Annotated in this window: 57 protein-coding genes; 32 read left to right on the top strand and 25 right to left on the bottom strand. The window is 72.1% G+C overall.

Annotated features, from left to right (window positions below; translation table 11 throughout):
• Positions 1-181: 181 nt before the first annotated feature.
• A complete protein-coding gene (locus ABT232_RS28565; protein ID WP_351845017.1) occupies positions 182-1606 on the top strand; it encodes a hypothetical protein in 1425 nt (474 codons plus the stop codon).
• A gap of 10 nt (positions 1607-1616) precedes the next feature.
• Here ABT232_RS28565 and ABT232_RS28560 read toward each other — a convergent pair whose 3' ends face one another.
• Positions 1617-2030 (bottom strand): VOC family protein, encoded by a 414-nt coding sequence (locus tag ABT232_RS28560; protein WP_351845015.1) that lies wholly within the window; start codon positions 2028-2030, stop codon positions 1617-1619.
• A 441-nt stretch (positions 2031-2471) separates the two neighbouring features.
• Here ABT232_RS28560 and ABT232_RS28555 point away from each other — a divergent pair, with 441 nt between their 5' ends.
• The 3 genes from ABT232_RS28555 to ABT232_RS28545 all read left to right on the top strand — a co-directional run bounded on the left by ABT232_RS28555 (position 2472) and on the right by ABT232_RS28545 (position 5562).
• Positions 2472-4070 (top strand): ABC-F family ATP-binding cassette domain-containing protein, encoded by a 1599-nt coding sequence (locus ABT232_RS28555; RefSeq protein ID WP_351845013.1) that lies wholly within the window; start codon positions 2472-2474, stop codon positions 4068-4070.
• A 335-nt stretch (positions 4071-4405) separates the two neighbouring features.
• Entirely contained in the window at positions 4406-4627 is a 222-nt protein-coding gene (locus ABT232_RS28550) for a helix-turn-helix domain-containing protein (RefSeq protein ID WP_018567695.1), read from the top strand.
• Positions 4628-4758: 131 nt separating this feature from the next.
• Positions 4759-5562, top strand: coding sequence for an enoyl-CoA hydratase/isomerase family protein (locus ABT232_RS28545; protein ID WP_351845011.1), 804 nt, complete (start codon positions 4759-4761; stop codon positions 5560-5562).
• Positions 5563-5606: 44 nt separating this feature from the next.
• On the opposite strand, the gene ABT232_RS28540 is transcribed toward ABT232_RS28545, so the two are convergent.
• Positions 5607-6329, bottom strand: coding sequence for a nucleopolyhedrovirus P10 family protein (locus ABT232_RS28540; protein WP_351845009.1), 723 nt, complete (start codon positions 6327-6329; stop codon positions 5607-5609).
• 88 nt (positions 6330-6417) lie between these two features.
• Here ABT232_RS28540 and ABT232_RS28535 point away from each other — a divergent pair, with 88 nt between their 5' ends.
• The 5 genes from ABT232_RS28535 to amaP are packed head-to-tail and all read left to right on the top strand — an operon-like array spanning position 6418 to position 8765.
• Positions 6418-6906 carry an Asp23/Gls24 family envelope stress response protein gene (locus ABT232_RS28535; RefSeq protein ID WP_351845007.1) on the top strand — a complete coding sequence of 163 codons (489 nt, stop codon included), beginning with the start codon at positions 6418-6420 and terminating at the stop codon, positions 6904-6906.
• A gap of 19 nt (positions 6907-6925) precedes the next feature.
• Positions 6926-7111 (top strand): hypothetical protein, encoded by a 186-nt coding sequence (locus ABT232_RS28530; RefSeq protein WP_351845005.1) that lies wholly within the window; start codon positions 6926-6928, stop codon positions 7109-7111.
• A 3-nt stretch (positions 7112-7114) separates the two neighbouring features.
• Positions 7115-7489, top strand: a complete 375-nt coding sequence (locus tag ABT232_RS28525) for an Asp23/Gls24 family envelope stress response protein (RefSeq protein WP_351845003.1) — start codon at positions 7115-7117, stop codon at positions 7487-7489.
• Positions 7486-8181, top strand: coding sequence for a DUF6286 domain-containing protein (locus ABT232_RS28520; protein ID WP_351845001.1), 696 nt, complete (start codon positions 7486-7488; stop codon positions 8179-8181). Before ABT232_RS28525 ends, ABT232_RS28520 begins: the two co-directional genes overlap by 4 nt.
• Positions 8178-8765, top strand: a complete 588-nt coding sequence (gene amaP, locus ABT232_RS28515; protein WP_351844999.1) for an alkaline shock response membrane anchor protein AmaP — start codon at positions 8178-8180, stop codon at positions 8763-8765. Before ABT232_RS28520 ends, amaP begins: the two co-directional genes overlap by 4 nt.
• A 193-nt stretch (positions 8766-8958) precedes the next feature.
• Here the strand turns inward: amaP and ABT232_RS28510 are convergent, their stop codons facing one another.
• The 5 genes from ABT232_RS28510 to ABT232_RS28490 form a co-directional block, all read right to left on the bottom strand.
• Positions 8959-9714, bottom strand: coding sequence for an SDR family oxidoreductase (locus ABT232_RS28510; protein ID WP_351844997.1), 756 nt, complete (start codon positions 9712-9714; stop codon positions 8959-8961).
• A 5-nt stretch (positions 9715-9719) separates the two neighbouring features.
• The gene (locus tag ABT232_RS28505; RefSeq protein WP_351844995.1) at positions 9720-11507 is read right to left on the bottom strand and encodes a glycoside hydrolase family 15 protein; all 1788 of its coding nucleotides are present in this window, start codon (positions 11505-11507) and stop codon (positions 9720-9722) included.
• Positions 11508-11570: 63 nt separating this feature from the next.
• Entirely contained in the window at positions 11571-12368 is a 798-nt protein-coding gene (locus ABT232_RS28500) for an SURF1 family cytochrome oxidase biogenesis protein (protein ID WP_351844993.1), read from the bottom strand.
• 72 nt (positions 12369-12440) lie between these two features.
• Positions 12441-12674: a metallothionein gene (locus ABT232_RS28495; protein WP_351844991.1), complete on the bottom strand. Its 234-nt coding sequence runs from the start codon at positions 12672-12674 to the stop codon at positions 12441-12443.
• Positions 12675-12753: 79 nt separating this feature from the next.
• Entirely contained in the window at positions 12754-13782 is a 1029-nt protein-coding gene (locus ABT232_RS28490) for a DEDDh family exonuclease (protein WP_351844989.1), read from the bottom strand.
• A 383-nt stretch (positions 13783-14165) separates the two neighbouring features.
• Between ABT232_RS28490 and ABT232_RS28485 the strand changes: the two genes are divergently transcribed.
• The 3 genes from ABT232_RS28485 (at position 14166) to ABT232_RS28475 (ending at position 16896) form a co-directional block, all read left to right on the top strand.
• Positions 14166-15047, top strand: a complete 882-nt coding sequence (locus tag ABT232_RS28485) for a sterol desaturase family protein (RefSeq protein ID WP_351844987.1) — start codon at positions 14166-14168, stop codon at positions 15045-15047.
• Positions 15044-15718 (top strand): lysoplasmalogenase, encoded by a 675-nt coding sequence (locus ABT232_RS28480; RefSeq protein ID WP_351844985.1) that lies wholly within the window; start codon positions 15044-15046, stop codon positions 15716-15718. The genes ABT232_RS28485 and ABT232_RS28480 overlap by 4 nt, the downstream gene beginning before the upstream one ends.
• 131 nt (positions 15719-15849) lie before the next feature.
• Positions 15850-16896: a zinc-dependent alcohol dehydrogenase family protein gene (locus ABT232_RS28475; protein WP_351844983.1), complete on the top strand. Its 1047-nt coding sequence runs from the start codon at positions 15850-15852 to the stop codon at positions 16894-16896.
• A 4-nt stretch (positions 16897-16900) separates the two neighbouring features.
• Here the strand turns inward: ABT232_RS28475 and ABT232_RS28470 are convergent, their stop codons facing one another.
• From ABT232_RS28470 to ABT232_RS28460, 3 genes are all read right to left on the bottom strand, one after another.
• The gene (locus ABT232_RS28470) at positions 16901-17908 is read right to left on the bottom strand and encodes a CopD family protein (RefSeq protein ID WP_351844981.1); all 1008 of its coding nucleotides are present in this window, start codon (positions 17906-17908) and stop codon (positions 16901-16903) included.
• Between the two features lie 59 nt (positions 17909-17967).
• Positions 17968-19374, bottom strand: a complete 1407-nt coding sequence (locus ABT232_RS28465; RefSeq protein WP_351844979.1) for a CoA transferase — start codon at positions 19372-19374, stop codon at positions 17968-17970.
• A 66-nt stretch (positions 19375-19440) separates the two neighbouring features.
• Positions 19441-20970, bottom strand: coding sequence for a S8 family peptidase (locus ABT232_RS28460; RefSeq protein ID WP_351844977.1), 1530 nt, complete (start codon positions 20968-20970; stop codon positions 19441-19443).
• 305 nt (positions 20971-21275) lie between these two features.
• Here ABT232_RS28460 and ABT232_RS28455 point away from each other — a divergent pair, with 305 nt between their 5' ends.
• The 3 genes from ABT232_RS28455 (at position 21276) to moaA (ending at position 24388) form a co-directional block, all read left to right on the top strand.
• Positions 21276-21632: a DUF485 domain-containing protein gene (locus tag ABT232_RS28455; RefSeq protein ID WP_351844975.1), complete on the top strand. Its 357-nt coding sequence runs from the start codon at positions 21276-21278 to the stop codon at positions 21630-21632.
• Complete coding sequence (locus tag ABT232_RS28450) at positions 21629-23251, top strand: monocarboxylic acid transporter (protein ID WP_351844973.1); 1623 nt, start codon at positions 21629-21631, stop codon at positions 23249-23251. The genes ABT232_RS28455 and ABT232_RS28450 overlap by 4 nt, the downstream gene beginning before the upstream one ends.
• 147 nt (positions 23252-23398) lie before the next feature.
• On the top strand, positions 23399-24388 hold the full coding sequence (gene moaA, locus ABT232_RS28445) for a GTP 3',8-cyclase MoaA (protein WP_351845065.1): 990 nt from the start codon (positions 23399-23401) through the stop codon (positions 24386-24388).
• A 39-nt stretch (positions 24389-24427) separates the two neighbouring features.
• Here the strand turns inward: moaA and ABT232_RS28440 are convergent, their stop codons facing one another.
• Both ABT232_RS28440 and ABT232_RS28435 read right to left on the bottom strand, forming a co-directional pair.
• Complete coding sequence (locus tag ABT232_RS28440) at positions 24428-24646, bottom strand: hypothetical protein (RefSeq protein WP_351844971.1); 219 nt, start codon at positions 24644-24646, stop codon at positions 24428-24430.
• 192 nt (positions 24647-24838) lie between these two features.
• Entirely contained in the window at positions 24839-25228 is a 390-nt protein-coding gene (locus ABT232_RS28435) for a DUF3099 domain-containing protein (protein WP_351844969.1), read from the bottom strand.
• Positions 25229-25475: 247 nt separating this feature from the next.
• On the opposite strand from ABT232_RS28435, the gene ABT232_RS28430 reads away from it, so the two are divergent.
• Complete coding sequence (locus ABT232_RS28430) at positions 25476-25754, top strand: GlsB/YeaQ/YmgE family stress response membrane protein (RefSeq protein ID WP_351844967.1); 279 nt, start codon at positions 25476-25478, stop codon at positions 25752-25754.
• Positions 25755-25868: 114 nt separating this feature from the next.
• Here ABT232_RS28430 and tyrS read toward each other — a convergent pair whose 3' ends face one another.
• The 3 genes from tyrS to ABT232_RS28415 form a co-directional block, all read right to left on the bottom strand.
• Complete coding sequence (tyrS, locus tag ABT232_RS28425; RefSeq protein WP_351844965.1) at positions 25869-27137, bottom strand: tyrosine--tRNA ligase; 1269 nt, start codon at positions 27135-27137, stop codon at positions 25869-25871.
• Positions 27138-27216: 79 nt separating this feature from the next.
• Positions 27217-28611: a metallopeptidase TldD-related protein gene (locus tag ABT232_RS28420; protein ID WP_351844963.1), complete on the bottom strand. Its 1395-nt coding sequence runs from the start codon at positions 28609-28611 to the stop codon at positions 27217-27219.
• The gene (locus ABT232_RS28415) at positions 28608-30131 is read right to left on the bottom strand and encodes a TldD/PmbA family protein (RefSeq protein WP_351844961.1); all 1524 of its coding nucleotides are present in this window, start codon (positions 30129-30131) and stop codon (positions 28608-28610) included. The genes ABT232_RS28420 and ABT232_RS28415 overlap by 4 nt, the downstream gene beginning before the upstream one ends.
• Before the next feature lie 253 nt (positions 30132-30384).
• On the opposite strand from ABT232_RS28415, the gene fabG reads away from it, so the two are divergent.
• The 3 genes from fabG (at position 30385) to ABT232_RS28400 (ending at position 32414) form a co-directional block, all read left to right on the top strand.
• Positions 30385-31104, top strand: a complete 720-nt coding sequence (gene fabG / locus ABT232_RS28410) for a 3-oxoacyl-[acyl-carrier-protein] reductase (RefSeq protein WP_351844959.1) — start codon at positions 30385-30387, stop codon at positions 31102-31104.
• 5 nt (positions 31105-31109) lie between these two features.
• Complete coding sequence (gene fabI, locus ABT232_RS28405; RefSeq protein WP_351844957.1) at positions 31110-31877, top strand: enoyl-ACP reductase FabI; 768 nt, start codon at positions 31110-31112, stop codon at positions 31875-31877.
• Positions 31878-32060: 183 nt separating this feature from the next.
• On the top strand, positions 32061-32414 hold the full coding sequence (locus tag ABT232_RS28400; RefSeq protein WP_351844955.1) for a hypothetical protein: 354 nt from the start codon (positions 32061-32063) through the stop codon (positions 32412-32414).
• Here ABT232_RS28400 and ABT232_RS28395 read toward each other — a convergent pair.
• Complete coding sequence (locus tag ABT232_RS28395) at positions 32389-33084, bottom strand: FadR/GntR family transcriptional regulator (RefSeq protein WP_351844953.1); 696 nt, start codon at positions 33082-33084, stop codon at positions 32389-32391. The two genes, ABT232_RS28400 and ABT232_RS28395, sit on opposite strands and share 26 nt — an antisense overlap.
• A gap of 124 nt (positions 33085-33208) precedes the next feature.
• Between ABT232_RS28395 and ABT232_RS28390 the strand changes: the two genes are divergently transcribed.
• The 4 genes from ABT232_RS28390 (at position 33209) to ABT232_RS28375 (ending at position 35988) form a co-directional block, all read left to right on the top strand.
• Positions 33209-34585 carry a CynX/NimT family MFS transporter gene (locus tag ABT232_RS28390; RefSeq protein ID WP_351844951.1) on the top strand — a complete coding sequence of 459 codons (1377 nt, stop codon included), beginning with the start codon at positions 33209-33211 and terminating at the stop codon, positions 34583-34585.
• 167 nt (positions 34586-34752) lie between these two features.
• Positions 34753-34869, top strand: a complete 117-nt coding sequence (locus ABT232_RS28385) for an SGM_5486 family transporter-associated protein (protein WP_351844949.1) — start codon at positions 34753-34755, stop codon at positions 34867-34869.
• Positions 34870-35197: 328 nt separating this feature from the next.
• A complete protein-coding gene (locus ABT232_RS28380) occupies positions 35198-35404 on the top strand; it encodes a hypothetical protein (protein ID WP_351844947.1) in 207 nt (68 codons plus the stop codon).
• Between the two features lie 65 nt (positions 35405-35469).
• Positions 35470-35988, top strand: coding sequence for a SixA phosphatase family protein (locus ABT232_RS28375; RefSeq protein ID WP_351844945.1), 519 nt, complete (start codon positions 35470-35472; stop codon positions 35986-35988).
• Positions 35989-36059: 71 nt separating this feature from the next.
• On the opposite strand, the gene serB is transcribed toward ABT232_RS28375, so the two are convergent.
• A complete protein-coding gene (gene serB, locus ABT232_RS28370; protein ID WP_351844943.1) occupies positions 36060-37268 on the bottom strand; it encodes a phosphoserine phosphatase SerB in 1209 nt (402 codons plus the stop codon).
• A 308-nt stretch (positions 37269-37576) separates the two neighbouring features.
• On the bottom strand, positions 37577-39604 hold the full coding sequence (locus ABT232_RS28365) for a streptophobe family protein (protein WP_351844941.1): 2028 nt from the start codon (positions 39602-39604) through the stop codon (positions 37577-37579).
• Between the two features lie 242 nt (positions 39605-39846).
• Between ABT232_RS28365 and ABT232_RS28360 the strand changes: the two genes are divergently transcribed.
• Positions 39847-42486: an FHA domain-containing protein gene (locus ABT232_RS28360; RefSeq protein ID WP_351844939.1), complete on the top strand. Its 2640-nt coding sequence runs from the start codon at positions 39847-39849 to the stop codon at positions 42484-42486.
• Positions 42487-42583: 97 nt separating this feature from the next.
• Here the strand turns inward: ABT232_RS28360 and ABT232_RS28355 are convergent, their stop codons facing one another.
• The 3 genes from ABT232_RS28355 to ABT232_RS28345 all read right to left on the bottom strand — a co-directional run bounded on the left by ABT232_RS28355 (position 42584) and on the right by ABT232_RS28345 (position 45438).
• Positions 42584-43345: a transglycosylase SLT domain-containing protein gene (locus ABT232_RS28355; protein WP_351844937.1), complete on the bottom strand. Its 762-nt coding sequence runs from the start codon at positions 43343-43345 to the stop codon at positions 42584-42586.
• Between the two features lie 237 nt (positions 43346-43582).
• Positions 43583-44743, bottom strand: a complete 1161-nt coding sequence (locus tag ABT232_RS28350; protein WP_351844935.1) for an S-adenosylmethionine:tRNA ribosyltransferase-isomerase — start codon at positions 44741-44743, stop codon at positions 43583-43585.
• A complete protein-coding gene (locus tag ABT232_RS28345; RefSeq protein ID WP_351844933.1) occupies positions 44740-45438 on the bottom strand; it encodes an SDR family NAD(P)-dependent oxidoreductase in 699 nt (232 codons plus the stop codon). Before ABT232_RS28345 ends, ABT232_RS28350 begins: the two co-directional genes overlap by 4 nt.
• A 214-nt stretch (positions 45439-45652) precedes the next feature.
• Here ABT232_RS28345 and ABT232_RS28340 point away from each other — a divergent pair, with 214 nt between their 5' ends.
• The 4 genes from ABT232_RS28340 (at position 45653) to ABT232_RS28325 (ending at position 48252) form a co-directional block, all read left to right on the top strand.
• Positions 45653-46798, top strand: a complete 1146-nt coding sequence (locus ABT232_RS28340; RefSeq protein ID WP_351844931.1) for a GAF domain-containing sensor histidine kinase — start codon at positions 45653-45655, stop codon at positions 46796-46798.
• Positions 46791-47432, top strand: coding sequence for a response regulator (locus ABT232_RS28335; RefSeq protein WP_351844929.1), 642 nt, complete (start codon positions 46791-46793; stop codon positions 47430-47432). The genes ABT232_RS28340 and ABT232_RS28335 overlap by 8 nt, the downstream gene beginning before the upstream one ends.
• Before the next feature lie 157 nt (positions 47433-47589).
• Positions 47590-47835, top strand: a complete 246-nt coding sequence (locus ABT232_RS28330; RefSeq protein WP_351844927.1) for a chaplin — start codon at positions 47590-47592, stop codon at positions 47833-47835.
• A gap of 177 nt (positions 47836-48012) precedes the next feature.
• Positions 48013-48252 (top strand): chaplin, encoded by a 240-nt coding sequence (locus tag ABT232_RS28325; RefSeq protein WP_351844925.1) that lies wholly within the window; start codon positions 48013-48015, stop codon positions 48250-48252.
• Between the two features lie 116 nt (positions 48253-48368).
• Here the strand turns inward: ABT232_RS28325 and ABT232_RS28320 are convergent, their stop codons facing one another.
• Positions 48369-49157, bottom strand: coding sequence for an Rv1486c family protein (locus ABT232_RS28320; RefSeq protein WP_351844923.1), 789 nt, complete (start codon positions 49155-49157; stop codon positions 48369-48371).
• Between the two features lie 150 nt (positions 49158-49307).
• Here ABT232_RS28320 and ABT232_RS28315 point away from each other — a divergent pair, with 150 nt between their 5' ends.
• The 3 genes from ABT232_RS28315 (at position 49308) to ABT232_RS28305 (ending at position 51711) form a co-directional block, all read left to right on the top strand.
• Positions 49308-50105, top strand: a complete 798-nt coding sequence (locus ABT232_RS28315; protein ID WP_351844921.1) for an ABC transporter ATP-binding protein — start codon at positions 49308-49310, stop codon at positions 50103-50105.
• An 86-nt stretch (positions 50106-50191) separates the two neighbouring features.
• Entirely contained in the window at positions 50192-50623 is a 432-nt protein-coding gene (locus ABT232_RS28310; protein ID WP_351844919.1) for an NfeD family protein, read from the top strand.
• A 131-nt stretch (positions 50624-50754) separates the two neighbouring features.
• Positions 50755-51711, top strand: coding sequence for an SPFH domain-containing protein (locus ABT232_RS28305; protein ID WP_351844917.1), 957 nt, complete (start codon positions 50755-50757; stop codon positions 51709-51711).
• A 114-nt stretch (positions 51712-51825) separates the two neighbouring features.
• Here ABT232_RS28305 and ABT232_RS28300 read toward each other — a convergent pair whose 3' ends face one another.
• From ABT232_RS28300 to ABT232_RS28290, 3 genes are all read right to left on the bottom strand, one after another.
• Positions 51826-52332 carry an HNH endonuclease gene (locus tag ABT232_RS28300; protein ID WP_351844915.1) on the bottom strand — a complete coding sequence of 169 codons (507 nt, stop codon included), beginning with the start codon at positions 52330-52332 and terminating at the stop codon, positions 51826-51828.
• Positions 52333-52520: 188 nt separating this feature from the next.
• Complete coding sequence (locus ABT232_RS28295) at positions 52521-53060, bottom strand: YbhB/YbcL family Raf kinase inhibitor-like protein (RefSeq protein ID WP_351844913.1); 540 nt, start codon at positions 53058-53060, stop codon at positions 52521-52523.
• 39 nt (positions 53061-53099) lie between these two features.
• Positions 53100-53882 carry a sporulation protein gene (locus ABT232_RS28290; RefSeq protein ID WP_351844911.1) on the bottom strand — a complete coding sequence of 261 codons (783 nt, stop codon included), beginning with the start codon at positions 53880-53882 and terminating at the stop codon, positions 53100-53102.
• Positions 53883-53975: 93 nt separating this feature from the next.
• Between ABT232_RS28290 and ABT232_RS28285 the strand changes: the two genes are divergently transcribed.
• Positions 53976-54617 carry a DNA-3-methyladenine glycosylase gene (locus ABT232_RS28285; RefSeq protein WP_351844909.1) on the top strand — a complete coding sequence of 214 codons (642 nt, stop codon included), beginning with the start codon at positions 53976-53978 and terminating at the stop codon, positions 54615-54617.
• Positions 54618-55014 lie beyond the last annotated feature (397 nt).

Genomic DNA, 55014 nt, shown 5'->3' with positions numbered 1-55014 from the left:
CCTTCCCGAACACCTCTCCCGTCACCGGACGGCACCCGGTCGCTGTCATTCCGTTTCACGCCGTACCCCTGTCCGGTTCACGCCCTTCAGACGCTCACTCAACCCCTTCCCTTGGCCAGTCCCGTCGCCCCCCGTGACATTCCGTTTGGGTTTTCGGACCGTCAACCGGAAGACTGCACCCGTGACGTCCCGTATCCCGCGCGACTCCAGGCTTCGACTCGTCCGCCCGCGACCCCTGGCCGCCGCCCCCCGAGCGATGAACCAGCGGCCCGCGCGCCGCCCCGCCCCGCGCCCGCCGGAGGGCACGCCGGCCCCCGCGGAGCTGGCCGGAATGGCACGCTCCCGGCTGGCCGGTGCCGCCCGCGTGGCCCGCTGGGCCGACGCCGCCCTGCGCCCCGGCAGCGCCGGCGGGGCCGCCGACGGCAAGGCCACCCTCGCCGACGCGACCGCCGAACGGGCCGCCCGCGAGCTGGGCCTGACACCGGCCCAGGTCCGCGCCGACTGGGACACCGCCCGGCTGGCCGGCCTCGTCGAGGTGCACGGCGGCAGCGCCCGCCCCGGCTGGCGGCTGCGTGCCTGGCACCGCGACGACAGCGCCGTCCTGCGCGGCTGGGTCGCCCTCTTCGACGCCTGGTCCCTGGCCCACCCGGAGCCCGCCGACCACGAGCCGGCCGCCGTCGCCGAGGTCGTCTCGGCCATGCCGCAGGTGCTCTCCTTCCTCCAGCTGTCCGCCGGCCCCGTCCCCGTCGAGCAGCTGCTCGACCTGCTCCAGCAGCGGGTGCGGGAACTGCGCACCGAGCGCTGCGAAGTGCCCTACGGCCCGCAGCGCGAACCCGCGCGTCCCGCCGCCGGCCGCCCCGCCGAGCCCGCCGACCCGGCCGACGCCGAACTCGCCCCGCTGCTCGACTGGGCGCTGCACGCCCTCGCCTCCGTGGGCGCGCTCACCTGCGGCGACGGCCAGGCCACCCTCACCCCGCTGGGCAGCTGGGCGGTCTGGGTCAAGCTGGAGCAGATCTGCGTCGCCGCCCAGAGCCCGGCCGGCAACATCGAGGCCGCCGCCGAGGACATGCTGCGTGGCTGCGCCCAGCTGCGGCCCAACGCGGCCCGCGCCGAGTACCGGGCCTGGCTCGCCGCCCGGCCCGTCGGCAGCGCCGTCACCGAGCTGCTGGACGCCGCCCGCGGCGACGACGCCCTGCTGCGCGGCCTCGCCTTCGAGGCGCTGCGGGTCGTCGGCGCGCCCGCCGAGCCCGATGTGCGCGCGGTGCTGGACCAGCCGACGCTGCGGCCCTACGCCCTGCTGTGGCTGGCCGAGCACGAGGGCACGGACCCCGAGGACGCCCACGAGGTGCTGACCCGCGAGGAGGCCACCTGGCTGTGGGTCGACACCGCGGCGGCGGTCGCCGACCACGGTGAGGCCCCGCTGCTGGTGCGGCACCTGGAGTCCGCGGTGCAGCCGACCGTGCCCGCGCTGCTGGACGAGGTGCGCGCCGTCGGCCACCCGCGCACGGTGCAGGTCCTCGTCGCCCTCGCCGCGGCCCACCCGGACCCGGCGCTGGCCAAGGCCGTCCGCCGGGCGGCCTTCCAGGTGCACACCGGAGGCAGCTGAGGGGGCAGGCTCAGCCGGGTATCTGCGGCGCGTAGGTGCCGAAGCTCCAGATGTTGCCCTCGACGTCACGGGCCATGTAGTCCCGTGAGCCGTAGTCCTGGTCCGTCGGGGGCATCAGGATGTCCACGCCGTGGTCCACGGCCTGCCGGTGGTGTGCGTCGACGTCGTCCACGGCGATGTACACCCCGGCCGGGCCCGCACCCTTCATCGCCGTGTCGAAGACACCGCCGCGGCCCTTGGAGCCGACCATCACCGCGCCGTTGCCCTGGACCAGCTCGGCGTGCAGCACCGTGCCGTCCTCGCCCTCGTACACCGACAGCTCGGTGAAGCCGAGGGCCTCCGTGAGCTGCCGGATGGCCGCTTTCGCGTCCGCGTACAACAGCGTGGGAAAGATGCTCGGACGTCCGCTGCCCGTGCCCGCCATACCGATCACTCCCTCGTGCCCGACACCGACTCGCTACCGGTCGCTTCCAGAACCCAGTCTCGCAGCGCCCACTGACAACACCCCGCCTGAGCCGCCCCCGCCTCTCCCGCCCCGCGTGATCGGGCACGACCGTCCCGCGCGCCACGGCCATGCCGTGCGTCACAACCGCACGCCGCCGCACGCCGCCCCACGTCCGCTGCTGACCGCTCCCCGCGCCCGGACCGCCCAGCTCACCGCCGTCCGCCGCACCGGGCCCGATCGAGCCGGGCCGCCGATGCCCCGGAAACGATCTGCCTGGCGCCCGGACCGAACACCCGAACGCAGAAAAAGTGGTTGCATCACACCGTTAGACTGGCCTCATGGCCATTCTCCTCGCGCATTAGACAGCGGGAACGTCTCGAAGCCCCCCGTCCCGCCCACCATCCGCTCTGGAGTCTGTCCGTGATCTCCGCCTCCGGTATCGAGCTGCGCGCCGGTGCCCGCGTCCTCATCGAGTCCGCCACCTTCCGTGTCGCCAAGGGCGACCGCATCGGCCTGGTCGGCCGCAACGGCGCCGGCAAGACCACGCTCACCAAGTGCCTGGCCGGCGAGGGCATCCCCGCCGCCGGCACCATCACCCGCTCCGGCGAGGTCGGCTACCTCCCGCAGGACCCCCGCACCGGCGACCTCGACGTCCTCGCCCGCGACCGCATCCTCTCCGCGCGCGGCCTCGACGTACTGATCCGCAAGATGCGCGAGAACGAACAGCGCATCGCCAACGGCCAGGGCGCCACCCGCGAGAAGGCGCTGCGGCAGTACGAGCGCCAGGAGACGGAGTTCCTCACCAAGGGCGGGTACGCCGCCGAGGCCGAGGCCGCGACCATCGCCGCCGCGCTCAACCTGCCCGACCGGGTGCTCGGCCAGCCGCTGCACACGCTCTCCGGCGGTCAGCGCCGCCGTATCGAGCTGGCCCGGATTCTGTTCTCCGACGCCGACACCCTGCTGCTCGACGAGCCGACGAACCACCTGGACGCCGACTCGATCGTCTGGCTGCGCGACTACCTCAAGACCTACCGCGGCGGGTTCATCGTCATCTCCCACGACGTCGACCTGGTCGAGACGGTCGTCAACAAGGTGTTCTACCTGGACGCCAACCGCGCCCAGATCGACGTCTACAACATGGGCTGGAAGCTCTACCAGCAGCAGCGCGAGGCCGACGAGAAGCGCCGCAAGCGCGAGCGCGCCAACGCCGAGAAGAAGGCCGCCGCCCTGCACTCGCAGGCGGACAAGATGCGTGCCAAGGCCACCAAGACCGTCGCCGCCCAGAACATGGCCCGCCGCGCGGACAAGCTGCTCGCCGGTCTGGAGGCCGCGCGGGTCTCCGACAAGGTCGCCAAGCTGCGCTTCCCCGAGCCCGCGCCCTGCGGCAAGACCCCGCTGACCGCCGAGGGCCTGTCCAAGTCGTACGGCTCGCTGGAGATCTTCACCGACGTCGACCTGGCCATCGACAAGGGCTCCCGGGTCGTCATCCTCGGCCTCAACGGCGCCGGCAAGACCACCCTGCTGCGGCTGCTGGGCGGCGTCGAGGAGCCCGACACCGGCAAGGTCGTCGAGGGCCACGGCCTCAAGCTCGGCTACTACGCGCAGGAGCACGAGACCCTCGACCCGGACCGCACGGTCCTGGAGAACATGCGCTCCGCCGCACCCGACATGGACCTCGTCGAGGTCCGCAAGGTGCTCGGCTCGTTCCTGTTCTCCGGTGACGACGTCGACAAGCCGGCCGGTGTCCTCTCCGGCGGTGAGAAGACCCGGCTCGCGCTGGCCACCCTGGTGGTCTCCTCGGCCAACGTGCTGCTGCTCGACGAGCCGACCAACAACCTCGACCCGGCCAGCCGCGAGGAGATCCTCGGCGCCCTGCGCACCTACAAGGGCGCGGTCGTCCTGGTCACCCACGACGAGGGCGCGGTGGAGGCGCTCCAGCCGGAGCGGATCATCCTGCTGCCGGACGGCGTCGAGGACCTGTGGGGCGCCGACTACGCGGATCTCGTCGCGCTCGCTTGATCGAATGGTTGATCCACGGCGTATGGATCATTCGGCCGAGCCGTGATCCATCATCTGTGTGAGATCTCCTCACCCCCGGGTGTGTCCTACACCGAATTCGCGGCCGATCCCTTTGTCGACAAGGGGTCGGCCGTCTCGCATCGCTGACCTGCCACTTCGCGGAAGAACCCGTTCAGCCGTATGCGGTCCACTGGGCTGAATCGCAGATTCCGCTTGTGGGGATGTGCTCCTGTCGTCAAAACCCTCATCCACGGACCTTGCCGAATGGGTGGCCATGAAGGCTCGGAGGGGTGATCATGAGGAGACCAGAGCGCACTTCCCATGAGGAGGCACGGGTGGCCGAGACTCTGAAGAAGGGCAGCCGGGTGACCGGCGCCGCGCGCGACAAGCTCGCGGCAGACCTGAAGAAGAAGTACGACGCCGGTGCGAGCATCCGGGCGTTGGCCGAGGAGACCGGCCGCTCGTATGGCTTTGTGCACCGCATGCTCAGTGAGTCGGGCGTCACGCTCCGTGGGCGTGGCGGGGCCACGAGGGGCAAGAAGGCCGCCTCGGCCTGACCCCGGGTGGCCCCGCGTCTTCGATGGTGGCCACCCGGTCGGTCGGGTGACCGGCCGGGTGGTTACTGTGCAGTCACTTAAGAGTGCCCGACGACGGCACTCACGATGACCGCACCCATCGGAGGCGCCCCATGGCTTCGCTCGACCCGGTAATCGACCCGGTACTCGACAAGGACGGCGTACGGCTCACCGTCGACGACGCGATCGCCACGGTGACGCTGACCAACCCGGCCAAGCGCAACGCGCAGAGCCCCGCTCTGTGGCGGGCGTTGGCCGAGGCGGGCCGGCTGCTGCCGGGCACCGTCCGGGTGGTCGTGCTGCGTGCCGAGGGCAAGTCGTTCTCGGCCGGACTCGACCGCCAGGCGTTCACGCCCGAGGGCTTCGACGGCGAGCCGTCGTTCATCGACCTCGCGCGTGGCGGTGACGCCGAACTGGACGCCACCATCGCCGAGTACCAGGAGGCGTTCACCTGGTGGCGACGTAGTGACCACGTGTCCGTCGCCGCCGTCCAGGGGCATGCCATCGGCGCCGGGTTCCAGCTCGCCCTCGCCTGTGACCTGCGCGTCGTCGCCGACGACGTGCAGTTCGCGATGCGCGAGACCAGCCTCGGACTCGTCCCCGACCTCACCGGCACCCATCCGCTGGTGGGCCTCGTCGGATACGCCCGTGCGCTGGAGATCTGCGCCACCGGGCGGTTCGTGGCGGCCGAGGAGGCCGTCAACACCGGCCTGGCGAACATCGCCGTGCCCGCGGACCAGCTCGACGGCGCCGTCCGTGACCTGACCGCCGCCCTGCTGGCCGCGCCGCGCGACGCCGTGATCGAGACCAAGGCGCTGCTGCGCGGCGCCCAGGACCGCACCTACGAGGAGCAGCGCACCGCCGAACGCCAGGCCCAGGCCCGCCGTCTGCGCGACCTCGCCGGCATCGGCGACTGACCGCCGGACGAGCGCGGGCGGCGACGCAGCCCTGCCGTCCGCGCTCACCCCACCGCGGTGACCAGCACCGCCACCGTCGGGTGGTCCCACAGCGCCTCGCCGACCCGCGCCCGGACCTCGCGGGCCACGTCCACCGACCGGTGGTCCGCGCGCAGCGCCAGTTCCAGGCGGACGTGCCGACGTGACGGCCCGTCACCGGTGTCCGTGCCCCCGTCGATGTGCACGGCACGGCCCAGCGCGCCCAGGGTGCCGGTCAGCCGGGCCACCCCCGGCACGGCGAGCGCCGCCTCCGCGGCCCGCGCCTCGTCCGCGCCCGTCGCCTCACGGGCGTCCGGCGGCTCGGGCGGCCGTACGGGCTCGGCCTCCGTCTCCTCGTCCAGCAGGTCCGTCACCCGCAGGTCGACCTCCGCCACCGTCAGCCCGAGCCGTGTCGCCGCGGCCGTCGCGAGCGCGGTGCGCAGCCGCGCCGCGGTCTCCGGCAGCGGCTGCGCCGCCCCGGCCGCGAACTCCGCCGTCAGCCGCAGCGGACCGGGCGGCAGCGCGCTCGGCGGGGGCGGCACCACAGGGTCGTAGACATGTTCCGGGTCGGCCAGGGCGAGCCGCAGCACGCCCGGTCTGACGCCCGCCACCTCGTACGCCGCGCCGCGCAGCACGGCCCGTGCCGCGCTCTCCGCGATCCACGCCCCCGCGCTCGCGTCACCCAGGGGGAGGATCCTGCCGAGGCTCAGCTGCTCCCGTACCGCCTGTGTCCATCGATCCGCCGTCATTGCCCCAGAGTGCCCCATTCGCGGCGCGCGTCCGAGCAACCGCGCTTACGGTGGTCGAAGGACGTCGAACCGAGAGGGGCGTACGGCTATGACCGACACGACGGACCGGAACCGGACGCAGACGCCGGAGAGCGAGAGCGATCCGTCGGCGCAGTCCCGCAGGACCACCCGGCGCGGCGGAGGGGACCCCGGCACCCGGGGACGCACCACCATCGCCGACGGTGTGGTGGAGAAGATCACCGGGATGGCCGCACGGGACGTCGTCGGCGTGCACGCCATGGGCAGCGGCATCAGCCGCACGTTCGGCGCCGTACGCGACCGGGTGCCCGGCGGATCGAAGTCGGTGACCCGTGGCGTCAAGGCCGAGGTCGGCGAGGAGCAGACCGCGCTGGACCTGGAGATCGTCGTCGACTACGGCGTCTCGATCTCCGATGTCGCCCGCGACGTGCGGGAGAACGTGATCGCGGCCGTCGAGCGGATGACCGGGCTGGAGGTCGTCGAGGTCAACATCGCGGTCAGCGACGTGAAGCTGCCGGACGAAGAGGACGAAGAGGAGCCGGAGCCCCGGATCCGCTGACGCAGGCTAGGAGCGCACGATGAGCATGGCCGTGATCGGCATGATCGCCGGAATGGCCCTGGGTTTCGCCGGATACTTCGGCGGGTTCGGTGCCTTCCTGCTGGTGGCGGCCCTGGGCGCCGTCGGGTTCGTCGTGGGCCGACTGCTGGAGGGCGACCTGGAACTCGGCGACTTCTTCCGCTCGCGCGACGAACGGCGGAGGTGACCCGTGAGCAGCGGGGCCAGTGAGTCCCCCCGGCCCCTGGCCGTCGTGGCGGCGGGTGAACGCGGAGCCACCCGGATCGCCGACCGGGTCGTCGCCAAGGTCGCGGCGCAGGCGGCGCGCGAGGTGGTCGGCGCGCTGCCCGCCGAGGCGTCGCCCCCGCACGCGACCGTGCTCGTCCGCCAGGGGACGGCCCGTGTCCGCGTCCATCTCGAACTCGGCTACCCGGTCGACGTCGGCGCCCGCTGCCGGGAGGTGCGTCGCCAAGTCTCCGAGCGGGTACGCGCGTTGGTGGGATACGAAGTGCCGGAGGTCGCCGTCCAGGTGGAGCGGCTGCACCTGCCCACGGCATTCGGCGCGGCACAGGGGAGGACGCGATGAGCGAACCCCGGGACTCCGAGAACAGGGACTCCGAGAACGCCGACGGCACCACCCGGCGCATGCCCCTGCTGGAGAAGACGGAACCCGACCGGAACGCGTCGGGCGCCACCCAGGAACCGCCGCCGCCCCCGGCCGACGAGAGCGGGGGCAAGGAACGCCGCTTCTGGTCCACGCGCCGCGTGCCCGCGGCCGTCGTCGCGGTCCTCCTGCTCGCCCTGGCGGGCCTCTTCCTCTACGACATCGCCTCCGTCCGCGCCGACCGGCCGGGCATGCGCTGGCGCCGCGAACTCGCCCAGCAGCTCGCCGAACGCCCCCTCGACGACATCTGGGTCCTGGTCGGCGCCGGCGTCGCCGCCGCCCTCGGCCTCTGGCTGCTGGTGCTGGCCCTGACACCCGGGCTGCGCGCCCTGCTGCCGATGCGGCGCACCCACCGCGACGTCCGCGCGGCGCTGCACCGGCCGGCCGCCGCGACGGTGCTGCGCGACCGGGCCATGCAGGTCGCGGGCGTGCAGTCGGTGAAGGTACGCACCCGCCGGCGGAAAGCCGACGTCCGCGCGGTGTCCCACTTCCGCGAACTCGACGACGTCCGCGACGAGCTGAAGGCCACCCTCGGCGAGGCCGTCGACGGCCTGGGCCTGTCCCGGCCGCCCGCTCTGTCCGTGCGAGTCCGGCGACCCGGCCGGAAGGGATGATCAGGGTGCTCACGACCGTCAACCGCGTACTGCTCGGCCTCGTCGGCCTCGTCCTGCTGGTCCTCGGCGGCTCGGTGCTCGCCGTCGGACTGGGCGCGCCGTCGCCGTCCTGGTGGATCCACCAGAGCCGCCACGACGTCCTGCTCTCCTACGCCGAACGCACCCGCTGGCGGGACGAGGGCTGGTGGTGGCCCACCGTCATCGCCGCGCTCGCCGTCCTCCTGCTGCTCGCGCTGTGGTGGCTCACCGCCGTGCTGCGCCGCCGCCGGCTGACCGAGGTCCTGGTCGACACCGGCGACGGCGAGGGCGCGCTGCTGCGGGGCCGCGCCCTGGAGAACGTCCTGGAGACGGAGGCGGCCGAGCCGGACGGCGTGGCCCGCGCCCACGCCAGGCTCACCGGCCGCCGCACCGCTCCCGCGTCCCGCGTACGCCTGATGCTCGAACCCCACGTCGACCCCCGAGCCGCCCTCCAGCACCTGACGGGCCAGGCCCTGACCCACGCCCGCGAATCGGCGGGCCTGGACCGACTCCCGACCGAGGTCCGCCTACGGGGCGTCAAGCACGGCGCGGAACGGGTGAGCTGAGCGGGGCCGCGTCGGGTTGTGCTCACTCGGCGCGTCCGGCTCGGCTGAGCGGAGGTTGCAGCGCACCGCGCGGAGGTCTGCGGAGCGGGGCCGCGACGCCGCCGGTCGGCTGAGTGCGGGCCCCGCCACCGGCCCCGCCGGCACCCCGCGCCGCTCAGAACCCGCACCCAGCCCCTCCGGCACCCCGTGCCGCTCAGAACCCGTGCCTGGCCCCGCCGTCCACCGGCACCATCACGCCCGTCACATAGGACGCGGCCGGGGACAGCAGGAACGCCGCCGTGCGGCCGAACTCCTGCGGTGTGCCGTACCGGCGCAAGGGGATGCGGGACTCGGCCGCCGCGCGGGTGGCCTCCGGGTCGGCGGAGAGCGCGTCCAGCTCGCGCACCCGGTCGGTGTCGATCCGGCCGGGCAGCACCCCGACGACCCGGATGCCCCGCGAGCCCAGCTCGTCCGCCAGCGACTTGGCGAAGCCCGCCAGGCCCGGCCGCAGGCCGTTGGAGATGGTCAGCCCGGGGATCGGCTCGTACACCGAACCGGACAGCACGAACCCGATGACGCCGCCCTCCTCCAGCTCGGCCGAGGCCGCGCGGGCGAGGCGCACCGCGCCCAGGAACACCGACTCGAACGCCGACTGCCACTGCTCGTCGGAGTTGTCGGCCACGAACCCGGCCGCCGGGCCTCCGACGCTGATGAGGATGCCGTCGAACCGCCCGAACCGCTCCCGTGCGGTGGCGATCAGGCGGGCCGGCGCCTCGGGGTCGGCGTTGTCCACCGCGACCCCCACCACGTCCGGTCCCAGCGCGGCCGCCGCGTCGGCGACGGTCTTCTCGTCCCGCCCGGTGATGACCACTCTCGCCCCGTCGGCGAGCAGCTCGCGCGCGGAGGCGTTGCCGAGGCCGCGCGTGGCCCCGGTGACGACGTACACCCGGTCCTTCAGTCCAAGATCCATGCCCCCTATCCTGCCCGCTCGTCGCCGAACAGGGCGAGGGCGGTGTTGACCAGCCCGATATGGCTGAACGCCTGCGGGAAGTTCCCGACCTGGCGGCCGGTCGCCAGGTCGTACTCCTCGGCCAGCAGCCCCACGTCGTTGGCGAGCCCCACCAGCCGCTCGAACAGCGCGCGCGCCTCGTCCGTACGGCCCGTCATGTGCAGTGCGTCGGCCAGCCAGAAGGAGCACACGAGGAAGTGACCCTCGTCGCCGGGCAGCCCGTCGACCGTGGTCCGTTCGGCGGTGTAGCGGCGCAGCAGGCCGTCGTGCTCCAGCTCCGCGCGGACCGCCTCGATGGTGCCGAGCACCCGCGGGTCGTCCGGCGGCAGGAAGCCGACGCGCGGGATCAGCAGCAGCGCGGCGTCCAGTTCCCGTGAGCCGTAGTACTGGGTGAAGGTGTTCCGCTCGGTGTCGAAGCCCTGTTCGCACACCTCGCGGTGCACGGCGTCACGCGTCGCCCGCCAGCCCTCCAGATCGCCCTCCAGCGCCGGATACCGCTCCAGCGCCTTCACCGCGCGGTCGGCGGCCACCCACACCATCACCTTCGAGTGCACGAAGTGCCGGCGGCCGCCGCGCACCTCCCACAGCCCTTCGTCCGGCTGCCGCCAGGCCCGGCACAGGAAGTCCATCAGGGCCCGCTGCATCGCCCACCCCTCGGTCTTCAGGGGCATGCCCGCACTCCGGGCCAGCGACAACGTGTCCATGACCTCGCCGTACACGTCCAGCTGGACCTGCTTGACGGCCGCGTTGCCGATCCGTACCGGCCGGGAGTCGGCGAACCCCGGCAGCCATGCCAGCTCGGCCTCGGGCAGCCGTCGCTCGCCCGCCAGGCCGTACATGATCTGGAGGTCCGAGGGGTCGCCCGCGACCGCGCGCAGCAGCCAGTCGCGCCACGCCTCGGCCTCCTCCCGGTAGCCGCCCGCGAGCAGCGCGCCCAGGGTGAGGGTGGAGTCGCGCAGCCAGCAGTAGCGGTAGTCCCAGTTGCGCACGCCGCCGACCTCCTCGGGCAGGGAGGTGGTGGGGGCGGCGACGATACCGCCGGTCGGCTTGTAGGTGAGCGCCTTCAGGGTGATCAGGGAGCGGACCACCTCGTCGCGGTACGGGCCGTCGTAGCGGCAGCGGGCCGACCACGCCTGCCAGTCGGCGACGCTCGTCTCCAGGGCCTTGTACGGGTCGACCAGCGGCGGGCGCCGCTCGTGCGAGGGGTGCCAGGTGAGCACGAACGCCACCCGCTCGCCCTCGCGCACCGTGAACTCCGAGTGCGTGCAGAAGTCCTCGCCCCAGGTGTCCACCTCCGGCTCGCTGCGCAGCCACGCCGAGTCCGGTCCCGCGACGGCCACCCGGTGGCCGCCGGACCGCCGCACCCACGGCACGATCGAGCCGTAGTCGAAGCGCAGCCGGAGTATGCCGTGCATGGTCACGCTGCCCCGCAAGCCCTCCACCACGCGTACCAGATCGGGGGCGCGGTCGCGCTGCGGCATCAGGTCGGTGACCCGGACCGCCCCGTCCGGGGTCTCCCACTCGGTGTCCAGCACCAGGGTGCCGGGACGGTAGGCCCGGCGGGTGCAGGGGCCTTCGGCGCCCTTCGGGGCCAGCCGCCAGTGACCGTTCTCGTCGTCACCCAGCAGCTTGGCGAAGCAGGCCGCCGAGTCGAACCGGGGCAGACAGAGCCAGTCGACCGAGCCGTCCCTGCCGACGAGCGCGGCGGTCTGTTCGTCGCCGATGAGGGCGTAGTCCTCGATACGCGGATACACGGGGTGCGGGTTCCCGGCGAACCGAGGGGGCAATCCGGGGCGGAGCCGGGCGGGTGAGGAGTCCTACACCGGAGCGGGTTCGGGCTCCGTGGTCTCCTCGTCCCGCTCCCGCCGCGCCGCCCGCTCACGGGCCTCGCGGCGGGCCAGGATCACCCAGCCGACGGGGACCGCGGCGGAGAACAGCCACCACTGGACGGCGTAGGCGTAGTTCAGCGCGGCGTCCTCGTCGCCGGGCTCGCCGAGCTGCTCCGGGCGGCCGCCCTTGGGCTCGGGCGCCGTCTGCACGATGTAGCCGCCGAGCACGCGGGCGTCGAGGCGCCGGGCCTCCCGCTCGCTGTTGATCAGCATGATCTGGCGGTCGGGCAGGCCGTCGAGGTCCTTGATCCCGCTCGCCTCGGTCGTCTCGTCGGGCATCAGCCGTCCGCTGACGGTGATCTCGCCGCTCGGCGGCGCGGGGATCTTCGGGAAGGCGGTCGAGCCCAGGCCGGCCGAGGGGATCCAGCCCCGGTTGACCAGCAGCACCCTGCCGTCCGTGAGGACGAACGGGGTCAGGACGTGGAAGCCGACCTCGTCGTCGGAGCTGGTGCGGCGGCGGACGACGACCTCGCGGTCGGTGTCGAAGCGGCCCTCGGCGGTCACCGTGCGGTACCGCTCGCGGCTGGTGACGGCGTGACCGGGGGCGGTCAGCTTCTCCACGGGCACCGGATCGGCGGCGAGCGCGTCCGAGACCAGCTGGTTGCGGGCGGTGCGCTCCTCGTAGCGGTGCATCTGCCAGATGCCCAGCCTGATCATCGTGGGGATGAGGAGGAAGGCGACCAGCGTGAGGATCACCCACTGCCGGGACAACAGGAAGCGGTACACCCCACGACCGTACCTCGCAGGCCGTGGGGTGCTGAGAGCAGGGGTGCCGGGAGCGGGGTCCGGGCGGACGCCTCAGACGCGGTCGACGATGCCCACCTTCCCCTCCGAGCGGGCGCAGTGGGCGCCGCAGTACCAGTGGCCCTCGACCTCGACGCCCTGGCCGATGATCTGCACCCGGCAGTGCTCGCAGATGGGAGCCATGCGGTGGATCGCGCAGGAGAAGCAGTCGAACACGTGCACCGAACCCTGCGCGTGCACTTCGAAGGTCATTCCGTAGTTGTTGCCGCAAACTTCGCAAGTCGCCATGCGCCACAGGGTGAGCCGTCGCCGCCGCGCGGGCGAGCGGGCGACGGGCGAGTCGCGCGGCAATCACCCGTCCGTACGGTCACTGCTCCGATGCCGGTTCGACGTCCCGCAGCAGTTGGCCGAAGGCCGCCTCGTCGATCACGGGTGTGCCGAACTGGCGCGCCTTGACCACCTTGGACGTGCCCGAGTCCGGGTCGTTGGTGACGAGGAGGCTGGTCAGCCGGGAGAGGCTGGTCGCCACATGCAGTCCGGCCTCGGTCGCCCGGTCCTCCAGCAGTTCCCGCTCCACCGAGGTGTCGCCGGAGAACGCCACCCGCATGCCCTGCTTGAGTCTTTTGCCCTCTTCGTACCGGCCTGGGTTGGGATAGGGGCATGCGGGTCGTTTCCGGGAGGGCCGCCAACTGGTGGCCCGGTAACCGCCGTAGCCACCGCCACCGCTGCCACCGCCGTAGCCGCCCGAGCCGCTCGCCTGCCGGCCGATGAGGGGTGCGGGCCGGTCCGCCCACTCGGTCAGCGGCCGGCACTCGTGCAGCGGCAGCCGCAGGCCCCCGTGTGCCGCGGCGTGCAGACTCGGCCGGAACGCCTCCGCCAGCACGCGCGCGTCGTCCAGCGCGTGGTGCGCCCGCTGCTGGACGACGCCGAAGTGCGCGGCCAGGGACTCCAGCTTGTGGTTGGGCAGCGGCAGGGCGAGCGCCTTGGACAGGGCGATGGTGCACAGCCGCTGCCGCACCGGGGCCTCCCGCTGGGCGCGCGCGTACTCCCGGGCGATCATCTGCCAGTCGAAGACCGCGTTGTGCGCGACGAGCACCCGGCCCTCCAGCCGGGTCGCGAACTCCTCGGCGATGTCCGCGAAGAGGGGCGCGCCCTCCAGTGCCTCGCTCGTCAGGCCGTGGATCCACACCGGACCCGGATCGCGCTCGGGATTGACCGTCGTGTACCAGTGGTCCTGGACCTCGCCGCGCGCGTCCAGCCGGTAGACGGCCGCGGAGATTATCCGGTCGTCCCGGGCCAGGCCGGTGGTCTCCACGTCAACGACCGCGTATCCGTTCGGATAGGCGGCCGGCCACGTCGTGGCGGCGGACACTGCGGGCATGCGGTCTTCGAGCATGGTTCCTGAGGATACGGGCCGCGACTGACAGCGCCGTCCCTCAGGTCGCCCGGTACGTCCGCCTGTTCGGGGCTCGGATTTGCGTGCGCATGGGTGCACATGAGTGCGCGTGAGCCGGTACGGGGCGGGCGAAGTCCGGAATGTCATCTTCTGGACAGGCCGGACGGACCGACACCCTGCACGCCCTGCCTGCTGGGGGCTTCGATGTGACGGGGTGCAGGACGGAGGCGCGGCGGCCCCCGATCGGCGCCGTAATCGCTGTCGTTGCTCCACGCGCGCGTGGGCCATTGGCGGAGATCGCCAACAAACAAGCGCTTACCGCCGGTAATACTTATCGGTAACAACCTCTGGACCGGCTCGAACGGCGGTTCTACGGTGCAGGAATGCCGAACCTCCCCGATGTCGTGGTCTGGTCGATACCCGCCTTCATTCTGCTCACGGTCCTGGAAATCATCAGTGTCCGGCTCCATCCCGACGAGGATCAGGCCGGTTACGAGGCGAAGGACGCCGCGACCAGCGTGACCATGGGGCTCGGCAGTCTGGTCTTCGACTTCCTGTGGAAAATCCCGATCGTCGCCCTCTACACGGCCCTCTACGAACTCACCCCGCTGCGCGTGCCCGTGCTGTGGTGGACCGTGATCCTGATGCTGTTCGCGCAGGACTTCTTCTACTACTGGTCCCACCGCGGCCACCACGTCGTCCGCATCCTCTGGGCCTGCCACGTGGTCCACCACTCCAGCCGGAAGTTCAACCTCACCACCGCGCTGCGCCAGCCCTGGACCTCGCTCACCGTCTGGCCGTTCTACGTGCCCCTGATCGCCCTCGGCGTGCACCCGGCCGCGCTCGCGTTCTGCTCGTCCGCGAACCTCGTGTACCAGTTCTGGATCCACACCGAGCGGATCGACAAGATGCCCCGGTGGTTCGAGTTCGTCTTCAACACGCCCTCCCACCACCGGGTGCACCACGCCTCCCAGGGCGGCTACCTGGACCGCAACTTCGGCGGCATCCTCATCGTCTGGGACCGGCTCTTCGGCTCCTTCACCGCCGAGACCGAACGGCCCGTCTACGGGCTGACGAAGAACATCGCCACCTACAACCCGCTCAAGGTCGCCACCCACGAGTACGTGGCCATCGCCAAGGACCTGAAGGCCGCGACCGGTTGGCGCGAGCGCGCGGGGCGGGTGTTCCGGGGCCCCGGCTGGCAGCCCGCCCCGCCCCCGGCCGGACCCAGGACCGAGACCGCCGAGGAGACCGCCGCCGCATGACACTCCGCCGCGGCCTCCTGTGGGCCTTCGGCCTCGCCGCCCTCGTCGACCTGGCCTCCCTGGCGGCCGGGCTCGACGCCGGGCACGTGGCCGCCAAGCCGCTCCTGATGCCCCTGCTGGCCGCGCACGCCGCGCTGTCCGGCGCACCGCGCCTCCTGGTCGCCGCGCTGTTGTGCGGCTGGGGAGGAGACCTCCTGCTGCTCTTCGACGCGGAGCCCGCCTTCCTCGCCGGCATGGCCTCCTTCGCGGCGGGCCACGTCTGCTACCTGTTCCTCTTCACCCGGTACGGCCGTGCGAACGCCCACCACAGCTTCCTGCTCGTCGGATACACCGTCGTCCTGGCCGCAACCGTCGCCCAGCTCTGGCCCGACCTGCCCGCCGACCTGCGCGTCCCCGTGGCCGGCTACAGCCTCCTGCTCACGGCCATGGCCTACCGGGCGGGCAGCCGGTTCGGCCGCACCGCCGGGATCGGCGGCGCGCTCTTCGTACTGTCCGACACCCTCATCGCCACCGGCGTCGCCGACTGGCCGCAGCCACCGCGCCCCGATCTGTGGATCATGCTCACCTACATCGCCGCGCAGTTCCTGCTGGCCGACGGCACGAGAAAGGCCCTCGGCGCGCGCCCGGCGGCCGACGCGACGTACGGTGAGGTGCGCTCCACGACACCCTGAAGCGTCCGGAGCACATGAGGCACCCGAACACCGAAGCACCGCAGAACTCGAAGCACCGCAGCACCCGAAGCACCGCAGCACCCGAAGCACCGCAGAACCCGAACCACCCGAAGCACCGAGAAGGACCCGCCATGCGCGCCACCACCATCCACGCCCCCTTCGACATGCGGGTGGAGGACGTGCCCGAGCCCGTGGTGCAGCTGCCCACGGACGCCGTCGTACGGGTGCTGCGCGCCTGCATCTGCGGCAGCGACCTGTGGGCCTACCGCGGCGAGGCGGCCCGGCAGCCGGGCCAGCGGATCGGGCACGAGTTCCTCGGCGTGGTCGAGGAGACCGGCTCCGAGGTCTCCGGCGTGCGGCGCGGTGACCTCGTCGTCGCGCCCTTCATGTGGTCGGACGGCGTCTGCGCCTACTGCCGGGAGGGCCTGACCACCTCCTGCGAGCACGGCGGTTTCTGGGGCTCCGTCGGCTACGACGGCGGGCAGGGCGAGGCCGTTCGCGTCCCCTTCGCCGACGGCACCCTCGTCCGGCTGCCGAAGGAGGCGGCCGGTGACGACCACCTGCTGTCCGCCCTCCTCACCCTCTCCGACGTCCTCGGCACCGGCCACCACGCCGCCCTCGGCGCGGGCGCCCGCCCCGGCGCCACGGTCGCCGTCGTCGGCGACGGAGCGGTCGGCCTGTGCGCGGTGCTGGCCGCCAAGAGGCTGGGCGCCGAGCGGATCATCGCCCTCGGCCGGCACGAGGTGCGCACGGACATCGCACGCCGCTTCGGCGCCACCGACGTCGTCGCCGAGCGCGGGGACGCCGCCGTGGAGGCCGTCCGCGAACTGACCGGCGGGCAGGGCGCGCACGCGGTCGTCGAGGCGGTCGGCACCGAGCAGTCGATGCGGACGGCGGTGCACATCACCCGCGACGGCGGCGCCATCGGCTTCGTCGGTGTGCCGCACGGCAGCGGCACCGGCCTCGACCTCGGTGTGATGTTCGACCGCAACATCGCCCTGCGCGGCGGTGTCGCCCCGGTCCGCGCCTACATCCCGGAACTGCTGCCCGACGTCCTGGACGGCACCATCGACCCGTCCCCGGTGTTCGACATGACCGTCGGCCTGGAGGGCGTCCCCGACGGCTACAAGGCGATGGACGAGCGCACCGCCCTCAAGGTCCTCGTCACCAACGCGTAGGCCCTCACCAGCGGATCGGCACCGGCAACGCCGTGAGCAGCCCCGACACCGCGACCACCACCGCCAGCACCGCCACCTCCGCCCGCGCGGGCGAGGCGGCGGTCAGCGGGTCGGCCGCGCGGGACAGCCGCAGCCGGGCCCACAGCGCCAACGCGGCGACGGCGACCACGAGGAGCACCTTGGCGAGCAGGGTGCGCCCCCACGCCGTCGCCGTCAGCTGTTCCAGCACCGTCTCCGGCGGCATCCGGCGCAGGGTGCTCGCGACGCCGGTCGCGGTGAGCGCGGCGAGCAGTACGGCCGCCACGCGCGCGTAGAGGCCCAACAGGGCCGCGCCGAAGGGCCCCGCGCCCCACAGCCGCAGGGTGCGCAGCGCGTACAGCAGTCCGCCCGCCCACAGCGACGCGCACAGCACATGGATCAGCGTCAGACCCGAGCCGATCAGCGGGCTGTACTCGGTCGTCGGGTGCGCGCGCAGCGCCTCCGCGACGGCGACGGCGCTCAGCGGCCACACCTGGCTCGCCGGGCGGCCCGACAGGGCGCACAGGCCTGCCAGCGCGAACGCGTTGACCTCCAGCAGGGCCAGCTTGCCGTCGCGGGAGGCGTACAGGCCGCCGACGTCGATCTGGCCGGGGTCGTCCGGCACCAGGTTGCCGGTCGCCACCACCGAGGCCAGCCCCAGCGCCGCGAGGAACCCGGCACCGGCCGCCCACGCCGCCCAGCTCCGTGGCCGGGCGGCCGGGGCGCCGGGCAGGGTGCGGGCCAGCCGGCCCACGAACAGCTCTCCCAACGGCACGCACAGCGCGGCGAACAGAACCGTGCGCAGCAGGGCGATGCCGCCGACGCCGGGCGCCGCGGACTCGCCGGTGCCGCGCAGCGCGGCGGACGGCCCGAGCAGCGGGATCAGCGCGCCCAGGGCCACCAGGAGCAGTACGGCGACGGCCCCGCCGGTCCCGGCCCGCCGGGCGGGGCGGTCCGTGCCGTGGTCCTCGGCGGTGGGTCGTATCAAGGTCACCTCAAGATCGTCATCAGGGGAGCGAACGGGGGGACGGGACCGGGCGAGTGTCCCGCCGGTCACTCCCAGCGCGCGGGGTCGGACCCCCACGGCCCGGGCGGGCGAGCCCAGTCGCCGGGCCCGCCCTCGAAGGCCACCGGCGGCAGCGCGTACCGCAGCCGGCCGAGCGCGCTGTCCCGCTCGGCGAGCCAGGGACCGGCGCCGTCGTACCCGGCGTCTTCGTGTCCGGCGTCGTCATGTCCGGAGCCCACCGCGCCCTCGTCGGCCGTCACCTCGTCGGCCGTCACCTCGTCCGTCAGCCACCGCGCCGTGCGCGCCAGTGCCACCCGGACGACCCGGCCGGTCCCGTCGTACGACCGCTCCGTGAGCGCGCGCAGGACGCCCGCCGCGAGCAGGTGTCCGGAGCCGTGGTCCAGGACCTGCGCGGGCAGCGCGCCGGGCCGGTCCGGCGCGCCCTCGGCGACCGCGATGCCCGTGGCGGCCTGCACCAGGCTGTCGAAGCCGCGCCGCCCGCCCCACGGCCCGTGCGGCCCCCACGCCGACAGCTGGGCCACCACGAGTCCGGGCCGCCGCTCGGCCAGCGCCTCGGGGGAGAGCCCGAACCGGTCCAGCGCGCCCGGCCGGTAGCCGGTGACGACCACGTCGGCCGCCGCCAGCAGTTCCTCGAAGGCACGCCGGTCGGCCGCGAGGTCGAGGAGCGCGGACCGCTTGCCGAAGCCGGTGTCGGTGTGCGCGTCGAGGAGTTCGGGAAGGGCCGGCGGGTCCAGGCGCAGCACGTCCGCGCCGAGCAGGGCGAGGGTACGGGTGGCCACCGGCCCGGCCAGGACCCGGGACAGGTCCAGCACCCGCAGCCCGGCGCACGGCAGCAGGGGAGCGCCCTCCAGCGGCGCGAGCACGCGCGCGTGGGCGGTGCCGAGGCGACCGTGCTCGACGAGCGGCAGGCGTGCCACGGCCGCCGCCTGCGGGTGCCCGGCCCACTCCTCGGGCGTCCGCACGGCGAAGGCGAGACCGCCCGCGGCGTGGACGGCGTCCTCCACCTCCAGGGCGGTCCGCCCGGCCAGCGCCGCCGCCACACCGTCCGCCCCGACCCCCAGCGCGGACAGCAACCGCTGCTCGTGGTGCGGGTAGTTGGCGTGGGTGCGCACCCAGCCGTCCGCCGTGCGCCAGAACCGCGACAGCGGCGCGAAGCCGACCGGCGCGCGCCCGTCGACGAGGAGATGGCGTTCGCTGGTGAACGCGGTGGCGACCGCCCCGTCGTCCACCCGCACCGCGGGCACCCGGTCGAGCCCGGCCCGCCGCGCCGCCAGCTCGGCGGAGGCCAGCGCGCACACGGCCGCGCAGGCCCGGGCCGCCTCGCGCACCGGCAGCCTGGCCGCCGGCGCGCCCGGCCGGTTCGTCACGGAGATCCTGCCGACCAGGTCGGGGTCCCCGCCGATCGCGGACCACGCGGAGGAGATGTTCTTCATGGATGAACTATGCCGGGCCGCGCGGAACACCGCGCGGCCCGGCATCGGGAAAGACCCCGGGGAGAGCTACTTCACCGCGTCCAGCGCGTTGACGATGCCGAAGCCGTAGAAGCCGTTGACGCGCTTGGCGCCCTCGCACACGGCGTCCTGGTCCCCGTCGCCGTCCTGGTCGTAGGAGGCGGGGCAGCCCGGGTTGTCGGCCTGCGCCTTCAGCAGCGCCTGGAGCTGCGCCGGGGTGGCGTACGGGTGCTCGGACTTCAGCAGCGCGGCGACACCCGCGGCGTGCGGCGACGCCATCGAGGTGCCCTGGAGGAAGCCGTACTGGTTGTTCGGCATCGTGGACAAGATGCGGCCGTTCTTCGACGGCGTGTCCGGGATCTGGTAGAGCCGGTCACCGCCCGGCGCCGCCACGTCCACGACACCCTTGCCGTACGAGGAGTAGTACGACTTGAGGTTGTTCACGCCCGTCGCGCTGACCGTGACGATGCCCGGCAGCTGGGTCGGCACGTCGAAGCACTCGTGCGGGTCGATGGTGCGCTCGACCGGCGTGGAGTCGTCGGGGCTGGAGTCGTCGACGATGGCGTCGGAGTCCAGGTCGTGGTTGGAGTTGCCCGCCGACGCCAGGTGCAGCGTGCCCTTCTTCTGCGCGTACAGCTGCGCCCGGTTGACCGCGTCGACGATGGCCCGCTGGTCGGGGTCGTCCATGCAGTTGTAGAGCCACGGGTCGACGTAGTAGCTGTTGTTCGTGATCTCGACGCCGTGGTCGGCGGCGAACACGAACGCGCAGACGACGCTCTCCGGGTAGAACAGCCCGTTGTCCGGGTCGCTCACCTTGATGCCGGACACCTTCACGCCGGGCGCCACACCGGCGACACCGACGCCGTTGCGGGCGGCGGCGATCTCACCGGCCACATGGGTGCCGTGGTAGTCGCCGGCGGTGTACGGCCGCCAGGCGCCCTCGCTGGTGTCCGCGACGCCGCCGACGCAGTTGGCGGACTGCGAGGCGGAGAAGTTCGGGGCCAGGTCCGGGTGGGTGTCGTCGACGCCGGTGTCGATGACGGCGACGGTGACCTTCTCGCTGCCGGGGTTGATCTGCGCGGCCTTGTCGGCGCCGATGGCCCGCAGGTCCCACTGGTCGGCCTCCAGCGGCTCACTGCCCGCCGTGGCCGCCGAGGCCGCCTCCACCTTCGCGGCCTCCGCGGCCGTCAGGTAGTCGGCCGCGCCCTGGTCCGTGGTGCCCTGGGCGACCAGCGGCGCGGTGCGCGTGGCACCCGCCGACTGCACGCCCCGGACGGTGCGTATCTGCTTGGCGAAGTCGGCGTTCGCCGAGTGCACGACGATCACGCCGATCTTCTCGTACGTCGTCACGACGGTGCCGCCGGCCGCGGCGACGGCCTTCTCGACCGCCGCGATCGTGTGCTTGTCCACCTTGGTGTTCACGACGTACGCCAGCTCGGGCGCGTCCGCCGCCTGCGCGGCGGCGTCCAGGCGCGGCGCGGCCGAGGCGGTCGCGGGCAGGAAGCCGAGCGAGGCGGTCAACGACAGCACGACGGGCACGGCGAGTGCGAGTCGGCGTCTGGAGCGCAGATGAGCCATGGGGTCTCCACATCATCCCGAAACGAAACCGGCCCGAGACACAGGTGGCGCTCGGGCAGGTGCATGACGATGGTGCAGAGGGACGCTATCCCCCGAACTCGCTGGCCAGCAATGCGTAACCGCGATGACTTCACAGATTTACGGCGATCGGCGTTGAACCGCTTCCCGGACGGCGCCGTGACGTTGGACAGAAGGCCCGGGCACCAGCGGGCCCCCTGTCGGATCACGCCGGGGGCCACTAACATCGCCGCCCGTTCCTGTGATCCAGATCACCCATGTCGCAATCCGCACCGCGAGGAGACTCCGTGGCCACCGACGCACCGCCCCCACCGAAGACGGAACACCGGCTCCCGTCCAGCGAGGAGTTCACCAGGGTGCAGGAGAGTGCGGAGTTCGGTGAACTGCGCCGCTCCTACCGCTCCTTCGCCTTCCCGCTGACCGTCGCCTTCATCATCTGGTACCTGCTGTACGTCCTGCTCTCCAACTACGCGGGCGACTTCATGGGCACCAAGCTGTTCGGCAACATCAACGTGGCCCTCGCCCTCGGCCTCGCCCAGTTCCTCACCACGTTCCTCATCGCCTGGTGGTACGCGCGGCACGCCGCCGCCAAGCTCGACCCCAAGGCCGAGGCCATCAAGTCCCGCATGGAGGCCGCCGAATGAACACCGCCGCGATCACCCTCGCCGCCGGTGAGGCGAGCGAGCACCGCGGGCTGATCATCAGCCTCTTCGCGGTCTTCGTGCTCGGCACCCTGGTCATCACCATCTGGGCCGGCCGGCAGACCAAGGACGCCGCCGACTTCTACGCCGGCGGACGCCAGTTCACCGGCTTCCAGAACGGCCTCGCCGTCTCCGGCGACTACATGTCCGCCGCGTCCTTCCTCGGCATCGCCGGCGCCATCGCCCTCTTCGGCTACGACGGCTTCCTGTACTCCATCGGCTTCCTGGTCGCCTGGCTCGTCGCCCTGCTGCTCGTCGCCGAACCGCTGCGCAACTCCGGCCGCTACACCATGGGCGACGTGCTCGCCTACCGGATGCGCCAGCGCCCGGTCCGCACCGCCGCCGGCACCTCCACCATCGTCGTGTCGATCTTCTACCTGCTGGCCCAGATGGCGGGTGCGGGCGTCCTCGTCTCGCTGCTGCTCGGCATCACCAGCGACGGCGGCAAGATCGGCATCGTCGCCCTGGTCGGCATCCTGATGATCGTGTACGTCAGCATCGGCGGCATGAAGGGCACCACCTGGGTGCAGATGGTCAAGGCCGTCCTGCTGATCGCGGGCGCCCTGCTGCTCACCTTCCTGGTCCTGCTGAAGTTCGACTTCAACATCTCCGACCTGCTCGGCACCGCCGCCGAGAACAGCGGCCAGGGCGCCGCCTTCCTGGAGCCCGGCCTCAAGTACGGCGCCACCGGCACCACCAAGCTCGACTTCATCTCGCTCGGCATCGCCCTGGTGCTCGGCACCGCCGGCCTGCCGCACATCCTGATCCGCTTCTACACCGTCCCCACCGCCCAGGCCGCCCGCAAGTCCGTGATCTGGGCGATCGGCCTGATCGGCGCCTTCTACCTGATGACCCTCGCCCTCGGCTTCGGCGCCGCCGCGCTGATCAGCCCCGAGGAGATCACCAGCTCCAACAAGGCCGGCAACACTGCCGCCCCGCTGCTCGCCCTGCACCTGGGCGGCGTCGACTCCAGCTGGGGCGCGATCCTGCTCGCCACCATCTCGGCGGTCGCCTTCGCCACCATCCTCGCGGTCGTCGCCGGCCTCACCCTGGCCTCGTCCTCGTCGTTCGCCCACGACATCTACGCCAACGTCATCAAGAAGGGCACGGCCACCGAGAAGCAGGAGATCAGCGCCGCCCGCTGGGCCACCGTCGGCATCGGCGCGGTCTCCATCGTGCTCGGCGCCCTCGCCCGCGACCTGAACGTCGCCGGCCTGGTCGCCCTGGCCTTCGCGGTCGCCGCCTCCGCCAACCTGCCGACCATCCTCTACAGCCTGTTCTGGAAGCGCTTCACCACCCAGGGCGCCCTGTGGTCGATCTACGGCGGCCTGGTCACCGCGGTCGGCCTGGTGCTGTTCTCGCCGGTCGTCTCCGGCAAGCCCACCTCGATGTTCCCCGACGTGGACTTCCACTTCTTCCCGCTGGAGAACCCGGGCATCATCTCGATCCCGGTCGGCTTCCTGCTGGGCGTCATCGGCACCCTGCTGTCGAAGGAGGAGCCCGACAAGGCCAAGTACGCCGAGCTGGAGGTCCGCTCCCTCACCGGCACCGGCGCGCACTGATCCCGCCGCCACCGGGGGCCGCGTCGTAGAGACCTACCACGCGGCCCCGTCCCACCTCGTGGGATCGGGCCCTGTCGTTGTCGGCGCCGTCACGTAGGCTCACTGGTGACGAAAGATGTGTGGTCCGTGACGAGGGAGGGGGCCCACGTGCTCATCGACACCTACGGCCGGGTGGCCACCGACCTTCGGGTCTCGCTGACCGACCGCTGCAACCTGCGCTGCACCTACTGCATGCCCGAGGAAGGCCTGCAGTGGCTCGCCAAGCCCGATCTGCTCACGGACGACGAGATCGTCCGCCTCATCGACATCGCGGTCACCTCGCTCGGCATACGAGAGGTCCGCTTCACCGGCGGTGAGCCCCTGCTCCGTCCCGGCCTGGTCGGCATCGTGGAGCGCGTCGCCGCCCTGGCCCCGCGCCCCCAGATGTCGCTGACCACCAACGGCATCGGCCTCAAGCGCACCGCCGCCGCCCTCAAGGCCGCCGGCCTGGACCGGGTCAACGTCTCCCTGGACACCCTGCGCCCCGACGTCTTCAAGACCCTCACCCGCCGCGACCGCCACAAGGACGTCCTCGAAGGCCTGCACGCCGCCCGCGAGGCCGGTCTCACCCCGGTCAAGGTCAACTCGGTGCTGATGCCCGGCCTCAACGACGACGAGGCTCCCGATCTCCTCGCCTGGGCCGTCGAGCACGACTACGAACTGCGGTTCATCGAGCAGATGCCGCTGGACGCCCAGCACGGCTGGAAGCGCGACGGCATGATCACCGCGGGCGACATCCTCGCCTCGCTGCGCACCCGCTTCGAGCTGACCGCCGAGGGCGAGCAGGCCCGTGGCTCCGCCCCGGCCGAACGCTGGCTGGTCGACGGCGGCCCGCACCGGGTCGGCGTCATCGCCTCGGTCACCCGCCCGTTCTGCTCGGCCTGCGACCGCACCCGCCTCACCGCCGACGGCCAGGTCCGCACCTGTCTGTTCGCCACCGAGGAGACCGACCTCAGGGCCGCCCTGCGCTCCGGCGCCCCCGACGAAGAGGTCGCGCGCCTCTGGCGGCTGGCGATGTGGGGCAAGAAGGCGGGCGCGGGCCTCGACGACCCGACGTTCGTCCAGCCCGACCGCCCGATGTCGGCCATCGGAGGCTGACCCGCGGGGCGGGGCCGACCCGCGGGGCCACGGCCCTCGTCAGCCCTCCGCGTGCTCCCATTCCTTCAGCAGCACGACGTCCTTCAGGAAACCGCGTACCCCGAGGAACTGCGACAGATGCTCGCGGTGCTCCTCGCACGCGAGCCAGGTCTTGCGCCGCTCCGGCGTGTGGATCTTCGGGTTGTTCCAGGCCAGCACCCACACGGCGGCGTCCCGGCAGCCCTTGGCGGAACAGATCGGGGAGGTCTCGTCACTCACTGCTTCGTCTCACCAGCGCACAGAAAAAGCGACGCCGAGCAGCCACGGGGGGAGCTGCCCGGCGTCGGTCCATCGCTCCGACGGGGGATGCGGAGCGCGTACGAAGTATGTCACGGGTAACCGGTTGCCGGGCACCGGGACAACACTATTGATCTGAGCTTTTCTTGAGCTTGGAGCGGCCCGCCGACCGGGTCAGTTCCCGCGTTCAGCCCGTGGCCCGGCCGCCGGATCAGCCGCGGCGCCCTCCGGCGCGGATTCCGCCGTGCCCTCCGCCGACGACGGTCCGATCATGGTCCGCGGCGGCATCGCCACGAACGTCGACGGCAGCGACGGCGCGTTCTCCCGGCCGGCGTTCGCGACCACCACCGCGATGTAGGGCAGCACCGCGCCGAGCACCAGGGCCACGATCGCGACATGCCGTTCCACGTTCCAGAGCACCGCGGCCAGGATCACCGACAGAGTCCGGACGCTCATCGAGATGACGTACCGGCGCTGCCGCCCGCGCACGTCGTCCTGAAGGCTCTGCCGGGCTCCGGTGATCCGGAACACCTGGGCGCCGCCACCATCCCCTTGCTTCCGCATCACATTCCACCATCCGCCCGCATCGGACTCTCCCGGCCCGTTCCCACGTCCGCCGCACCGGTCGGGACGCCAGGGCCCGGACAGCTCAACGGTACGCCGCGCCTGCGCCGCCCACGAGACCGGGGCACCCCACGGCCTGCGTGAACGCCGTCACCCGTGCACCGTACGGCCGCGCCCGACGTGCGCCGTACGGGGTACGGGCCGAGACTGGCCGTACAGCTCACGTCGAGCCGACGAGGAGGAAACCATGGGCTGGTTGTGGGCGATCATCGTGGGATTCGTGCTGGGCCTGATCGCCAAGGCGATCATCCCGGGCAAACAGCACAGTCCCCTCTGGCTGGTCACCATCTTCGGCATGCTCGGCGCGATCGCCGGCAACGCCATAGCGCGAGGCTTCGGCGTCGAGGAGACCTCGGGCATCGACTGGAGCCGGCACATCTTCCAGCTCGTCGCCGCGATCGTCATCGTGGCCGTCGGCGACATGGCCTACATGGCCACCTTCGGCAAGCGAAGGCACCGCGTCTGACAATGAGCGCACCCGAAGGGGGCGCGGGGAACTGCGCGACCGGCCACGACGAACCCGCGGCCGAACAGAACCCCGCGCCCCGACGGCGCAAACCCGGGCGCACCCGGCGGAGCGCTACGCGCTGACGACCTCGACCGCCGCCAGGTTCTTCTTGCCCCGCCGCAGCACGAGCCAGCGCCCGTGCAGCAGCTCCTCCTTCGCCGGCACGGCGTCCTCCGCGGCGACCTTCACGTTGTTCACGTACGCGCCGCCCTCCTTCACCGTGCGCCGCGCCGCGGACTTGCTGGCGACCAGGCCGACCTCGGCGAACAGGTCGACGACCGGACCCAGCTCGGTGACCTGGATGTGCGGCACCTCGGACAGCGCCGCCGCCAGCGTCCGCTCGTCCAGCGCGGTCAACTCGCCCTGGCCGAACAGCGCCTTCGACGCGGCGATCACCGCGGCCGTCTGGTCGGCCCCGTGCACCAGCGTCGTCAGCTCCTCGGCGAGCGCCCGCTGCGCGGCCCGCGCCTGCGGCCGCTCCTCGGTCTGCCGCTCCAGCTCCTCCAGCTCCTCTCGGGACTTGAAGGACAGGATCCGCAGGTAGCGGGTGATGTCCCGGTCGTCCACGTTCAGCCAGAACTGGTAGAACGCGTACGGCGTGGTCATCTCCGGGTCGAGCCAGACGGCGCCGCCCTCGGTCTTGCCGAACTTGGTGCCGTCCGCCTTGGTCATCAGCGGAGTGGCCAGGGCGTGCGCCTCGGCGCCCGGCTCCAGCCGGTGGATCAGGTCCAGGCCGGCCGTGAGGTTGCCCCACTGGTCGCTGCCGCCCTGCTGGAGCGTGCAGCCGTAGCGCCGGTAGAGCTGGAGGAAGTCCATGCCCTGGAGGATCTGGTAGCTGAACTCCGTGTAGCTGATGCCCTCGGAGGACTCCAGACGGCGGGCGACCGAGTCCTTGGTCAGCATCTTGTTGACGCGGAAGTGCTTGCCGATGTCCCGCAGGAACTCGATCGCCGACAGGCCCTCGGTCCAGTCGAGGTTGTTGACCATCACGGCCGCGTTCTCGCCCTCGAAGGACAGGAACGGCTCGATCTGGGCGCGCAGCTTGCCGACCCAGCCGGCGACCGTCTCCGGGTCGTTCAGCGTGCGCTCGGCCGTCGGGCGCGGGTCGCCGATCAGGCCGGTGGCGCCGCCGACCAGCGCCAGCGGCCGGTGCCCGGCCTGCTGGAGCCGGCGCACGGTGAGCACCTGCACCAGGTGCCCGACGTGCAGCGACGGCGCGGTCGGGTCGAAGCCGCAATAGAACGTGACGGGACCGTCCGCGAGCGCCTTGCGCAAAGCGTCCTCGTCAGTGGACAGGGCGAACAGCCCACGCCACTTCAGCTCGTCGACGATGTCCGTCACGGTTCTCGTATCTCCTTGGATGATCTTCGGCAGGTCTTCGGACGATCCTGGCGCGGTCGGGCGACCGCCGCCTACGAGGTTATACGCCCCGGCTGACAGAGCTCATATTGAAATCGGGCACCCGCAGCGGCGGCATCGCGGCCCTGGTGAACCAGTCGCTCCACTCCCGGGGCAGCGTCTTCTCGGTGCGCCCGGCCTCCGTGGCCCGGCCCAGCAGACCGACCGGCGACTCGTTGAACCGGAAGTTGTTCACCTCGCCGGTCACCTCGCCGTTCTCCACCAGGTACACGCCGTCCCGGGTCAGCCCGGTGAGCAGCAGCGTCGCCGGGTCGACCTCGCGGATGTACCACAGGCAGGTCAGCAGCAGCCCGCGCTCGGTGGCGGCCACCATCTCGTCCAGCGAGCGGTCGTCGCCGCCGTCCAGGATCAGGTTGTCGATGCTCGGCGACACCGGCAGCCCGGTGAGGTCCGCGCTGTGCCGGCTGGTGATCAGGTGCTTCAGCTCGCCCTGGCCGATCCACTCGGTGGCCCGCAGCGGCAGCCCGTTGTCGAACACCGAGGAGTCGCCGCCGGAGGAGTGCGCGAGCACGAACGGCGCGGACTGCAGGCCCGGCTCGTTCGGATCGCTGCGCAGGGTCAGCGGCAGCTCGCTGAGCCGCTCGCCGACGCGGGTGCCGCCGCCGGGCCGGGAGAACACCGTGCGGCCCTCCTCGGCGTCCCGGCCCGAGGCGGACCACATCTGGTAGATCAGCAGGTCCGCGACCGCGGTCGGCGGCAGCAGCGTCTCGTACCGCCCGGCGGGCAGCTCGACGCGGCGCTCGGCCCAGCCGAGGCGTACCGCCAGCTCCGCGTCGAGCGCTGCCGGGTCGACGTCCTTGAAGTCCCGCGTGGAGCGCCCGGCCCACGCCGAGCGGGTGCGGTCGGGCGACTTGGCGTTCAGCTCCAGCGTCCCGTTGGGCTGGTCGTGACGCAGCCGCAGGCCCGTCGACGTACCCAGGTAGCTGCTGGTCAGCTCGTGGTTGGCGAAGCCGTACAGCTCCCGGCCGCCCGAGCGGGCGCGGGCGAACGCCTCGCCGAGGGCGGGCGCGAAGTCGGCGAACACGGCCGAGGAGGTCTCGGCGGGCCGGTCGGTGAAGTCGGGGGAGGCGGGCACGTCCGTGACCAGCGGCCGGGCGTCCTCGGCGGGCGCGGCACCGCGCGCGGCGGCCTCCGCGGCCCGGACCAGCGGCTCCAGCTCGGCCGCGGTGACGGCGGACCGGGACACCACGCCGGAGGCCGTGCCCTCCTTGCCGTCGACGGTCGCGATCACGGTGAGGGTGCGCCCGCGCGTGACGCCGTTGGTGGTGAGCGCGTTGCCCGCCCAGCGCAGATTGGCGGTGGAGTGCTCGTCGGCGATCACCACGCACCCGTCGGCCCGGGACAGCTCCAGGGCCCGCTCGACGATCTCGTGCGGCTTGTTCACGGGGGCGCTCATCGACCGGCCTCCTGCGTCGTGTTGAGGATGTTGACGCCCCGGAACAGGGCGGACGGGCAGCCGTGGGAGACGGCGGCGACCTGGCCCGGCTGGGCCTTGCCGCAGTTGAAGGCGCCGCCCAGGACATAGGTCTGCGGGCCGCCGACCGCGGCCATCGAACCCCAGAAGTCGGTGGTGGTCGCCTGGTAGGCGACGTCCCGGAGCTGCCCGGTGATCCGCCCGTTCTCGATCTTGAAGAACCGCTGTCCGGTGAACTGGAAGTTGTACCGCTGCATGTCGATGGACCAGGACCGGTCCCCGACGACGTAGACGCCCCGCTCGACGCCGCCGATCAGGTCCTCGGTCGACATCCCGGCGGGATCCGGCCGCAGCGACACATTGGCCATCCGCTGCACCGGGACATGCCCGGGGGAGTCGGCGAAGGCGCACCCGTTGGACCGCTCGAACCCGGTCAGCCTCGCGATCCTGCGGTCCAGCTGGTAGCCGACGAGCGTGCCGTCCTTCACCAGGTCCCAGGACTGCGCCTCGACGCCCTCGTCGTCGTACCCGACCGTCGCCAGGCCGTGCTCGGCGGTGCGGTCGCCGGTGACGTTCATCAGCTCCGACCCGTAGCGCAACTTGCCGAGCTGGTCGAAGGTGGCGAAGGAGGTGCCCGCGTACGCGGCCTCGTAGCCCAGCGCGCGGTCCAGCTCGGTGGCGTGGCCGATGGACTCGTGGATGGTCAGCCACAGGTTGGACGGGTCCACGACCAGGTCGTACAGTCCCGGCTCCACGCTCGGCGCCCGCATCTTCTGCGCCAGCAGCTCCGGCATCTCGGCCAGCTCGGCGTCCCAGTCCCAGCCGGTGCCGGTCAGGTACTCCCAGCCCCGCCCGACCGGCGGCGCCAGGGTGCGCATCGAATCGAACTCGCCGCTGGACTCGTCCACCGACACCGCGGTCAGCTGCGGATGCAGCCGCACCCGCTGCTGGGTGGTCACGGTCCCGGCCGTGTCGGCGTAGAACTTGTTCTCGTGCACGGTGAGCAGCGAGGCGTCGACGTGGTCCACCCCGTCCGCCGCCAGCAGCCGCCGGCTCCACTCGGCCAGCAGCCCCGCCTTCTCCTCGTCGGGCACCGTGAACGGATCGATCTCGTACGACGAGATCCACGTCCTCTCCGCATGCACCGGCTCGTGGGCCAGCTCCACACGCTCGTCCGCCCCGGCGGCCTTGATGACCTGCGCGGACAGCTTGGCCATCGCCACCGCCTGGCCCGCCACCCGGGCCGCCGCGTCCATGCTCAGATCCACCCCGGACGCGAACCCCCACGTGCCGCCGTGCACCACCCGGACCGCGTACCCGAGGTCGGTGGTGTCCGAGGACCCGGACGGCTTGCCGTCCCGCAGCCGCCAGGACGCGCTGCGCACCCGCTCGAACCGGAAGTCCGCGTGCTCCGCCCCCAGCGCCCGGGCCCGCGCCAGCGCGGCGTCGGCCAGGGCGCGTAGCGGAAGCGCCGTGAAGGCTTCGTCGATGGTATGAGGCACCGAGGTCTCCCTGCTGTCGTCACCTGTCGGCTCCGATCATGTCGCGCCCGCGGGGTCGCGGACCACACGTTTGCGCCGGGCGTCGGCGGCTTTCTGTAGGGACTCGACAGTGAGTCCCCTGCGCCACTGTCGGTGCCCGAATGTCCGAGGCCGGGAGGCGACCGATAGGTTTTCGGGGAAGCCGCCTGTCGTCGCCGCCTGTAGTCCAGGTGCTCGGGCGGCGGTATCAGACCGCTATCGAAAGGGTGATCCGTTGAGCCGCTCGGTTCTCGTCACCGGAGGCAACCGGGGCATCGGCCTCGCCATCGCCCGCGCGTTCGCCGACGCCGGCGACAAGGTCGCGATCACGTACCGTTCGGGCGAGCCGCCGGCCGCCCTCACGGAGCTGGGCGTCCTCGCCGTCAAGTGCGACATCACCGACGCCGAGCAGGTGGAGCAGGCCTACAAGGAGATCGAGGCCGAGCACGGTCCGGTCGAGGTGCTGGTGGCCAACGCCGGCATCACCAAGGACCAGCTGCTGATGCGGATGTCCGAGGAGGACTTCACCTCGGTCATCGACACCAACCTCACCGGCACCTTCCGGGTCGTCAAGCGCGCCAACCGCGGCATGCTGCGCGCCAAGAAGGGCCGCGTCGTCCTCATCTCGTCGGTCGTCGGCCTGCTCGGCTCCGCGGGCCAGGCGAACTACGCCGCCTCCAAGGCCGCCCTGGTCGGCTTCGCGCGCTCCCTCGCCCGTGAGCTGGGGTCGCGCAACCTCACCTTCAACGTCGTCGCGCCCGGCTTCGTCGACACCGACATGACCAAGGCGCTCACCGACGAGCAGCGCGACAGCATCGTGTCGCAGGTCCCGCTCGGCCGGTACGCGCAGCCGGAGGAGATCGCCGCGACGGTGCGGTTCCTCGCCTCGGACGACGCCTCGTACATCACTGGAGCCGTCATCCCCGTTGACGGCGGACTGGGAATGGGTCACTGATCACCATGAGCGGAATCCTCGACGGCAAGCGCGTCCTGATCACCGGTGTGCTGATGGAGTCCTCCATCGCCTTCCACACCGCCAAGCTGGCCCAGGAGCAGGGCGCCGAGATCATCCTGACCGCGTTCCCGCGGCCCACCCTGACCGAGCGCATCGCCAAGAAGCTGCCGAAGCCCACCAAGGTCATCGAGCTCGACGTCACCAACGACGAGCATCTGGGCCGCCTGGCCGACATCGTCGGCGAGGAGCTGGGCGGCCTGGACGGCGTCGTCCACTCCATCGGCTTCGCCCCGCAGGACGCCCTCGGCGGCAACTTCCTCAACACGCCGTTCGAGTCGGTCGCCACGGCCATGCACGTCTCGGCTTACTCCCTGAAGTCGCTCACCATGGCCTGCCTGCCGCTGATGCAGAACGGCGGCTCGGTCGTCGGCCTCACCTTCGACGCCCAGTACGCCTGGCCGCAGTACGACTGGATGGGCCCGGCCAAGGCCGCCCTGGAGGCCACCAGCCGCTACATGGCGCGTGACCTGGGCAAGCAGAACATCCGCTGCAACCTCATCTCGGCCGGCCCGATCGGCTCCATGGCCGCCAAGTCCATTCCGGGCTTCAGCGAGCTGGCCTCCGTCTGGGACAGCCGCTCCCCGCTGGAGTGGGACCTGAAGGACCCCGAGCCGGCCGGCCGCGGTGTCGTCGCCCTGCTCAGCGACTGGTTCCCGAAGACCACCGGCGAGATCATCCACGTCGACGGCGGCCTGCACGCCATCGGCGCCTGATCCGCTCCTGGGCGACCGCGTACGACCCGTACGTGACCGACGCCCCGTCCCCCGCACCGCGCGAGGGGCGGGGCGTCGCCCGTTCGGCCTACCCGGCCGGGCGGGGCCGGCCGACCTGCGGGCACTCTGGAGTACGCGTCCACCTCACGCGTCCCTCCCCAGCACGGCCGAGGAGGTCCCCTTGTGCGCCTGTTCCGCTGCCTGGCCTCAGTGACCGCCGCCCTCGCCCTGGTGCTGACCCTCGCGTACGAGGCGATGCCCCACGCGCGCGTGCAAGCGGCTTCCTCCGACCCGCCCGAGCCGTTCGGCGCCGAGTGCCGCACCCGGATCCGCGGCTCCGAGGTGACCGCCCTCTGCCACAACCCCTACGTCGACACCGACCGCGTACGGCTGCACATCGAGTGCGACCGGTGGTGGGACCTGGACACCGACAGCGCCCCCGTCGACGCCGGACCGGCCGAGACCGTACGGCTGACCGGCCGCTGCTGGATGGAGGTCCGCGCGGTGTGGGTCAGCCACCAGAACCGGGGGAGCTGAACCGGCCAGGACGGCACAGGAACGGATAGCCCGCCGCCTCCGTCCCGGCCGTCTCCGCGTCCCCCGCGCGGATGGCGTCCACCAGCCGCGCGTGGTCCATGTACGTGTCCGGGGTCAGCTCCTCGCCCACGTCCTCGCGCAGCCAGTCCCGCAGCACCTCGCCCAGGTCCGCGTACATCGCGGTCATGACGTCGTTGTGGGAGGCGGCCACCACGGCCAGGTGGAAGGTCGCGTCCGCGGTCACGAAGGTCTCCGCGTCGCCCGTCTCCCAGGCCTCCTCACGCCGCACCAGCAGCGCGTCCAGCTGCTTGAGGTCCTTCTCGGTGCGCCGCTCGGCGGCCAGCTTGGCGGCGGCCGACTCCAGGGTGGAACGCAGCTCCGCGATGTGCCGGGGGTCGGCGCCCGCGAAGCGGCGGTGCATCACGCCGGCCAGCTCGCTGGTCGCCACCACATAGGTGCCGGAGCCCTGGCGGATGTCCAGCAGGCCGTTGTGCGCCAGCGCCCGGACCGCCTCGCGGACCGTGTTGCGGGCGACGCCCAGCTGCTCGACCAGCTCGGGCTCCGTGGGGATCCGCGAACCGACCGGCCATTCGCCCGAGGTGATCTGGTTGCGCAGCTCGGCGATGACCTGCTCGGACAGCGCCGAACGGCGGGGGTGGCTCAAAGGCATGGCACACCTTCGCACGGGACGGGCGGCCACGGACGCCAGGGGCGCCGGGAGTGCCGGGTGCAGTGGAGGCGGCACGGACGCCGAGGACGCCGGATGAGTGGACAACCAATCATCCCATGATTCTATGATGGGCCGCATGGCTCGCGAGGAAACACGGACACGGACGAGGACACGGACGGGGACACGGACAGGGAACGCCCCGAAGGTTTCGGACGCCCACCAGGTACCCGGATCGGCCCCGGCCGGCACCGGCGGACCGGCACACAGTGGCATCACGCGCGCGTGGACCGTACGCCTGGTGGTCGTCGGCATCATGCTGTCCGCCGTCAACCTCCGCCCCGCCATCACCAGCCTCGGCGCCCTCCTGGAGGAGGTCCGCGACGGCCTCGGCATGAGCGGCAGCGTCGCCGGACTGCTCACCTCCGTGCCCCCGCTCTGCTTCGCCGTCTTCGGCGTCATGGCGCCCCGCCTGGCCCGCCGCTTCGGCCCCGTCGCCGTCGTGTGCGCCGGCATGGCCGCCATCACCATCGGCCTGCTGATCAGGCCGTACACCGGCGGCGTGGCCGGCTTCCTGGCCGCCAGCGCGCTCGCCCTGATGGGCATCGCGGTCAGCAACGTGCTGATGCCGGTCATCGTCAAGCGCTGGTTCCCGGACCGCGTCGGCACCATGACCGGCGCCTACTCCATGGCCCTCGCCCTGGGCACCTCCACCGCGGCCGCCGCCACCGTGCCGATGACCGACGCGCTCGGCGGCGACTGGCAGTCCGGCCTCGCGGTGTGGGCCGCCCTCGCCGCGGCCGCCGTCCTGCCGTGGCTGCCGGTGCTCCGGGACCGGGGCGGCTCCTCGGGGACCGCACCGGGCGAGACCGACGCCGAGGCGGGGCGAGGGATGCGCGAGGACCAGGCGGCTCCGCTGCGGATCACCCGCAGCCGCACCGCGTGGGCGCTGGCCGTCTTCTTCGGGCTCCAGGCCACCGCCGCGTACATCACGATGGGCTGGATGGCGCAGATCTTCCGCGACGCCGGCGTCTCCGCCGGTACGGCCGGTCTGCTGCTGGCCGTCACCATGGTGATGGGCGTCCCGCTGGCCTTCGTCATCCCGCGCCTGGCCACCCGGCTGCCCCACCAAGGGCCCATCGTGCTCGCCCTCGGCGTCTGCGGCCTCGCCGGCTACGCGGGGCTCCACCTCGCCCCGGCCGGCGGCGCCTGGGCCTGGGCCGTGCTGCTCGGCGTCTCGAACTGCGCCTTCCCGCTGGCCCTGACCATGGTCGGCATGCGCGCCCGCTCCGGCTCGGGCGTGGCCCAGCTGTCCGCCTTCGCGCAGAGCACCGGCTACCTGATCTCCATCCCCGGCCCGCTCCTGGTGGGCGTGCTCTACCAGCACAGCGGCGGCTGGGGTCAGCCGATCGCCCTGATGATCGCCCTGATGATCCCGCAGATGGCCGTCGGCTGGCTGGCGGGCCGCGACCGCACGGTGGAGGACGAGGCGGCGGCAGGCTGAGCCCGGAGGTTCGGCGCAGGGGCCCGGGCGGGACAGGACCGGCCTAGGCGGGGCGGGACACCGGGCGGGGCAGGAGGCTGGCGGGGCGGGGCCCCGGCGGGGCAGGACCCTGGCGGGGCAGGACCCCCGGCGGGGCGGGCGCGGGAGGCGGGTGCGAGACTTGCGCCATGCCAGCGCTCGACCCGAACCCCCAGAACGGCCAGAAGAAGCTGCTGATCATCTTCGGCTCGTTCTTCGCCATCTTCTTGATCATCGCCGTCATCGCAACGATCGCCGCGCCATAGTCCGCGAGCCGCGAGCCGCGAGCCGCGGGCCGCGGGCCACGTGGGCCGCGGGCCGGCTGTGGCCGGCCGTGGGCCATGCGCCGCAGGCGGTGAGCCGCCATGTCCCGGGGACCATGGGCTGTGCAGGACGTAGGCCGCGTAGGCCGTGGGGGCATACGCCATTGGCCGTCCCGTGTCGGTGGGGCTAGCCCCACCATCCCCTAGGGGGTGAGGCTCAGGGTCAAGTGGGTGGATCACCGGATGGGTCGACGGCTCCCGATTCCGTAGCGTCGAAGTGTGGCCGCGGGAGGCGGACCACACCAGTCGAGGACGGATCCACGGAGGCATCATGTCGGCACGCACCCAGCCCAGCCCCCGCCCCGCCGGCACCCGCGGCGTCGACACCCGGCTGCCCTGGTGGGCCCTCGCCCTGCCGGCGCTCGCCTTCGTCGCCCTGCTGACCCTCATCCTGAACCCGGCCGACGCCCATGCCGCGGGTGGCGACCCCGCCATAGCCCGGCTCCTGGAGCACGTCCGGGAACTGCTGACCCGCTGAACGCCCGCGGAGCCGCCCGTCAACTCCCTGCGCCCCATGGCCTGTTTCATGCGAAGCTGGGAGTCATGAGCGTCGCAGAACCCCGCAGGATCGTCCTCTTCCGGCATGCGAAAGCCGACTGGCCCCAGGTGAACGACCACGAGCGGCCGCTCGCCGAGCGAGGCCGCAAGGACGCCGCCGAAGCCGGACGCAGACTGGCCGACACCGGCATCCCCGTCGACCTGGCACTCTGCTCCACGGCCACCCGGACCCGTGAGACCTGGAAGCTCGCCGTCCACGAGTTCTCGCACCGGCCGAAAACGGTCTACGAGGAGCGGATCTACGAAGCCTCGCCCGGCGAGCTGATCGCCGTGCTCAACGAAACCCCCGACGACGCCCAGAACCTCCTGCTGATCGGCCACAACCCCGGCGTGCACGGCCTCGCCGAGGTGCTCGCGGGCTCGGCGGAGGAGGACGCCCGTCAGCGCATGACCCGCCGGGGCTTCCCGACCGCCGCCTTCGCGGTCCTGTCCTTCAGCGGCTCGTGGAAGACCCTGGAGCCGGGCGCGGCCACCCTGCTCGACTACTGGGCCCCGAGCGAGTAGCCGACGCCCGCACAGCCGAAGGGGCCGGCACCCAGCGGTACCGGCCCCGCAACCCTTCGGGGTGCGCTCGCTCAGCTCTCCTCGTGCGCGTCCGCCGCCTCGACCTCTTCCCGGGTGACGCCCAGCAGGTACAGCACGGTGTCGAGGAACGGCACGTTCACCGCGGTGTGCGCCGCCTCCCGCACCACCGGCTTGGCGTTGAAGGCGACCCCGAGCCCGGCCGCGTTCAGCATGTCGAGGTCGTTCGCGCCGTCACCGATCGCCACGGTCTGCGACAGCGGTACGCCCACCTCCGCGGCGAACCGGCGCAGCAGCCGCGCCTTGCCCGCGCGGTCCACGATCTCGCCGGTGACCTTGCCGGTCAGCTTGCCGTCGACGATCTCCAGGGTGTTCGCCTGGGCGAAGTCGAGCCCCAGACGCTCCTTGAGGTCGTCCGTGACCTGGGTGAAACCGCCGGAGACCACGCCCACTTGGTAGCCGAGCCGCTTCAGCGTACGGATCAGGGTGCGGGCGCCCGGCGTCAGCCGGACCTCGCTGCGCACCTTGTCCACCACCGAGGCGTCCAGCCCCTCCAGCAGCGCCACCCGCGCGTGCAGCGACTGCTCGAAGTCCAGCTCTCCGCGCATCGCCGCGGCCGTCACCTCGGCGACCTGCTCCTCGCAGCCGGCGTGCGCCGCGAACAGCTCGATCACCTCGTCCTGGATGAGGGTCGAGTCCACGTCCATGACGACCAGCCGCTGGGCGCGGCGGTGCAGGCCCGCCGCGACGACCGCGATGTCGACGCCGAGCGCCGCCGCCTCGGTGACCAGGGTGGTGCGCAGCGGTTCGGTCTCCACACCGGACACCGCGAACTCCACGGCGGTGACGGGGTACTTGGCGAGCCGGAAGATACGGTCGATGTTGCCGCCGGCCTTGGTGATCCTGGAGGCGATCGCGGCGGTGGCCTCCGCGGTCAGCGGGTGGCCGAGCACCGTCACCAGGGAGCGGCCGAGGCCGCGCGGACGGTTGTCGCCGAGGCCGGAGATGATCTCGGCCTGCATCTTCATCGACTCCGCCCAGCTGTGGACGGTGGCCCGCAGGTCGCCCTCCAGCCCGCTGGGCGGCTCGGTCACGAGCGCGCACAGCACGATCCGGCCCCGCGTGACGACCTGCTCGATGTCGACCACGTCGACGGAGTAGGCGGCGAGGGTGTCGAAGAGTCCGGCCGTGATGCCCGGCCTGTCCTTGCCGAAGATCTTGACGAGGAGAGTGGGGACGTCAGAGGTCTGCGAAGCGCTCATGGTGCTCCAACGGTAACCGGCACCCAGTGCCGCCCGCCCGCGAGGTCCGCCTACCGGACACGGAACTCTGGACGTCGGGCGGATGACGCCGACCTGACGAGTCGCTCAGGCACGGCGGCGGGCACTTGGCGGAGGGGCAGGGGGCGGTCCAAGGGCTCGCGCCGGCGGGAGGGACGCGGTGGCGGAGACGGTGACCGCCTCGGCCACGAGGCACGCACACCTCGGGTCACCGAGGTTCAGTCGGGGCCCTGAACCGGCCTACCTGTCGGCGCCCTGAACCTGCCTACCTGTCGGGGCCCTGAACCTGCCTACCTGGGCCTGCCCGGCGGCAGAGGCGGCGGAGGCGGTGGCGGTCCCTCCTCCGGGGAGGTCGGCGCCCGCCTGCCGGGTCGCGAGTCCGACGACCTCCGGGGCGAGCGCGGCGGCGGTCCCACCGGCCGCACCACGGTCGGAGCACCGTACACATCGTCGGCCACCCCCTCCGGAACGCCCTCCGGCACCCCCTCCGGCACACCCTCCAGCACGCCCTCGGGCGCCCCCACCGCACCCCCACACCCGGATCCCCGCGCACCCCGCCGCAGCACCCGCGTCTCCCGATCCCGCGCTCCCTCGGGCGCCCCGTCCACAGCGCCGGCCCTTCCAGGTGCCCCGCCCGCACCGCTCGCCCCTTCGCGCGCCCCGCCCGCGCCGCTCGCCCCTTCGCGCGCCCCGCCCGCAGCACCCGCACCCCCGCCCGCGGACCCCCCGCCCCGCCGCAGCACCTCCGTCTCCCGGTCCCGTACCCCCTCCGGCAGCCGCAGGTACGGGTTCGTCGCGGGGTTGGGGGGCCGGTACGGCGTGCCCGGTGCGTACGGCCCGGGCCCGCCCATGAGCTCCGCCCCGCCGCGCGTCACGTCACCGCGTGCCAAGGGCGCCGCGCGTCGGCCCGCGGCGCCGGTCGTCGAGGTGAGCAGGGCCCCCAGGACGCCGGCCCCCGCGCCCCACGCCGCGCCGAGCAGCACCGCCATGCCAAGGTGCTCGCGCAGTTCCAGCCGCGCGCCGAAGGCGTCGAAGCCGAGCACCGACAGGGAAGCGTCGAGGGAGACCTCGGTCAGCAGGCCCAGCAGCGGCAGCGCGAGAGCGGTCGTCAGGCCGAGACGCAGCGCACAGCGCCCGGCGAAGCCGGCGGCGCCCCGGCCCGGCGGACTGCCACCGTCGGGACCGGGGCCGACCTCCACCGGCGTCCGGACCGCCTGCAGCACACCCGCCAGCAGCATCGCCAGCGCCGCCGCCACCCCCAGCAGCCACACCCGCCCGTCCAGCTCCGCGAGCCGTCCCAGGGTGACCGGCTGGTCGGAGTCGACGAGCAGATCGTCGAGCGGGTCGGGCAGGAAGCGGGTGAGCGCCCCGGAGGCCTCGCCGTCCCAGGGCACGAGGAGGCCGACCGGCAGCCCGAGCCACACCCCGTTCGGCGCGCCGAGCAGCGCGGCCCCCGCGATCCGCTTCGGGTGGTCGTCGCCGAACGCCGCGTACGCCGCCGCCGCGCAGCCCGCCGCCACGGCCAGCAGCAGCACCGTGACGAGCGCCGACACGACCGGCCGCACCACGCGGTGCACGGGCTCCCAGCCGCGCGGCAGCGGAGTGCGGCGCGAGGCGAGCAGCGCGATCAGCAGCACCCCGGCCACCCAGGCCGCGCCGCCCAGCAGCGTCGGCACGGTGTCGACGGTGAACCCGACCGCCGCCTGCGCGTCGACGAGGTCGCCGAGCCGGTCGGGCAGCAGCTCCCCGATGTCCCCGATGTCCCCGACATCTCCGAGCCCGGGGATCTCGATGCCTCCGGAGCCACCGGCGCCGGAACCGGAACCCGATCCGCCGGGCAGGTCGTCGAGCCCCAGCGCGCCGCCGTCGAGGGTGATGACGTCGTGCCCTGCCCAGGCCAGCCCGCCCAGCATCGCCACGAACAGCGCCACCACCGCCCCCGCGCGGGCGAGGAGTTCGGCCGGGGAGACGACAACTCCCGCCGCCCGCAAGGACCGCAGGAAGAACCAGGACAGGAACAGCGCACCGGCCAGACTCACGCCCAATGGCGTGATCTCGACGGCGGTCGTGGCCTCGGCGCCCTCCAGGCCGAACACGGACACATCGCCGGACGGCGTGACCGAACCACCCGCACCGAGCGCCACCACCGCCGCGGTCATCGGCCCCAGCGAACCGGCCGAGTCGGCCCCCAGCAGGTGCAGCCCGAGCGCGGCCGTCCCCGCCATACCGATCAACGCCCAGCTCACGGCGGCGATCGCGGACAGCAGGACATCGACCCAGGGCACCTTCGTGCCGTACCGCGCGGTCTCGACGCTCATGGCAGACCCCCGATCCGCGGCGCGGCGCGACTGCCGCGCTTGTCCCCCTCGCGGGGGATTACCACTCTCCGGGCAGGTTTCAACCCCCGTCAACGACAACGCTTCGATGCGCCCGTGCGCGGTCTTCACAAGGCCCGACTTTCGGTCAGGGGGCCGCTCCTGAAATAGTTCCCCCCGATGTTCGACATCCCTAGACTCCCTGCGACGGGGGTAACTCGGGGGACAACTCAGTGGGGCATGGAGTGCCGGAACTCGTACTGGAATCAAACGGACGGACCTGGACGCTCGATTCGTCCAGGTCCTACACACTCGGACGCGATCCTCAGGGAGACGTCGTGTTCGACGACGCCAGGGTCTCCTGGCGGCACGCCACGGTCAGCTTCAACGGCCGCAGTTGGGTCATCGAGGACCATGGCAGCACCAACGGCACCTTCGTGCAGGGCCAGCGGATCCAGCAGGTGGAGATCGGCCCCGGCTCGGCCGTCAACCTGGGCAACGCGACGGACGGACCGCGTGTGACGCTGTCCGGCGCCGCGACGGGCGCGACGCCGCAGGCCCAGCCGCAGCAGCAGCCGTACGCCGCCCAGGGCGCGGGCGCCGGCTGGGCGCAGCAGCCGCAGCAGGCCGCACACCCGCAGGCCGCACACCCGCAGGCCCCGCACCAGCAGCCCGCGCAGGCCCCGCACCAGCAGGTGCCGCATCAGCAGGCTCCGCACGCGGGCTGGCAGCAGCCGCAGGCGGCCGGGCAGGTCCCGCCGCAGCACGCCGGCGCGCAGATCCCGCCGCAGCAGGGCCCTGCGGAGGGCTACGCGCAGAAGGTCCCCGGCGGTGCCGCGGGGGCACCGCCGGTCTACGGCGACCGCAGCCCCACCACGTTCCACCAGTTCTCGCTCGGCCGTGTGATGCGCATCGGCCGTGCGCTGGAGAACGACCTGGTCGTCTCCGACCTCCAGGTCTCCCGCAACCACGCGGAGTTCCACGCGACGCCCGACGGCCGCATGGAGATCCGCGACCTCGGCTCGCACAACGGCACGTACGTCAACGGCCAGCCGATCGCCAAGGGCGGCTCCGCGCTGCTGGGCCCGACGGACATCGTGGGCGTCGGTCACTCGACGTTCCGGATCGTCGGCGACCGGCTGGAGGAGTTCGTCGACACCGGCGAGGTGTCCTTCTCGGCCCGCCACCTGACCGTCACGGTCGACGGCGGCAAGCAGATCCTCAAGGACGTCTCCTTCGGTGTCCCGGAGAAGTCGCTGATCGCGGTCATCGGCCCGTCCGGCTCCGGCAAGTCCACCCTGCTCAAGGCGCTGACCGGCTACCGGCCCGCCAACCAGGGCGAGGTGCTCTACGACAACCGGAACCTCTACAAGCAGTTCGCCGAGCTGCGTCAGCGCATCGGTCTGGTCCCGCAGGACGACATCCTGCACAAGGAGCTGACCGTCAAGAAGGCCCTCAAGTACGCGGCCAAGCTCCGCTTCCCCGCCGACACCACGGCGGCCGAGCGCGAGGCCCGGATCGACGAGGTGCTGCGCGAGCTGAAGCTCGACATCCATAAGGACAAGAAGGTCACCTCCCTCTCCGGCGGCCAGCGCAAGCGCGTCTCCGTCGCCCTGGAGCTGCTGACCAAGCCGTCGCTGATCTTCCTGGACGAGCCGACCTCCGGCCTCGACCCGGGCATGGACCGCGATGTCATGCAGCTGCTGCGCGGCCTCGCCGACGACGGCCGCACGGTCCTCGTGGTCACCCACTCGGTGGCCGAGCTGGCGCTGTGCGACAAGCTCCTGGTGATGGCGCCCGGCGGTTCCGTCGCCTACTTCGGCCCGCCCGAGGAGGCGCTGAACTTCTTCGGCTACGACACCTGGGCCGACGTCTTCTCCGCCTTCGAGAACTACCGCGACTACGACTGGGCGGGCCGCTGGAAGGGCTCGCAGCACTACCAGATGTACGCCGCGGACATCGACGCCGTCGCCCCGCAGTCCGTACAGATGCCGCCGATGCAGGCGATCAGGCCGCCGAAGCCGCAGGGCTGGATGTCGCAGTTCGTCACCCTGGTGCGCCGCTATGTCTCGGTGATCGTCTCCGACAAGGGCTTCCTGGCCCTGACGGTGATCCTGCCGCTCGTCCTCGGCTCGGTGAGCCTGCTCATCGACTCCGGCAAGGACCTGCTGGTCAACACGGAGATCAATCCGAACACCGGCAAGCCCATCGCCAACGGCACGGCCCTGACCGTCCTGCTGATCCTCGCGGTCGGCGCCTGCTTCGCCGGCGCCGCCAACTCCGTCCGTGAGCTGATCAAGGAACGGGTCATCTACGAGCGGGAGCGCGCCACCGGCCTGTCCCGCTCGGCGTACCTGATGTCCAAGGTGTTCGTGCTCGGCGTGATCACCATGCTCCAGGGCCTGATGGTCGGCGTCATCGGCTTCTCCAGCCGCACCATCCCGGACGAGGGCCTGATCTTCGGCAGCCAGATCCTCCTGGAGCTGTGCCTTCCGATCATGGCGCTGGGCTTCACCGCGATGATGTTCGGCCTGATCATCTCGGCCCTGGTGAAGACCGCCGAGAAGACCATGCCGCTGCTGGTCATGTTCGCGATCGTCCAGGTCGTCTTCACCGGCTGTCTGTTCCCCCTGGCCGGCTCGATCGGCGTCAACGAGTTCTCGTACCTGATGCCGTCGCGCTGGGCGGTGGCCGCCGCGGGCGCCACGCTGGACTTCAACAACATCAGCCCGCCCCCCAAGGGCGAGAGCGACGACCCGCTGTGGGCGCACTCGGTCGGCGCCTGGGGCATGGACATGGTCGCCCTGATCGTCCTCGGCGTGCTCTGCGGCTTCTTCGTGGCCCGCTTCCTGCGCCGCCACGAGCCCGAGGTCATGCGCAAGTAGTCCACCGGCACAGCGGCACGTCGTACGACGCCGAAGGGCGGCACCCCGTCAGGAGGGTGCCGCCCTTCGGCGCTTCGTGCCGAGGCCCGCGCCGGCCTCAGTACGCGCTGTTGACGTTGTCCATCGAGCCGTACCGGTCGGCCGCGTAGTTGCAGGCCGCGGTGATGTTGGCGACCGGGTCGTAGATGTTCCACGACGTGCCGGGTACGTGGTAGGCCTCGAAGGTCGGCGGGATGACCTGGAGCAGGCCCTTCGACGGGATGCCGTTGATGGCGTTGATGTCCCAGTCGTTGATGGCGTTCGGGTTGCCCGAGGACTCGCGCAGGATGTTGCGGTGGATGCCGCTGTAGGAGCCCGGGATGCCGTGCTTCTTCATGATGTCGAGCGACTCGCGGATCCAGCCGTCGAGGTTGTTCGCGTAGGACTTCGCCTCGGCGACCGACTTGGCGATCGAGCGCTGCTTGGCGCGGCTCGCGGCGGCCTTCGACGCCCGCTCCTCGGCGGCCTTCCGCGCCGCGGCCTTCTTGGCGGCGAGCTCGGCGGCCTTCTTCTTCGCCGCGGCCTCCGCCTTCTTCGCGGCGGCCTCGGCGGCGGCCCGGTGCTGCGCCTCGATGGCCTCGACCTTGAGGCTGGCCGCGGCGAGCTGGTCGGTGACGGTCGCCTTGACGTCCTTGACCTGCTCGGCACGGTAGGCCACGGGAGCCGCGGAACCGGCCTCGGCCGTGGTGGTCTTGGCACCGGCCGGGACGGCGGAGAGGGCGACGGCGGTGGCACCGAGGGCGGCGACACCGGCGATCGCGATCTTGTGCGTCCTGGTCAGCACGCGACTACGACCAGGCTTCTGGTGGTTCTGGGGCATGGCGAATGGACCTCTTCGAATAGCGCGGAGGTCGCTCACGTCCGGCGGGGGACACGGGTTCTTCCCGCACGAACGCCGCGGGGCGGAACCCGCGGCGCTGAGCGACGAGAGCCATTCTTAGCGGCCGCAAAATTGCCAGGCAAAGGTGTGACGTACGATGCCGGGTAGTGGATCACGTAGGGGCAAATCGGGACAGACTGGAGCATCTGTCCCGCTCATCCTGAGCCTCCCCGTCTCCTAAGCACTTTCGTACGTGACCTGCGCCCTATGCGCGGGCTCACACGTGCCCCGCCCGGGTCTCACCTGTAGTTGCGGAAGCAATGCTGAGAGTGAGGCGTCTTCGGCACCCTCCTCCGGAAGCAGGAGATGCACGTCCCCGAACTCGTGCCACAGGTACCCGCCACGCCTCGCCTCCTCGTACCCGCGGTCGACCGCCGCCCGCCCCGCCACCGCCCGCAGCATCAGCAGATGCGAGGCCTCCGGCTCGTGCAGCCCGGTCAGCAGCCCGTCCACCACCCGAACCCCCCGCTCCGGGGTGACCACCAGATCCGACCACCCCGCACGCGCGCGTACGACCCCGTCCGCCCCCACCGCCGACTCCACGGCCCGCACCGCCGTCGTCCCCACCGCGATCACCCGGCCGCCCCCCGCCCGCACCGCCTCGACCAGCCGCGCCGACGTCTCCGGCACCACGAACCGCTCCGGGTACGGCGGCTCGTGCGCCTCCGCCGACGCCACCCCCGTGTGCAGCGTCACCGGCGCGAACCCCACCCCCCGGCTCACCAGCTCCGCCACCGTCCGAGCGGTGAAGGGCCGCGCCGCGCTCGGCATCTCCGCACTCCCCTCACCGTCGGCCGACGGCAGCGCGAACACCGTCTGGTACACCGACAGCGGCTGATCGCGCTCGGTGTAGGAGTAACGGATGGGCCGCCCGTGCTCCCGCAGCACCGCGCGGACGTCCGCCCCGGCCGCCCGCGCCCACCACAACCGCCCGCTCGCCGCGCTCAGCGGCTCCTCCAGCACCAGCCGAAGCCCGCCTGCCAGCCGCACCCCGGCCCCCGCCGGCCCGACCGCACGCGCGCGCGTGGTCCCCGTCCCGTCCGGATCGCGCAGCTCCACCGCCCACCGGCCGTCGTCGCCGCGCGCCGAGAAATGCACCACCACGCGCGCGTGCCCGATCCGCCCGTCCGCCGCCGCGGCCAGCGTCGGCGAGGTGTTCACCACCAGCAGGTCCCCGGCCCGCAGCAGCCGCGGCAGCGCCGCGAAGGAGTGGTGCGACACCTCCGTCCCCCGCGACACCAGCAGCCGTACGGCGTCCCGGTCCAGCCCCGGCCCCCGCTGCTCGGCCGGCAACCGCGCCGACCGCTCTCCGGCCACCCGCACGGCCCCCCGCCTCATCGCGCACCCGCCGACAGCGCCCGCACCGCACGGCGACCGCTCGCCGGCCGCTCGTCCAGCAGCCGCAGAAACGCCGGAACGACCTGCTCCGGCGCCGGCCGCGGCCCGTCGTCGTCCGGTACGGCCGCCCGGTACAGATCGGTCGCCATGTCCCCGGGATCCACCGCCCACACCCGCAGCCCCGGCTCCTCCACCGCCAGCACCGCCGCGAGCCGGTCCAGGGCCGCCTTGGACGCCCCGTACCCGCCCCAGGCCGGGTAGGCCTCCGCCGCCGCGTCCGAGCTGACCGCGATCACCGCGCCCGCCGCCGAGGCCCGCAACAGTGGCAGCGCCTCCTGGACCAGGCCCAGCGCGGCCACCACGTTCACCTCCAGCGCCCGCCGCAGCCCGTCCAGGGCCAGCTCCTCCAGCCGCACCAGCGGCTCGGCACCCAGCGCGCTCGCGTTGTGCACCAGCAGGTCCACCCCGCCCAGCCGCCGGGCCGCCGCCACCAGCTCCGCGCGGTGCCCCGCGTCCACGACGTCCCCGGGCAGGGCCGCCACCCGCGTCCCGTGCCCGGCGAGCGCCGCCGCCGTCTCCTCCAGGGCCCCGGCGCTCCTGGCGTCCAGCACCAGGTCCCAGCCGCGCGCGGACAGCGCCCAGGCGAGCGCCCGCCCCAGTCCCTTGGAAGCCCCCGTGATGATCGCTACCGGCATGACCCGTGTCCCCTCGTCCTCGTGCGCCGCCCATCGGCGCGCCCACACCGTAGGAACGGGGCCGTCCGGACCGCCTCGGGCGCGGGCCGCAAACCGGTCGGTCCGTTCGTCCTACGCCGTCGCCCCCGGGACCTGCGGCCTAGGACCCGGGGACCAGGCGGCGGCCGTCACCGGTCGGATCCGCGCTGTCACACCCCGCCGGTAGCGTGGAGACATGAGTCAAGGCCCCCGGTCCGGCCTCGCCGCGGTGAGTTCCGCGCTGCTGGCCATGAGCAGGCACCTGGAGGTGCGCGACGTCCTCAAGACGATCGTCGCCTCCGCCCGCGAGCTGCTCGACGCGCAGTACGCCGCCCTCGGCGTCCCCGACGACCACGGCGGCTTCGCCCAGTTCGTCGTCGACGGCGTCAGCGAGGAGCAGTGGAAGGCCATCGGCCCGCTCCCGCGCCAGCACGGCATCCTCGCCTCGATGCTCCAGGAGGCCCGCGCCGAGCGCCTGTCCGACGTCCGCGAGGACCCCCGCTTCGAGGGCTGGCCCAGCGCCCACCCCGACCTCGCCGACTTCCTGGGCGTCCCCGTCCGCGACGGCGACGAGACCCTCGGCGCCCTGTTCCTGGCCAACAAGAACTGCCCCCGCACCGACGGCGGCTGCGGCTTCACCGAGGACGACGAGGAACTGCTGGCCATCCTCGCCCAGCACGCGGCCATCGCCCTGACCAACGCCCGGCTCTACGAACGCAGCCGCGAACTGACCATCGCCGAGGAACGCTCCCGCCTGGCCCACGAGCTGCACGACGCCGTCAGCCAGAAACTGTTCTCGCTGCGCCTGACCGCCCAGGCCGCCGCCGCCCTCGTCGACCGCGACCCGGCCCGCGCCAAGGGCGAGCTCCAGCAGGTCGCCGCGCTGGCCGCGGAGGCCGCCGACGAACTGCGCGCCGCCGTCGTCGAGCTGCGCCCCGCCGCGCTCGACGAGGACGGCCTGGTCGCCACCCTGCGCACCCAGATCCAGGTCCTCGACCGGGCCCACTCCGCGCGCGTGTCCTTCGACAGCTGCGGGGTGCGCGCCCTGCCCGCCAGCCAGGAGGAGGCCCTGCTCCGCGTCGCCCAGGAGGCCCTGCACAACGCCCTGCGGCACTCCGGCGGCACCCGCGTCGACGTGGCCCTGGAGAAGCGCGGCTCCGGCGCGGTGCTGCGCATCACGGACGACGGCAGCGGCTTCGACCCGCGCCAGGTGCGCCGCGCGGGACGCCATCTGGGCCTGGTCTCCATGCGGGACCGGGCGAGCGGCGTCGGCGGTCGGCTGACCGTGGAATCGGCGCCCGGAAAGGGCACCACGATCGAGATGGAGGTCCCCGGTGGCTGACGCAATCAAGGTGCTGCTCGTCGACGACCACCAGGTGGTCCGCCGGGGACTGCGCACCTTCCTGGAGGTGCAGGACGACATAGAGGTCGTGGGCGAGGCCGCCGACGGGGCCGAGGGCGTCGACCGCGCCGAGGAACTGCGGCCCGACGTCGTGCTGATGGACGTCAAGATGCCCGGCATGGACGGCGTGGCGGCGCTGCGCAGACTGCGCGAGCTGGACAATCCCGCGCGGGTGCTGATCGTCACCAGCTTCACCGAACAGCGCACGGTCGTCCCGGCCCTGCGCGCCGGCGCCGCCGGGTACGTCTACAAGGACGTCGACCCCGACGCGCTGGCCGGCGCCATCCGCTCGGTGCACGCCGGGCACATCCTGCTCCAGCCGGAGGTGGCGGGCGCGCTGCTCTCCCAGGAGGAGTCGAACTCCGGTCAGGGCAGAGCCGGTTCACTGACCGAGCGGGAGCGCGAGGTGCTGAGCCTGATCGCCGACGGCCGCTCCAACCGGGAGATCGCCCGCGCGCTGGTCCTCTCCGAGAAGACCGTCAAGACGCACGTCTCGAACATCCTGATGAAACTCGACCTGGCCGACCGCACCCAGGCCGCCCTGTGGGCCGTACGTCATGGTGTGACCGGCTGACAAACATGCGGTACGGCAATACGGAGGATTCCGCTCCGGACCGAGATTCATACCGTCGTGGGAATGTCCCCCGAATGGCGCATCCTTCCCGGGCCCCCGGCGTTCTCCAGTGCGTGCTGCGGCGACTGCCGCGGCAATCGCTAGAGAAGGCTGAGAAGTGATGAACCTGAAGAAGGCAGCGGCTGTGACGATGGTGGCCGGTGGTCTGGTGGCCGCCGGTGCGGGCATGGCCTCCGCCACCGAGGGCTCGCTGGCGACCGGCAAGGCCGAGCACTCGCCCGGCGTCATCTCGGGCAACCTGGTCCAGGCCCCGGTGCACGTCCCGGTGAACGCGGTCGGCAACAGCGTGAACGTCATCGGTGTGCTGAACCCCGCCTTCGGCAACCTGGGCCTCAACCACTGAGTCGCCGTTCCGCCGGCAGCCGCCGCGACGGCCTTCGTCGGCTGATGATGTTGTCGTTCCAATGATCCGTACGGGCTCATGCGTCCCATCTCCCGTGCCGTCGCGGATCACCTCCGCGTTGATCAGCGCACGACCCGCGGCCGGGTCGGTTACGCAAACGCAGGAGGAACGCTTTTCATGAACATCGCCAAGAAGGCTGCCGTGGCCGTCGCTGTCGCCGGTGCCGCAGCTGGCGCGTCCGCCGGTGTCGCTGTCGCCGACTCGGGTGCCGCCGGCGCGGCCGTGAAGTCGCCGGGCGTCATCTCGGGCAACCTGGTCCAGGTTCCGGTGCACGTCCCGGTGAACGCGGTCGGCAACAGCGTGAACGTCATCGGCCTGCTGAACCCGGCGTTCGGCAACCAGGGCGTCAACGACTGACACCCCGGGCACGGCTCAAGGGCCCCCGAGTCAAGGGCGACTCGGGGGCCCTTCGCCGTCTCACGACCGTACCCCTTCGCCGTCTCACGGCCGGACCGGCGCGAGAAGGACCGCGCTCACCGCACCCCGCGCTCCCGCTCCTCCACCACGGCGTTGTACGCCGCCACCTGCGCCCGCCGAGCCGTCCGCTCCACCGGCCGCAACGCCTGTGCCCGAGCCGCCATCTCCCCGGCGCTCACCGCACCCCCGTGCCCGTTCTCGTACGCCACCGAGATCAGCGTCCCGATCCGCTGCGCCAGCTCCAGCACCCGCACCGCCCGCGGCGGGTAACCCGGAGCCAGCACCTCCCGACCTCGCTCGGCCCGCGCCCGGTAGGCGTCGATCGCCGCCTCCGCGACCGGACCCGACGCGGCCACGTCCAGCCGGGTCAGCACCTCGGTCGCGTCCCGCAGGGCCTCCGCCAGCTCCCGCTCCGCCTCCCCGAGCGAGGGCACATCGGCCGGCGGCGCCTCCCGCACCGGCAGGCAGTGCCAGACGACCTCGACATGCACATCGCCCCTCGGCCCGGCCTCGGACACCTCCGGCACCAGACCCAGCGCGGCACCGTGACAGATCACCGCCTCCTCGGCCTCCAGCGCCCGCGCGTTGAACTCGGGCGGACCGCTCAGCCCCAGCGGATGCCCCGGCGCCGGCAGCGCGATCCGCAGACCGCCCACCCCGAGCGCCCGCAGCCGACCGAGCGCGAGCGTGAGCCCGACGGGCCCCGACTCGCCGGGCAGCCCCGCCACCCGGTGCACGGCGTCCTCGCCGACGATGGCGATCACGGCGTCATCCGGAGAGACAAGTCCGGCAAGAAGTGCATTTCCCCAAGCGGCGAGGCGTCCTGAGCGCGGTTCCGAGAGCATGCCCCCAGCCTAAGGACCGGACCGATGGAATGTCCGGGCCGACCGGTGGCGTAGATTTCTAGAGGGCTGCGCCCACCGGCGCGACCGACCGAGCCACAGGCGTACGCGACAGCCGAGACCGGCCACACTGCAAGGGGAGACAACGCGCTCATGAGCGATGTTCTGGAGCTTCAGGACGTATCCGTGGTCCGCGAGGGCCGGGCTCTGGTGGACCAGGTCTCCTGGTCGGTCAAGGAGGGCGAGCGCTGGGTGATCCTCGGCCCCAACGGCGCCGGCAAGACCACCCTCCTCAACGTCGCCTCCAGCTACCTCTACCCCAGCACGGGCACCGCCACCATCCTCGGCGAGACCCTCGGCAAGCCCGGCACCGACGTGTTCGAGCTGCGCCCCCGCATCGGCATGGCCGGCATCGCCATGGCCGACAAGCTCCCCAAGCGCCAGACCGTCCTGCAGACCGTGCTGACGGCCGCCTACGGCATGACCGCCGCCTGGCAGGAGGAGTACGAGGACGTCGACGAACAGCGCGCCCGCGCCTTCCTCGACCGCCTCGGCATGTCCGAGTACCTGGACCGCAGGTTCGGCACCCTCTCCGAGGGCGAGCGCAAGCGCACCCTGATCGCCCGCGCCCTGATGACCGACCCCGAGCTGCTCCTGCTCGACGAGCCCGCCGCGGGCCTCGACCTCGGCGGCCGCGAGGACCTGGTCCGCCGCCTCGGCCGCCTCGCCCGCGACCCCATCGCCCCCTCGATGATCATGGTCACCCACCATGTCGAGGAGATCGCCCCCGGCTTCACCCACGTCCTCATGATCCGCCAGGGCAAGGTCCTCGCCGCGGGCCCGCTGGAGCTCGAACTCACCTCCCGCAACCTCTCCCTCTGCTTCGGCCTCCCGCTCCTCGTCGAGCAGGTCGGCGACCGCTGGACCGCGCAGGGCCTGCCGCTCGGCTGACCCGCCCCAACCCCCTCGCCGACAGGCCGTGTTCCCTCCGGTTCGCGCCCTGTCGGCAGCGGGACCCGCGGACCTACCATGACGGTGTGAACGACATCGACGCATGGGTGTGGTGGCTCGTCGGCGCGGTCGCGCTCGGAATCCCGCTCGTGGTGACCGCGATGCCGGAACTCGGCATGCTCGCCGTGGGCGCGGTCGCGGGCGCCGTGGCCGCCGCCCTCGGCGGTGACATCGTGGTCCAGGTACTCGTCTTCGTGGCCGTCTCCGTCGCCCTGCTGGCCGTCGTACGCCCCATCGCGAGCCGGCACCGCTCCGGGCGGCCCCAACTCCTGTCCGGCATCGAGGCGTTGAAGGGCAGACAGGCCGTCGTCCTGGAACGCGTCGACGCCTCCGGCGGACGCATCAAACTCGCCGGCGAGGTCTGGTCGGCACGCGCCCTCGACACCGACCGCGTCTACGACGTGGGCCGGCAAGTGGACGTGGTGGACATCGAAGGCGCCACGGCGATCGTCATGTGACCTCGTACGACGCAACTGGACCGAACAGCAGACGAGTTGCGCGGCGGTCTGCGAGACTCGACCAGCAAGATCTTCAAAACCATAAGATCTTCCAAGAGCGCCGAGGCGGAGAAGGGTACGGGGAAGCGACGATGGAACCGATCATCATCGTCTTGATCATCCTGGTGGTGTTGGTCTTCATCGCCCTGATCAAGACGATCCAAGTCATCCCACAGGCCAGCGCGGCCATCGTCGAGCGATTCGGCCGCTACACACGGACCCTCAACGCGGGCCTGAACATCGTCGTCCCGTTCATCGACACCATCCGCAACCGCATCGACCTGCGCGAACAGGTCGTGCCGTTCCCGCCGCAGCCGGTGATCACCCAGGACAACCTGGTCGTCAACATCGACACCGTCATCTACTACCAGGTCACCGACGCCCGCGCCGCCACCTACGAGGTCGCCAGCTACATCCAGGCGATCGAGCAGCTCACCGTCACCACGCTCCGCAACATCATCGGCGGCATGGACCTGGAGCGCACCCTGACCTCCCGCGAGGAGATCAACGCAGCCCTGCGCGGCGTCCTCGACGAGGCCACCGGCAAGTGGGGCATCCGCGTCAACCGCGTCGAACTCAAGGCCATCGAGCCGCCCACCTCCATCCAGGACTCGATGGAGAAGCAGATGCGCGCCGACCGCGACAAGCGCGCCGCCATCCTCCAGGCCGAAGGTGTCCGCCAGTCCGAGATCCTTCGCGCCGAGGGCGAGAAGCAGTCCCAGATCCTGCGCGCCGAAGGTGAGGCCAAGGCCGCCGCCCTGCGCGCCGAGGGCGAGGCCCAGGCCGTCCGCACGGTCTTCGAGGCGATCCACGCCGGCGACCCCGACCAGAAGCTGCTGTCCTACCAGTACCTCCAGATGCTCCCGAAGATCGCCGAAGGCGACGCCAACAAGCTCTGGATCGTCCCCAGCGAGATCGGCGACGCCCTCAAGGGCCTCTCCGGCGCCTTCGGCAACTTCAACGGCTCCGGCGGCACCGGCGGCGGCCCCGGCACCCCCACCATCGGCCCCCAGGCGACGGAACGCCGCGAGAAGCCGACCATCGACTGACACCCGCCGCGCGACAGACGGTTTCCCGCACCCACCCTCCCGGGCGCGGGGAACCGCTCGAAGAACCACGAACGCCCCGCGGCGACCGGCCGACAGCCCGCCCTACGGCCTGCCTCAGGCGGCCGACCGAGCCAGCCACTCCGGCAGCGCCTCGAACTCCTCCTGGGCCAGCGCCAGCAGCATCGCATCCGCCGGAGTCGGCTCGAACGGCTCCCAGAGCAACGGCATCCCCGCCTGCTCCGGAGTCCGGTCCGCCTTCCGGTGATTGTCCTCGGCGCACGAGGCGACCGTGTTCAGCCAGGTGTCGCCACCACCCCGCGACCGCGGCACCACGTGGTCCACGGTCGTCGCCCGCCGCCCGCAGTACGCGCACCGGTGCCTGTCCCGCACCAGCACACCCCGCCTCGACCACGGAGCTTGTCTTCGGAACGGCACCCGTACGTACCGGCACAGCCGGATCACCCGCGGCGCCGGTATGTCCACCGCGGCTGCCCGCAGCCGGAGTTCGGGGTGGGCCTGCTCGACGACGGCCTTGTCCTGCAGCACCAGCACGACGGCTCGGTTCAGCGTCACCGTCGACAACGGCTCGAAGCTCGCGTTCAGTACCAGCGTGTCCCGCATACCAGCCCACCTCCCGTGCGCACCGGCCCACCCCTTGGCGGGCTGGGATCAACTCTGGCCGGGCACGCCGAGATGGACAACGCAATATCCGCTGCTCCCGCGGGGGGTGACCCCCGCGACCCCCGGCAACAAAAATGCCCGCCCCTGATCGCTTCCAAGCGCAGGGGCGGGCAAACCTTCCGTGAACGTCAGGCTTCGGCGGGCACCTCGTACTCACCGATCAGCTGGGCACGGGCCAGCGTGTGGAACCGCAGGTTGAAGCCCACCACGGCGGGACTGGCGTCCGAGTCGGGACCGAGCTTCTCCTGGTCCACCGCGTACACGGTGAACACGTACCGGTGCGGGCCGTCCCCGGGCGGCGGAGCGGCGCCGCCGAAGTCCTTCGTCCCGTAGTCGTTCCGCGCCTGCACCGCGCCCTCCGGCAGCCCTTCGAACTCGCCGCTGCCCGCACCGAACGGCAGCTCGGTGACCGACGCCGGGATGTCGAACACGACCCAGTGCCAGAACCCGCTGCCCGTCGGGGCGTCCGGGTCGTAGCAGGTCACGGCGAAGCTCTTGGTCTCGGACGGGAAGCCCTCCCACCGCAGCTGCGGCGAGGTGTTGCCGGCCGCCTGGACCTGAGCGTCCTTGAGCGTTCCGCCCTCCTCTACGTCCTCACTCGTGACCGTGAAGGACGGCACGGGCGGATGGAAGTCGTGGGGGAGAGGCCGCCGCTTGAGCTCGGTCACCTCAGTACCTCCTGATCGGTTGGTCCGTGGCCACCGAGCCTAGAACCAGTTGCGCTTGCTGCCGACCTCGGACAGCCACTGGTTGAGGTACGCGGTCCAGTCGGTGCTCTGATAGTCGTTGAGCCCCACCTGGAACGACCGGAAGGTGTCGCTGCTCTCGCTGAACAGGCCCGGCTTCTTGTCCATCTCCAGCACGACGTCCATCGCGTTCTGGTCCGCGACGAAGCTCAGCTCGACCTGGTTCAGCCCGCGGTACTGCTGCGGCGGCAGGAACTCGATCTCCTGGTAGAACGGCAGCTTCTGCCGGGTGCCGCGGATGTGACCGCGCTCCATGTCCGCGCTCTTGAAGCGGAAGCCCAGCTGGATGAAGGCGTCCAGGATCGCCTTCTGCGCCGGCAGCGGGTGCACGTTGATCGGGTCCAGGTCACCGGAGTCCACCGCCCGCGCGATCTCCAGCTCGGTCGTCACACCGATGTGCATGCCCCGCAGCGCCTGCCCGTCGATCGTGGTGACCGGCGTCTCCCACGGGATGTCCAGCGTGAACGGCACCGCGTGCACCGCGTTCGCCGCGAGCTCGAAGGCACCCCCGAGCCGCACCTTGGAGAACTCGATGTCCTGCTGGTACTCGGTGTCCTGGCCCTCGACCTCGACCTTGGCCTGGAGACCGACCGACAGCGCCTCGATCTGCTGGTTCACGGACCCGCCCTGGATCCGCACCTCACCCTGGACGACCCCGCCCGGCACCACGTTGACCTCGGTCAGCACCGTCTCGACGGATGCCCCACCGGCACCCAGGCTCGCGAGCAGCTTCTTGAACGGCATGACTCTCCCTTAAGCGAGTGGACCCTTGATCCCTACAAACGCGATCCGGCCGCAGCCGGTTCCGCGCCGCCTCCTGCACTACCCTCGGACGGCATGATCGCGACCCCCGACCGTACGCCCCTCCCCAGGAAGTTCTTCGACCGGCCCGTTCTGGAAGTCGCCCCCGACCTCCTCGGCCGCATCCTCGTACGCACCACCCCGGACGGTCCGATCGCCCTCCGCCTGACCGAGGTCGAGGCCTACGACGGCCAGAACGATCCGGGTTCCCACGCCTACCGAGGCCGCACCCCCCGAAACGCCGTGATGTTCGGCCGCCCCGGCCACGTGTACGTCTACTTCACCTACGGCATGTGGCACTGCATGAACCTGGTGTGCGGCCCTGAAGGCACCGCGAGCGCGGTCCTGCTGCGCGCCGGCGAGATCATCGAAGGGGCGGAGCTGGCGCGCAAACGTCGACTCTCGGCCCGAAACGACAAGGAACTGGCCAAAGGGCCGGCCCGCCTGGCCACGGCCCTCGGTGTGGACCGGGCACAGGACGGCACGGACGCCTGCACCTCCGGCGACACCGACCTCCGCGTCCTGACCGGCACCCCTGTCTCCTCCCACCAGGTACGCAACGGTCCGCGCACGGGAGTCTCCGGTGAGGGCGGTGTCCACCCCTGGCGCTTCTGGGTCGCGGACGACCCCACGGTGAGCCCCTACCGGGCCCATGTGCCACGCCGCCGACGAACTTGACTCTGCCTCCCGGGGTCCGTAATGTAGCCCGAGCCGCTGAACCGGGTACTGCCTTCGACAGCAGCCGGAAGCGGCCAAACCACTACCTACGACATCCCCTCGGCGGGGGTGAATTCGTCGTGTCCGCACGTCCGAATTCAGAACCCCGGAGCTCGATTATGAGACGGCGAGGGAATCGGCTAACGTAGTGAATGTCGAAAGGCCGACAGGCGAAAGCCGAGAAGCCCAAGACACCCCCTCCGACAGGGAATCGGAAGCCGAAAGGATCTGATAAAGTCGGAACCGCCAGAAAGGGAAACGCGGAAGCGAGAACCTGGAAAGCACCGAGGAAATCGGATCGGAAAGATCTGATAGAGTCGGAAACGCAAGACCGAAGGGAAAAGCCCGGAGGAAAGCC

Source organism: Streptomyces sp. NPDC001532 (genome assembly GCF_040298625.1).
In the GTDB taxonomy this organism is placed as follows: domain Bacteria; phylum Actinomycetota; class Actinomycetes; order Streptomycetales; family Streptomycetaceae; genus Streptomyces.
Note: the sequence above shows the minus strand (reverse complement) of the source record. Positions and strands in the feature narration are given on the sequence as shown.

Coding starts and splice junctions, on each gene's coding strand:
- ABT232_RS28560 (WP_351845015.1), bottom strand. CDS start 2,030: ATGGCGGGCACGGGCAGCGGACGTCCGAGCATCTTTCCCACGCTGTTG.
- ABT232_RS28545 (WP_351845011.1), top strand. CDS start 4,759: ATGGCTTCGCTCGACCCGGTAATCGACCCGGTACTCGACAAGGACGGC.
- ABT232_RS28540 (WP_351845009.1), bottom strand. CDS start 6,329: ATGACGGCGGATCGATGGACACAGGCGGTACGGGAGCAGCTGAGCCTC.
- ABT232_RS28535 (WP_351845007.1), top strand. CDS start 6,418: ATGACCGACACGACGGACCGGAACCGGACGCAGACGCCGGAGAGCGAG.
- ABT232_RS28530 (WP_351845005.1), top strand. CDS start 6,926: ATGAGCATGGCCGTGATCGGCATGATCGCCGGAATGGCCCTGGGTTTC.
- ABT232_RS28520 (WP_351845001.1), top strand. CDS start 7,486: ATGAGCGAACCCCGGGACTCCGAGAACAGGGACTCCGAGAACGCCGAC.
- amaP (WP_351844999.1), top strand. CDS start 8,178: ATGATCAGGGTGCTCACGACCGTCAACCGCGTACTGCTCGGCCTCGTC.
- ABT232_RS28510 (WP_351844997.1), bottom strand. CDS start 9,714: ATGGATCTTGGACTGAAGGACCGGGTGTACGTCGTCACCGGGGCCACG.
- ABT232_RS28495 (WP_351844991.1), bottom strand. CDS start 12,674: ATGGCGACTTGCGAAGTTTGCGGCAACAACTACGGAATGACCTTCGAA.
- ABT232_RS28490 (WP_351844989.1), bottom strand. CDS start 13,782: ATGCTCGAAGACCGCATGCCCGCAGTGTCCGCCGCCACGACGTGGCCG.
- ABT232_RS28485 (WP_351844987.1), top strand. CDS start 14,166: ATGCCGAACCTCCCCGATGTCGTGGTCTGGTCGATACCCGCCTTCATT.
- ABT232_RS28480 (WP_351844985.1), top strand. CDS start 15,044: ATGACACTCCGCCGCGGCCTCCTGTGGGCCTTCGGCCTCGCCGCCCTC.
- ABT232_RS28475 (WP_351844983.1), top strand. CDS start 15,850: ATGCGCGCCACCACCATCCACGCCCCCTTCGACATGCGGGTGGAGGAC.
- ABT232_RS28465 (WP_351844979.1), bottom strand. CDS start 19,374: ATGAAGAACATCTCCTCCGCGTGGTCCGCGATCGGCGGGGACCCCGAC.
- ABT232_RS28460 (WP_351844977.1), bottom strand. CDS start 20,970: ATGGCTCATCTGCGCTCCAGACGCCGACTCGCACTCGCCGTGCCCGTC.
- ABT232_RS28450 (WP_351844973.1), top strand. CDS start 21,629: ATGAACACCGCCGCGATCACCCTCGCCGCCGGTGAGGCGAGCGAGCAC.
- ABT232_RS28435 (WP_351844969.1), bottom strand. CDS start 25,228: ATGCGGAAGCAAGGGGATGGTGGCGGCGCCCAGGTGTTCCGGATCACC.
- ABT232_RS28430 (WP_351844967.1), top strand. CDS start 25,476: ATGGGCTGGTTGTGGGCGATCATCGTGGGATTCGTGCTGGGCCTGATC.
- ABT232_RS28420 (WP_351844963.1), bottom strand. CDS start 28,611: ATGAGCGCCCCCGTGAACAAGCCGCACGAGATCGTCGAGCGGGCCCTG.
- fabI (WP_351844957.1), top strand. CDS start 31,110: ATGAGCGGAATCCTCGACGGCAAGCGCGTCCTGATCACCGGTGTGCTG.
- ABT232_RS28395 (WP_351844953.1), bottom strand. CDS start 33,084: ATGCCTTTGAGCCACCCCCGCCGTTCGGCGCTGTCCGAGCAGGTCATC.
- ABT232_RS28390 (WP_351844951.1), top strand. CDS start 33,209: ATGATGGGCCGCATGGCTCGCGAGGAAACACGGACACGGACGAGGACA.
- ABT232_RS28385 (WP_351844949.1), top strand. CDS start 34,753: ATGCCAGCGCTCGACCCGAACCCCCAGAACGGCCAGAAGAAGCTGCTG.
- ABT232_RS28380 (WP_351844947.1), top strand. CDS start 35,198: ATGTCGGCACGCACCCAGCCCAGCCCCCGCCCCGCCGGCACCCGCGGC.
- ABT232_RS28375 (WP_351844945.1), top strand. CDS start 35,470: ATGAGCGTCGCAGAACCCCGCAGGATCGTCCTCTTCCGGCATGCGAAA.
- serB (WP_351844943.1), bottom strand. CDS start 37,268: ATGAGCGCTTCGCAGACCTCTGACGTCCCCACTCTCCTCGTCAAGATC.
- ABT232_RS28365 (WP_351844941.1), bottom strand. CDS start 39,604: ATGAGCGTCGAGACCGCGCGGTACGGCACGAAGGTGCCCTGGGTCGAT.
- ABT232_RS28355 (WP_351844937.1), bottom strand. CDS start 43,345: ATGCCCCAGAACCACCAGAAGCCTGGTCGTAGTCGCGTGCTGACCAGG.
- ABT232_RS28350 (WP_351844935.1), bottom strand. CDS start 44,743: ATGAGGCGGGGGGCCGTGCGGGTGGCCGGAGAGCGGTCGGCGCGGTTG.
- ABT232_RS28345 (WP_351844933.1), bottom strand. CDS start 45,438: ATGCCGGTAGCGATCATCACGGGGGCTTCCAAGGGACTGGGGCGGGCG.
- ABT232_RS28340 (WP_351844931.1), top strand. CDS start 45,653: ATGAGTCAAGGCCCCCGGTCCGGCCTCGCCGCGGTGAGTTCCGCGCTG.
- ABT232_RS28325 (WP_351844925.1), top strand. CDS start 48,013: ATGAACATCGCCAAGAAGGCTGCCGTGGCCGTCGCTGTCGCCGGTGCC.
- ABT232_RS28320 (WP_351844923.1), bottom strand. CDS start 49,157: ATGCTCTCGGAACCGCGCTCAGGACGCCTCGCCGCTTGGGGAAATGCA.
- ABT232_RS28315 (WP_351844921.1), top strand. CDS start 49,308: ATGAGCGATGTTCTGGAGCTTCAGGACGTATCCGTGGTCCGCGAGGGC.
- ABT232_RS28305 (WP_351844917.1), top strand. CDS start 50,755: ATGGAACCGATCATCATCGTCTTGATCATCCTGGTGGTGTTGGTCTTC.
- ABT232_RS28300 (WP_351844915.1), bottom strand. CDS start 52,332: ATGCGGGACACGCTGGTACTGAACGCGAGCTTCGAGCCGTTGTCGACG.
- ABT232_RS28290 (WP_351844911.1), bottom strand. CDS start 53,882: ATGCCGTTCAAGAAGCTGCTCGCGAGCCTGGGTGCCGGTGGGGCATCC.
- ABT232_RS28285 (WP_351844909.1), top strand. CDS start 53,976: ATGATCGCGACCCCCGACCGTACGCCCCTCCCCAGGAAGTTCTTCGAC.